Below are 57,671 nucleotides of genomic sequence, written 5' to 3' on the forward strand. Positions count from 1 at the left end.
GGGCGCTCTTCTCTGCCTCTTCCTTGGAGGGGCCAAACCCCACAAAGGTCTGAACGTGCCCGGCCTCGCCGTCGGCCGTCGATACGAGATTGATTTCCGAGATGTAGAAGGACGAACACTGGGCGGCCTGGGGCTCGGCGCGTGTCCCCTGGATCACCCCGAGAGCGACAATGGTCGTCATGAGGACGGCTCGCTTCATTTTCACCTCCGACAAAGCGAATCCATTGCGGCTATCCATCTGATCGCGACAACTTCATTCGGCGTGCGTTGCCCGCTGTGTGCCCCCCGAACATCGGACCTGGCTGTCCGATCGGGCAAGCCAACCAACGCCAATCGCCGCTCAGGGACTTGAGATAGATCAAGCTCGGCCCGACGAGGGGACGCAGGTTTCGATAGGGTCTGGTTGCCAAGGTGACAGATAATGAGTGACCGGATCTCCGCAGTCCTCTTTGCGTTGGCCTTTGCTTTGGAAATGGGTGGAGCGACCGGCGGCTTAAATTGAAATATTTGTTCATGGTCGTTTACCGCTGCGCGAGGCCGGCGGAGGAATCGATCACAAATTCCGGCCCGCGCTCGTCACGCGCCGTTGCGCGTGTACGCGCCATCGGCGGCTAAAATTCTATTCACAGTCCGGAGAGAGGTTTTCAACGGCTTTGCGAAACGCGGCCGGTTGCCGACATCAGCATCACGCCGATCGACGAAGCGTGATTGCGCCACCCCTGCGCGAGGGGAATGCCAACGCCTAACTGTCATTCATGTCAATGGACAGCACGCGCATCGTGCACGCCAGTAAACAAGAGGATACCATGACCAGCTTCAAAGTTTTGGGCGCAGCGCTCGTTTTTTCCGCGCTCCTTGCGACGCCCGCCTCGGCATGGGAACCCGCCGCGGCATTAGCCGCGGACCCGACCTTCTCCATCTATTCGGGCATGCGTGGCGACATCAATTCGGGCATGCATGCAGTACGGCCACATCGCGGAAATCATACCACCGGCGTCAAGCGCTTTCGATCGCGCTGATCGCCCGGATACCAAACCTGCACCAATCTTGTCCGCTATGCCCGACTGAGCAGACTTTAACGGGAGCCGCCGCCACTTGCGCTCCTTTCAGATCATTCCAATTAGGATGAAAAGAGCGACCTCTGTCAGGAAAGTGGCACTCATAATGGCGACCGTAAGGAACGCGTCGCCCGCTGGTAGAGGGGTCATAGCATGCCTCGCGCGCTGCGACGACTGGAACCGGTTCTGGCTCTCTGCCCGCGCCAACACCCTTGCCTATCGCGCTCCGTTAATAAACACCACGCCGCACGGCGCGACGCGTATAGCGGTAATCGCGACGGTCGACACGACGCGCCGTCACGCGGGCGCGCCGGTACGTGACGGCCTGCGCTTGATCAACGCTTAACTCCACGCCGCGCGGTGTCACCTGCGGCGAGACCGGAATGATCGCCAACATCACTGCTGCAAACAGCAGTCCGACAATCGAGGAGACTCTCATTGCACCTACTCCCTATTGTCCACCATGGCCGTGTCACCAACAAAAGCTGTCTGGTCTGTGTGCCTATTTGTCTTGTCGGCCTGAGATCGCCCTATTCCGCCAGGATAGAGCGCGAGAGGCTCCAACTGAGGTCGCCTTAGGGCCTGTTCCGGCAGAGAGAACCAAGCCGCCTAAGAGTGCATCGTCTCTTTCTGCGGCTCCATATCGGAGCTTGCAGCATTGGGGCACGAAAAGGTCGCGCAGGATGTTCCTTTTTATACACCCCGGTTGATTTTCTTGCGGCCAGCCGCCGTTGCTGCGCGGCGAAATAACAGCCATCACGAGCAGGCGCGGCTTCCGGTTTGGGTCATGAGCGGCGGTTTGGAAGTCGGCCAGTCACTTCCGGTCTACCCCAATAAGCTGACGATTTCAGAGCCAAGCCGGACTTCGCGTGAGGACCAAAAGCCGAAGTGGATGTTTTGGGGCTGTTCGCTGCAAACGGACGTCGCTTGTCCGTGAATCCGTGAGGATACGATGGTTCGCGGCGACTCGAGAAATCAACTAACGCGAGTTGGCAACTACCGCACGGCCAACTTAGGTTTCTGCGCCTCTTCGATATGTCGCCGCTGATCGAGAAATGCCTGGCTGGACCGGGTCTTGTACAAGTCCAGATTCTCGGTCTCGTCGGGCAGCAGTGTGATCGCCTCATCGACATAGGTGAGCCGATGCGGATCCGACTTGACCTTGCGCGCCAGCCGGTGGAGGCGCAGCGCTAGCGATGCCCATTGCGCGGCCTTCACGACGGTCTCGGCGGCATAGCGCGGATAGAACGACCAGGCCGGCTCGACCGGCAGATGCGGACGCCGCTCGTCGCGGCTCTTGAGCCGCAGCACCCCCCCTTCGAGCGGATGGACCCGCTCGATGGGATGGTAGCCTTTGAAATAAAGCGCGTAGGTCCCGATCTTGCCGACATTGTTGCCCATGGCCGCGGCACGCCGCATCAGGGTCTCGATGTGCTCCCAGCTGTAATAGGTGTTCCAGGCGAGCTCACAGGCCCGCTCCCAGTCCGCCTTGGACATGGCGGGGTGGTCGACCGTGACGTGGTCCAGGTCGTATTTGTTGAGGTCCGTATCCATCGCGACGCCCTTCATATAGAGCGTCTTGTGATCCTCCGAGCCCGGCAGTGGTGTCAGGAAGAAGAACTCCAGCATGTCGATCGGCAGCTCATGCTTGACGATCTCGATGTCGCGAACGATCGATTCCGGTGTGTCGTTGGGAAAGCCCAGAATGTAGCCGCCGACGGTCATGATCCTGGCCTTCTTCCAGGCCAGCATCATCTCGCGATAGTCGGTGATCTTGTTCTGCCGCTTCTTGGCGCCGAGCAGACTGTCCGGGTTGATGTTTTCGAGGCCGATAAAGCATCGCCGGACGCCGGCCTTGGCGCATTTCTCGATGAAGTTCGGTAGCTTGTGGCAAAGCGTGTCGACCTGGATCGTGAAGCGAAGGTCCCAGCCCTCCTTCTCGCGCAGCGCGATGATGCGGTCGAGCAGGCTTTCCCAATCCTTGTTGCGCGCAAAATTGTCGTCGGTGAGGAAGAAGGCGAAGACGCCCTGGGCGACGTTGGCGCGGATCACGGCCTCGATGTCGTCGGCGCTGCGGCGTCGCGACTTGCGGCCCTGCACGTTGATGATGGTGCAGAACGAGCACTGGAACGGGCAGCCACGCCCGGCGTCGAAGCTCGTGGTGTGGCCGATAACCCGCCGGATCTGCTGGCGGGGAATGATCGGCAATGGCTGGCTCTCCAGGTGCGGCAGATCGTCGATGTAGTTGTAGAGAGGCTGCAATCGCCCGGCGGCCGCGTCCTGCAACAGCTCCTCCAGCCGTCCCTCGGCCTCGCCTGCGAAGACCGACACACCGAGGTCCATCATCTCCTGAACGCCGGGATCGCGCTCCGGCAGCATCGAGAGGGTGCCGGACACATGGAAGCCGCCGATCGCAACGTGGATTCCGAGCTTGCGAAACCGTCTCGCCAGATCAAGCGATCGGGGAAACTGATTGGACTGGACTCCGACCAGCATCACCATACCGGAATCCGCGGCCTTGATTGCGCGCGCCAGATCCGCGACACGCACCTTCCAGTTGGTCTCATCGATGGCGTCGATCTCGATGTCGAAATCGGGCCCGAGAACCTGGCGTTCACGACAATCGAGCGCGATGCCGTAAAGGCAGGCCAATGAGTTCGAAGGCAGGCCGCCGCGCCACCATCGAATGACGTAGCCATCGTCGTCGTAATGTGACGGCTTGATCAGAACAAGCCGGAAACTCCTGCTCTTGCTCATAAGCAAGGGGTAGCTCGATGTCGGTCATAGGCCAACTGCTTTCCGCGAGGTCCTCGCAAAAAACGACGAACTGTGGCACGAACAACATCCTATCCGAGTACCTCGGCTAACCGCACACGGCGCAATCGCATGTTCGGCACAAATTGGGGTGCGCAGTCGCCAGCTAGTCATGCGCCAGACGTCCGTTCCGGGTCAAACTCGACAAAACTCAGAGTGAGCATAATGCGTCCGCTTTCGGGCACATCGCGGCCATCCCGTCGGCTGGCGCCCATTGAGCCTGACTGCCGAGCCATGATTCAAATCCCCTAACGAAGGGGGCCGAATCATGCGCTACGAACTCTCCGACGAGGAATGGACTGCCATCAGGCCGATGCTGCCCAACAAGCCGCGCGGCGTACCGCGGGTGAATGACCGTCGCGTCCTCAATGGCATCTTCTGGGTGCTACGATCCGGGGCGCCATGGCGCGATCTACCAGACGCCTTCGGCCCGTATACCACTTGCTACAATCGCTTCGTTCGTTGGCGACGAGCAGGTGTGTGGGCGGCGATTATGAAGGCCTTGGCAGCCGCTCACGATGCCGCTGTGCAAATGATCGACACGTCGATTGTCCGCGTGCATCAACATGGAGCCTGCATCGACCGGAATAAAAGACAATGCATGGGGCGATCACGGGGCGGGTTGACCAGTAAGATTCATGCGGTCGTGGATACAAACGGCCTACCGGTCCGAGTTGCGCTGACGCCTGGGGAAGCCCACGACAATCGGCTTGCTGGAAAACTCTTGTCTCGCATGAAGCCTGGATCGATGCTGCTGGCGGACCGTGGCTACGACGCCGATTGGATTAGAGAACTTGCGATCAAGAAAGGAGCATGGGCCAACATCCCGCCGAAAAGCAATCGCAGCGAACCGATCTGCTTCAGTCCCTACCTGTATCGCGCTCGCAATCGAGTTGAGCGGTTCTTCAACAGGATCAAGCAATGTCGTCGGGTAGCGACGCGCTACGACAAACTTGCCGCCAATTACCTTGCCTTCGTGCAACTCGCGTCAATCAGGCTATGGCTCGGCGCTAATGAGTCCACGTCCTAGCGAGGACCCGAGCTCCGAAGTATCGCTTCGGCTGCTCACGTCTCAATCGGCTTCGGAGCTGATGTCGCGATTGGACTGCACCCCACGCCTGGGTACGCTCATTGTTACGCGCGAAGCACTCGATCGAACCCGCACGATTCATCCTCCGTTGCAGGCGAACTCGAGAGGCGCGCCCTGCGCAACTCGTCGGTGTCTTTGATCGCATCGCGTATCGGTGGCATGATGATGCGCGCTGAAGCCCGTGGAAGCCGAAATTGTAAGCCAAGGTTGTCGTTGCAATGCGGACCAGGCTCCAACTTCGCGACGTGACCAAGCCCCTGGGCCAAGCGGCGGTGGGCGCGTTGACGATCGGAATACTGCGTGCCGCTCGCCATTTCGATCCAACCAAGACCGCCAACTTATTCGCTCGGATCACTCGCTCAATCGGGCCCATGATGCGGGAGCAAAAGATCGGTCGAGCCAATCTAACCGCCGCATTTCCGGAAAAATCGCCTGCAGAGATCGAGACCATTCTCGCAGGCGTCTGGGACAATCTCGGTCGAGTCGGCGCCGAATTCGCGCATCTTGATCACATCTGGAACTATGATCCCGCACGGCCCAAAGCTAGCTGCATCGAAATCGACAGGCGCTCATATGAATTGTTTACGCAGCTGCGGCTCGACGGCAAACCGGCGCTGATCTTTGCGAGTCATCTCGCTAACTGGGAACTTCCGGCCCTGGCAGCCGTCGCGCACGGGTCGGATACTGCGATCCTGTATCGCCGACCCAACATCGCGTCCGCCGACCGCATCATCCAGGATATGCGCGCCGTGAAAATGGGCACGCTCATTCCCGCGGGTCGTGATGCGCCCCTAAGACTTGCCGAGGCCCTTAAAAGTGGCCAGCACGTTGGAATGCTGGTCGACCAGTATCTGACCAACGGCGTCGAGGTTACTTTCTTCGGCCGCAAGACCAGGGCCAATCCGATGCTTGCGCGACTGCTGCGGCAGATTGAGTGCCCGATTCATGGTGTGCGCGTCATCCGTCTGCCCGGACAGCGCTTTCGTGGCGAACTGTCTGAAGAAGTGAAGCCGGTCCGCGATGCCGCCGGACAAATTGACATTCAGGGAACGATGCAGGCGGTCACATCGGTCATCGAGGGCTGGATCCGCGAATATCCCGATCAGTGGCTGTGGCTACACCGTCGCTGGAGGTAGCACTTGACTGACTGCGGTAGCCCTTAGTGGAGGTACATGGTCCAGCTCGGCAATGCGGCGGTCAATCTCGCCGATCACGCGTTCCGAGAACGGCCCGAGGTGCATGTACAACGCCATCAGCATCACGATGTACCGTAGCGCGCCCGGATTGGTCTCCGCGACTTCGACGAAGGTCTTCCAGAACGGCTCGCGAACCTTCGGCAGGGCCCGCATGATCTTGTGTACGCTGTCGATGCCGCCAAGCCTCTTGCGCACGTCGCCATCCGGCAGGTCGCGGCGTCGGTCGGACCGGTCGAGCATGGCGGCGAGACGCGACAGCCGTCCTGCATATGCTGCCGGACTGTAGACGTGCCCGAGCACAGCCTTGTAATCGGCAAGGATGTCACGAAGCGGACGCTTAGTATCGAAATTGCATCCGAGCGTGCACTGATCGCCCGTCTGCTCGACATTCATGAGGTCATGGCCCTGGTGCAAGCGGCCTTCCGCGGCCAACCGCCGTGTAAGCTGTGTCCCAGGCAGCGCATAAAGCAGTCCAACGATGGAGACTGGAATGCTCGCCTCCTCGATGAGGTCGGCCATCGCCTGTCCTATCGAGGCCTTTTCGCTATCGAACCCGACGATGAAGCCAGCGGTGACGAACATGCCGTAGCCGTAAATCTTGTGAATGCACTCGGCGATGTTGCGCCTGGTGTTCTGCTTCTTCTTCATCTGCACGAGCGTCTCGGGATCCGGGCTCTCGATGCCGACGAAGATCGCGAAGAAGTTCGCATCCTTCATTGCCTGCAACAACTCGCTGTCGTCCGCGATGTTGATCGAGGCTTCGGTTGAGAACTCGAATGGATAGTCGTGCTCCTCCAGCCAGGCTTTGAGCCGCGGCATCAGGGTGCGGAGGTTCTTCTTGTTGCCGATGAAATTGTCGTCGACGAAATCGACATGCCCGCGATAACCGTGATCGTAGAGCGCCTGCAACTCTGCGAGAATCTGATCGTTGGTCTTGGTACGCGGCACGCGACCATATAGCTCGATAATATCGCAGAACTCGCAAGTGAACGGGCAGCCACGCGAATACTGCAAGCCGATGTATAGATAGTGATCGAAGTTGAGCAGATCGTAGCGAGGCATGGGGCTCAGCGTGACATCTATCGTGAATTTCTCGGCGATGAACACGCCCTTGCGTTCGCCGCTTTCCCAGGCGGCGATGAACTGCTCGATGACCTGCTCGGCCTCGCCGATCACCTGGAAGTCCGCGTCCGCGTAAAGATGCGGGCTGGAGGAGACGTCCGGCCCACCAACACATACCGGCTTGCCGCGCAGGTGGGCGAGATCGATCAGATAGATGGCATCAGGCTGCTGGTTGAGCATACCGCCGATCATCACAAGATCGGCCCAGTCGAGGTCCGCATCTGTCAACGCCTCGGTATTGCGGTTGACGAGCCGGATGTCCCAATGCTTCGGCAACATAGCGGCGACGGTGATCAGGCCGAGTGGCGCCGTTGGATACTTCGCGCCGACGAGTTCGCAGGCCTCCGCATAGTTCCAAAACGAATTCGGAACGAACTTCGGATAGATCATCAGGACGCGGCAGGGGATTGTCATGCTGTTCCAGCCCGGGCGTTGATGGCACAATGCCCCGCTGTTGATCGGGGCTCAAGGGGTCGCTTCGCTCGTCGATAAGGCGTTTGAGTGCTGGTTATGGAGGTGAGCACTGCGGTTCAGCTCGCGCACCTCGGCAGTAGTGCATTGCGAATCAATCAGGTCGGACGCGAACATCGCGGACCGTAAGGCTAGTATTAGTATCAGCAGATACGCGTTCTAATTGGATTTTTTTGGGGCACGCTTTTTCGGTCCAGTTCCGGCACCGTCCCCACGGCAGGGCCAAGCATCCCTGAATGCTTCGATCGCGACGGTGATCCCCGGTTCATTCACTCGATCCGGATTGTTATCAAGATACTGCAGAAAAACCTTCGCACTTTGCAAAGGGCTGCCTTGCGCGGGGGGGCATGCACGCACGTCAGCGGGCAGATTTGGTGAAAAGAGCATCGCGGTCTCGATCATTCCCTCACATGCGCCTGCGGACCGAGCTTCGTCCTGATTGCGAAGCGAGTTCTTGACAAGCAGCTCGCAAGACTTTTGCGCGTCGGTTCCCTTATCGACAACCGTGGCACTGGCCTTCCCGATGATCGCTAAGATAAGGCCGGCAACAATCATATGGACCCGCATCCACGTCCCCCGAATACCGGCGCGATAGCTTGCAGGCATTGAGTATGCCGCAATAGAGCGGCCGCCCGCGCCGTTCCAGGCGGCTCAGACGGCTTAGCTCAAAAAAAGCGTCTGATCCACCGCGCTCGAATAGGAGCGAAGTGAACTCACCTCTTCCATTTCCACAAAGCTAAAAGAGCCCTTGTCGACTTGACAACACGCAGCTTTACGCGCCGTGACCGCCGCAAAGGTCGGCTACACCGCGATCATGATCGCGAATCAACATCGGCGGCGACAAGCGTGCTGATGGTACAGATCTCGATCCGGCGCGGAGAGCATCTATTATCCTGCCGTGTACGCGACGTGCACTGGTCGATTGATGTCGATGCTCGGCCTCGACGCAGAACCATTGCCTAAGCGGTGATCTTCGTCTGCGACGACAAGTTCTGCGAACCTTCCTCAACTACGCCAAGGAGGACTTCACCCTCAGAACGGTTTCCAACAAGAGCTTAGCCACGACCAAGCGGAGGTGGAGCTGCCTTGCAGCGCAGCGCCACGGACGTTCCATGATCTCCCGGCCTATTCATCAACTAGGCGAGGCAGCGCACGAAGGTTGGTCGTATCGAACCGCATCCTCAAAGAACAAGCTCGCTTGAATTTCTTGAAGACCTCACACCCATCCAGACGCAAGGAAGAGTGGATGAACTCAATCCGAGGATTTTAGCCTCGACCTGGTTCAAGCTGCACCGTTTTTCGTCCCCCGTTCAGCTCTCTGAGTTTGTTGACGTATTCCTCAGGCTTTAGCAGATGAAACGGAGCGTTGAGGCCCATGAACGTCGCTATGCGGCCGATAAAGGCAGTACAGTTTGTCGTTGCTGCATTCCAGAGCGGCGAAGACTCCTGCTGGCGCTTGATATAAGCAAAGACCTTCTTGGCGTCTGCCTCAGACAAATAGACACGATAGCTGGCCGTCAGATATTGCTCGTCAAGATCACCGTAGGTCGCACCCGTCTCAGAAGGGACAAACATAATGTGTCCCAGGATATAGGGCACCTCGTCGCCGGCCGGAGCCAGACCAGCGACCTCGACCTGCTTTTCGCCCGTCTTTCCGTACCAGACGAATGCATGACCGTACGTTGCCGCCGTGCGGGCACGAAAATCAACGTAGTAGGGACCCGTGGCGGCAGCTCTTCGAGCTGGCTTTACATCGGATATCGCCGGCGTAGCAGCAGCCATGGTCGCTGCATGCTTCATCGCCGAACTGGGGAGAGCGTCCCGTTGCTGCTGGTCGGTACGCGCCACGAGTGGTTGCGCGCTACTGATCCCGGCCCCCAAGCCTACAAAGGCCGCCAGCATGGCGGCCTTTGCAAGAAGCCCCAGACCCGGATATTTCCGAATCACTCCCGCCATCTTCGAATCCTCTTGGATCCAAGATCCGATGCCACAGGTAATCTACTACCCCAAACGAACGCCGCTGGCGTACGAATGAATAGTCAGATCAACCCTTGGTCACCAACGGAGCCGGGGCAGCGACCGGGTATTTGCCCACGGGGCTCTTACCCACGGGATATTTGCCGATCGGAGCTTTGCCAACCGGCGCCGCGACGGCAACCGGCTGAGGCCGTGGCAGGTCCGCAGCAGCTGCGGTTCCCACGAAAGCCAAAGAAGCGATTCCAAGGACAACGAATTTCAACATCGGTTCTCACCATTGTTCGGAACGATTGGATTCACCTGACACGCATAGGAATAACCCGACACTCGCCACGGCACCAACGAATAGACCGGGGAGTCCGCGGTTCCGACCGCTTTTTCTGCCGCATGTTGCGGAAATGGCACGCAAATTGAGGCATCTGGTTCCAAATCAGTCTCGTGGGTACCACAGGTCGAGACGTGCCGGGACCTACCTCAGAGTATCCACGGGAAGACCCGACCGGTCCGCGCCATATAATCGCGATAGCTGTCGCCAAACGTCTGCAACATCATTCGCTCTTCCCTTGCGACGCGGCCAAAGAACAAGATCCCGAAGCCGGCAAGGCCCGCGAAACCGGCGATCCAATTCGGCAGCAGCAATGCCTGGGCGATGGCCCACAGCCAAAATGCCGAATACATCGGGTGTCGAACTCTCCGGTAAATCCCTTCCGTCACAAGCTCATGGTTCTCCCGCACGTCGAGACTTATCGACCAATTCCGGCCGAGTGCACGGTGTGTCAGGTGAAACACGCCCAAAGCCGCAATCGCAAAGAAAGACCCCAGCCAAGCCAACCAGGGATAAAAACTGTGATCTGCGAAACGAGGCATTCCTGTCGCTACGTAGGCGAGCGGCACAAGTCCGAGTCCCGAAAGAGATATGAGCAGGAGCGCAGTTTCCAGGGGGCCGCGAGCGCTCCGCACAACCCTCGCACGGCGGGAACGCCGCGCGTACTTATAGCGTATGAGGTACCAGCCGATCACCAACGCAACGAAGATGACTTTTGAAATGGTGGGCGTCATTTGAATCAGGCTGCCGCGCCCGGATTTCCCAGCAGTTCGCTTTCCGACACCGGCGCGCCCGCAACAAGGCCTCCGTCGTCAGCGATCATCGACACAGCGCCATCCGGGGCGAGCGTCTGGGATTTGGCTGAAATAGGTCCGCATGTGAGCATGAAGTAGTCGTACGATGTTCGCCTGTCATTTCCACTGACGAACTGGCAGTGCACGCGGAAGAAATTGAAGCGGATGCGTTGATACATGTCGTCGTTAAGCATTCGACTAATCTTCACGACCCTGACGGCCGCCTCGTTTTCTGTCGACAAGCCCATTTCGGCCATCGGCCGGCATTTGTAAAAATTCAACGCGTCCGTGAGGGCCTGATAGTCGCCCCAGAAGATCGCGCGGGAATCGGCGACGCGTTCCACCGCCCTGCGAAAGCGCACTGCCTTTGGGTGCAGGCCGATCTTGAGTATGGATGATCCAACGCTCAAGAATGTGACGGGAATCTTTTTCCGACCGAGCGCAGGGTCCCGCTTCAAGGCGCGATCAAGTAGATCAACCGCTAGTACGGCGCCAAGGCTGTGCCCTACGACCACAATTTCGTCTGCGGCAGAGTTGCTCGCCGCAACCACGAGCTCGGCGGCCAACCTGTCCAGCCTCTGCTCTATCTCCGAATTACCGAATCGAATGTACTCGCAAGAGAAAATCCAATCGTCGAACAAGTCGCCCAGGTGCAGCCAGCGCCACGGACCCGCCAACACGGCTGCGAGCCCGAAGAGGCCGCCACCGGTAGCAATGGGAATTGATCCAGTGATCTTGAATGCAGCCACGCCAATCAAAAAGGCGGCAGCGATGAGCAATCCGAACGTAACGAATGGATAGAGAAAGAAAAGTGCGTAGCGCCAATTGGTCTGCAAGTAACGCCAAAGAGTGCCGGTCAGAACGAAATCCAGAAACGCAAGAATGCCGACGGAAATGCGTGAGCCGATGCTTCGCCCCCCGAACACTTCAATTACATCGTGCCATCGGACCAGACGGTAATCGGTTTCGACGAGCCAATCGGGGCCGATTGTCGTCACGTTCCATTGTATCTGGTCGGCGGAATCATGCGAACCGTCGACGGTCGCTTTCACTGACCAAGTACGTTGGAACCTCGCAATTTCGCGCACAAAGCGTCGTTGCGCGCTGGCATGCGACGTGATTGGATCATAGCCGCCGATATGGAATACCAACCGTTTCGCTACAGGCTTGCCGGACATTGCCTTATTCCCGGACTCATACGTGCTGCTCGCTCCCCACGCGTCAATCGACCTGCAATCAAAAACAGACGTTTGAAGCCAAGGGTTGTCAAGAGAGAATCGACCAGTTATTGGGGAACATGGGTCGATTTGTTCTACCATGCGTAAGCCGAACCGCTCGAACAATAGCGTCGATCGGTGCTGCTGTGATTGTCGGTTTGTCCAGCACAGCGCCCTCTCAAGCGCAGGACGGGGCATCATCTGGCGAGAGATGCCTTGCTGCAAATTTGGATGTTTCGCTGGGCGCACAATTGCCCCGCACGGCGGCGCGTTTGAGATCTGGTGAGCCGCTAAAGATTGTCGCGATCGGATCATCGTCGACGGTGGGGCTCTGGGTACTTCGGTCCGCGGCCACATATCCGCAGGTGATGCGCCGAGAACTCTCGAGGCTTAGATCCAATGCAACGATCGAGGTCATCAACAGCGGTCGAGTCGGCGATACGATTCCGAACAACATCGCGCGGTTCGAGCGTGACGTTTTCGCGCACACGCCTGATCTCGTTATCTGGCAATTAGGTACTAATGACGTCGCCTGGGGTGGCCGGCCGGACCAAGGGCTCAAAAGAAGCGTTGTTGAAGGGGTAAGGGCACTTAAGGCGGGGTCTGCCGATGTCGTGCTGATGGATCTGCAATATGCGCCACAGGTGCTCGCTTCCGCTAGCTACTCAACGATGGAGGGCATCATCGCCGATGCCGCGAAGCAGGAACGGGTCGGCCTATTCTCTCGTTTTGCGCTGATGCGTAACTCGATCAATGCCGGAGTTGCGCAAAGCGAGCTTGTAACGTGGGACGGATTGCACAACACCGCCGATGGTTATGATTGCATTGGACGAGCCCTTGCCCGAGCCATCTCAACGAGCGCGCGTTGAGAGGCCCTAGCTCAGGCGAATCGAAGGCTGCGGGCTCGCAAGAGTTTGGGCACCGGCCGTGACAGCGATGCCGAGCGTGCAGATGCCCACCAACGCGAACAAAGACCAATTATCGTCGACAATCACCGCATCTCTCGCAGCGGTGACAGCAATTCGCGCCGACGCTGTCAGGAGGTGCGCTCATGCACCATTATGCCAGCCAACTTGTTGACCTGTTACTGGTGCTTGTCGCCGCGTGGATGGTGCCGGCCACCATCTTTATTATCTACGCCTATTTCGCTCGTCTTAAGAATCCGGTCAGCGAATCGATCTTTGGACGTGTGGTGATCATATCCTTGTTCATCATAACCACGTCGATCTGGCTCCCGATAATTCTGACCGCCATAGTCCTATCACTGATCGGTCATTTGTGGTTCCGCTTCAGGGGACAACTACGCAAATAGCTACATATTGCTAGAGCCGAAAAAGATGGAGTCGAATTAGAGCGGCCCCTCAGAAAACTAAAAAAGGGAAGCGAAGCAATGCCCGCATTTCTCCCTGCTCTGACGATAGCTGCTGTCAATTTTATAACAATCGCCACGGCTGCAGAATGGCGACCGCAGTTTCTCTCAGCGTGCCGAAACGGTTGCGCGCAGCAAGGCGGTTTTTCGACGGACGCTTGCTTGCAGATTTGCATCTGCATGGCGTCAGAGTTGGAAGCGAAGTTTAGTATCGAGACTCTCGGCTCCATTGATCCCCCGAGTGCTGAGCAACTACACCAAACTAACGAAATCAGAATGCTTTGCGTCCGGCGAGTACTAGGACGTTAGAGCTGTTGCCATTGGCACGGTGGTCATCAGCTTGACCCTGACGTAGCTCTCCGTCTTTCCATAGCCGCAAACTTGGCTGCCCCGGCCGTTCGAGGACAATATCGCGCCGACGGCGCATCCGAGTTCTCCCTTGCGAGACCATCTCAGCCCTGAGCTCGAAAATGGCCTTTGCGCCTGGTGGATGCGATCGCAAACGGACATGGCGATCCTTCCATTCTCGACCCCGATCGACTGCCTTGGATGCCGAACGAAAGAGGATATCCCAAGAGCTGCAGAACGAACCGCGGTGGAAATAGCCGGCCGCCCAAATGCCTTACTCGGCGAAGCCGCCTACCTACGTTCCCCCAGACGGCATTTCGAGTTTACGGTTTCCCTGGCCTAGCTCCTGCGGGGGGCACTCTCTCCCTTCGTGAGAAAGGCTGATCGGGAACAGTTCAATAAGATCAATGCATCGCGGCGGTGCATGGCAAAACAGATTTTTTCCGGCCGCCGCGAGATAGGAAACAGGTGGTGATGCGCGGGATGACGAAGGGAGGATCGAGCAGCGGATTATTTAGTCGCCGGGATCCCTAACGCTCGCGACACGCCTTAGTGGGATTATTTCGCACATTGACCGAGGCGACACCGCGAGAGTTGAAATAAAAAGTGAATAGAAGAGCGGGGATATTCCTCAAAGCTGACTTGATCTCTCCCTTCGCTGGCTTTGCGCAACTAATTGATGAGTAAGTAGTGATGACTGATCAGCAATTAGCCTTGGAAGCGATTAGCGACGCGCAACTTATATTGGAAGAATTCCTTCGGCCCCATCCCAAGGATCATGCGCGTATCCTTGAAGAGTTGGTGGAAGTTCTCGAGCGGCCTGCTTTGATCGTTGCTGTAAGTCGATTGCAGCAACACGGCAATTGAGCGCGCCCATGAGCAAACCGCTTCAAGCGTTTTCTTTAACCGTCGGCATTGTTGCGCTCTCATCGCTCGAAATGACCAGCCTGCATGCCAAGCAACAATGCAGCGCCGCAATGCCGCCAAATCCGCAAGGGCAATGGTGGTCCTACCGTATCATCGACGGACGAAAATGCTGGTACGCGGGCAAACCCATGCTGTCGAAAGCATTGCTGGAATGGCCTACAGAGCAGCGTCCCCAACCCGGTTCTCGCGGAGAAGCTACAGGTATCCTCATTGCTAACAAGCCCGGCAATCCTTTGGATGCACAAGCGTTGGCACTGAAAGAGGGCGCTGACACGTTTGAAGAACGATGGCGTGCTAGGATCTCCATCTCCAACACTGGACACGACTGAACAATACTAATGACTTAGCGATCCTGCATCTCGCCTATCGTTGGCGAGGACTTTCGCGCCTGTTCCAGGCCGTGTGCTTCGTTACTCCAGCAATTCCGCGCACTGCGTTCCTCTAGAACAACGCGCCTCCGCAACTCGTGCGCAGCAGCCGTCAAACGAGTCCCTGCAATCAACCGATTGCCGAAGGGCTATTCAACACGCTGGCCCACACGCCAGCCCATTTCCCAGAAGTCCGCCTCAAGCCGAGTGGCTTCCTTGAAGATGGCAATCAGTTCTGCCTCGCGAGCCGGCGTGGCGTAGAGATCGGCGAGATGCTCCAAATGCGCACGCGCATTCGCCGCGACCTCCTGGTATGGCACGCCAGCGTACTCGTCGATCCAAATCCGATAGGAGTTCGTCCTAGCGTCCGCATCGGGTCGCGAGGCGAGCCGCGTTGCGATCTCCGCGTACCCGATCACGCAGGGGGCAAGTGCCACCTTGAGTGCCAGCAGATCGCCGCGCATTCCGGCATCGAGCACGTAGCGTGTGTAGGCCAGCATCTCGACCGCCGGAGGAGTTTGTTCAAGGTCACTCGGGGATAGCCCCCAACCGGCACACAGCTTCACATGAAGGCTCATTTCGACATCAAGGATGGCCGACAGGCCGGCCGCAGCTTCACGCATGTCGGCAAGCTTGGGCGACTTGTAGACCGAGAGTGCATAGGCGCGCGCAAACTCGATGAGGAACAGATAGTCCTGAGCAAGGTAGTGACGAAATGCGGCTTCAGGGAGCGAGCCATCTGCCAATCCGTTTGTGAAGGGATGCTCGGTGTAGGCCCGCCACTCAGCAGATGCTTCTGTCTTTAGACGCTCGAAGAAACTCACGATCCATTCCCGCCTGGCTTGCTTTCCTATGAACTTTTTACTCACGACCTATCAACGCGAACCAAGACGCTGACTTGGCAGACCGCAGCGACTAGCGGGTAGGATGCGAATGGAATTCGCTTGCCGTCGGTCGCCGGGAATGACTGGCGTTATCACACTATCACCAACAGAACGAAATGCGCGGGAAAATCAACGGAGGCGGCCATTGTCCCGCCGCTCATGGCGATCTAGTTGCAGATTCGAGTCTTGCCGGGCCCACCAATCACGTCAGTATCTTACTTGATCTTCGTTTCCCTCAGCGCGACTACCGTACCAGATACGTGCACTTTTCGTTCAAGTTCGCACATCGCAAATCAGCTTGATGGCGCTAGACCGACTTGGATGATGGCGAATGTAGTCGTCGCCCACTCATCGGTTAGAGATGCTCCGACAGAGCCGCCGATTAAGAGACGGATGATTTGCTAGGAAAATCTACGCCTATTCCGATGCTGCCATGGCGTCACTCCTTCAAGCCGCTGGAGGCCACGCCACGTACGAAATTTCGACGCATCAGCGAGAAGAACAGTGCGCTCGGAACCAGCGCCAGCGCCGCGGCCGCGCTGAGGCGACCGATGTCCACGGTGAAGCCGGTCTGAAACAAGGCGAGCCCAACCTCGAGCGTATAGGTTTCCTTGTTGGTCATGACGACGAGCGGCCACGCGAAGGCAGTCCAGGCCTGAAAGAACGCCAGCACGGCAAGAGCGCCCAACGGGCCGCGCATCAGCGGCAGCACGATCCGCAGGAAGATCCAGAGCTCCCCCGCGCCATCCACCCGGGCAGCCTCCAGCAGCTCGTCAGGGATCGACGTCATCACATATTGCCGCACCAGGAAGATGCCGAAACTCATGATGAGATAGCCGACCAGGAGCCCGGGCCAGGTGTTCAACAGGCCGGCGGACTGGACGTTGAGATAGAGCGGGATCATGTAGACTTCGAAGGGAACGACCGCCGTCGCGATGATCACGCCGAAGATGACCGGGATCCCCGGTAGATCGAACTTGCCGAGCACATAACCTGCGATCGCCGATGTGGAGACGATGCTCGCGGTCGAGAGTGTCGCGAAGATCAGCGAGTTGCCGATCCAGCGAAACAGCGGCGTTTCGCGCAGGACGCTGACGATGTTCTCCAGCGTCGGCTGGTGCGGGATGACGGTCGGCGGCCACGCCAGCAGCTCCGGCGGCGTCTTGAACGCGTTGCTGATCAGGAAGACCAGCGGCAGGAGCATCATCAGGCTGACGACGCCAAGAACGGCGTCGATCACGAGGCCGACGGCACCGTTCTGACCAACGACGGACGGATGCTCGCGTTCGTGCTCGCTCATGCGCGACTCCTGTCGCGGAACAGCCTGAACTGCGCGCTGGTCAAAATGAGGACGATGACGAGCAGTACGACGGCTTCGGCAGCAGCGTAGCCGACCCGGTAGTTACGAAAGCTGTTTTCAAGCATGTCGAGGACGAGGACTCGGACGAGACGCCCCGGCGCACCCTGGACATCCGATGCCAGCACGAAGGCCTGCGCATAGATGTTGTAGGACGAGATCAGCGTGATGACCGACACGTACAGCATGACAGGCTTTAGCAGCGGCACGGCGATGTGACGGAAGGCCTGAAACGACGAGGCGCCGTCGAGGCGCGCGGCCTCGTAGAGCGCCTCCGGGACGTTCTTCAGTCCGACCAGGAAGATCAAGACGGCATAGCCGATCGCCTGCCAGGAGCAGAGAACGATCAGGCACACCAGCGACAGGACAGGGTCGAACAGCCACGACTGGGCCGGAATCCCGACAAGGCCGATCAGGGCGTTGAGCGGTCCGAGCCGGGCGTCGAAAATCCATTTCCAGGCCATCGCGGCCGGAACCAGCGAGACGACGTGCGGCAGGAAGACCGAGGCCTCATAGACGCCGCTGCGCCGCAGCCCCTGCCGGGTGTTGATCAAGGCGGCGAGCGCAAGCGCGACGGGGATGGTGATCGCTACGACGCTAAAGGCGATGATGGTGGTGTTGAAGATCGCTTCGAGAAACAGCGGGTCGCTCGCCAGCTCGACGAAGTTGGCGAAACCGACGAACGGCTTGCGCCGCGAGATGATATTCCACTGGAAGAGGCTGAGCCGCAGCGTCTCGATGATCGGATAGACGCGGATACAGCCATAGAGGCCTAGGACCGGAAGCAACGCCAGAACTGGAAACAGCCATTTCGGCGTGGTGCGCATATATCCTCCGGCAAGCGCCGGTCAGCCGCCGGCGCCTGGATTGAGTGGGTCCTTGTCGATGGAGTCTAGGGTTTGGCCAGCAGGTCTTCCCGGGCCAGGATCTTGTCGCTCTCCTCAGCCGCGGCCTTCAGGAAAGCATCGATCGCGGCGTCGTTGCCGGCCAGCGATTTGTCGGTGAACGCCTTCTCCAGCCGCGCCGCGAGCCGGGTGAGGATTTCGCTGGCAGGGCTGATCGCCGGGACCGTGAAGAAGACGTGGCCGGGCGGCGTGTTGACGAAGGCGTCGAGCTGCGGGATTTTCTTGAGCACGGCGGAGTAGTCGAGGCCTTTGCGGTTCGGGACCCAGGCCGTGTTCTCGAGCAGCCAGAGCAGATTTTCCGGCTCGTTGGCCTTTTGCACGAAATCCCAGGCGATCTGGCTCTTGGGTCCCTTGTTCGGCACGTAGAGATCGACCGGGACCATCAGCGTGCCCTTGGGCAGTGGAGCCGTGGCGTATTTGAGATTGGGCGCCTTCTTGGCGACGTCGCCGATCACCCAGGATTCCCGGATGAACATCGCGGTCTGGCCGAGCTCGAAGGCCTCCGCATCCGCCTTCATCTCGGGCGTCACGGTACGGTAGACCACGACGTTGTCGAGATACTGCTTGAGTGCGGCGCGGCCGGCTGCGTTCGCATAGGCGGCGCGCCATTTTCCGCCCTTCTCCTCGAGCAGCGTCCCGCCGTGATTATAGAGAATGGTCCAGTACTTCTCCGCGATGCCCGAGCCGCCGCCGCTGAGACGCAAGCTCCATCCGCTCACCGTCGGCACGCCGGAGGCATCGCGCTGCGCGAGCTTCTGCGCATAAGCGGTGTAGTCGGCCATGGTCTTGGGCGGACCGTCGAGGCCGGCCCTGGCGAACATCTCGGTGTTGTAGAACAGCGCGCCCTGCCCCTGGAATAACGGCACACCGAAGATCTTGCCCTCGTACATGGCGGTCTTCACGCGCGTCATGTCGTAATTGGCTTTGACGAAATCGACGATCGACGCCGGCGGCTCCGGGATGAGGCCGGCCTCGAGATACCGTGCCGCCTCGACCTCCATCTCGATGACGTCCCCGGCCGCGCCCGATGGAAGCGACAGTGCCAGCCGCTTCTCGTGCTCGCGTAGCGCAATGGACTCAACGCTGATTTCGAGATCCGGGTATTTGCTCTTCAGCTGGTCGCCGACGCGCTTGTAGAACGGAGCCAGATCAGGCCACCCGCTCCAGATGGTCAGCTTCTCCGCCGAAGCAGGAGACGCAAACGCCGGCACGGCGACAGCGAGCGCCAGCGACAGCGCGGCCGACATCCATGACCGACGCCCCGAATTCGCCGGGCGAATGTTGTCCTCGGGACGCGTGATGTAGCCGAACCTGCCGACGGGTCTCATCATGAGGGTCATTCTCGCAATACGGAATGGGACAAATCCTGCGAAAAAGCTCGCATGCAACCGGTTGCGTGTCAATTGCGATCCGTTGCCGCTTTCGAAGGCCCTTGATGAAATCGTCAGCGGCCTCGCCGCTTCAAAGGGGCCGGACCGGTCGAGGCGCGAATGACGAGATGGGAATTCAGCTTGTGGCGAATCTCGCCCGACACGCCGCCATTCATCTGGCTGAGCAACAGGCCGACCGCGACATCGCCGGCGGGGGGGGGGGGCGCCCGCCCCCCGGGCGGGGGGGGGGGGGGGGTGGGGGGGGGGGCCCTCCCCCCCCCCCCCCCCCCCCCCCCCCGGGCCCCCCCCCCCCCCCCCCCCCCCCCGCGCGGGGGGGGGCGCCGCCCCCCCCCACGGTGGTGAGCGGCGGATAGGTTGTTTCGCCGAGGACGTCGTCACAGCCGACGACACTGAACGATTTGGGCACCTCGACACCGAGCGCAGCTAACCCTGCCATCAGGCCTTGAGCGACAAGGTCGTCGAACGCGATCGCCGCGGTGACGCCGCTGGCGACGATCTGGGTGGCCGCCAGCCGGCCGGTGTCGTAGGAGGGTGGACGCGCGGGCACGGCGATCACCTTGAGCCCGCGCTTCTCCGCCTCGCGCCGGACGGCATTGCGCCGTTGCTGGTTCGACCACGACGTCGTGGGGCCGCTGACATAGGCGATGTGCCGGTGCCCCAGCTCGGCCAGATGTGCGATCGCAGCCGCCACACCCGGCGCGGTGTCGATCAGGACCCGCGTAATGCCTTCGATATCGCGATTGATGAGCACCAGCGGCCGGCGCGTCGCATGACGGCGGATATGCTCCTCGTCCAGGCGCGACGAGGCGAGGACCAGCCCCTCCACCTGGCCGATGAAGCGGCCGACCAGCAACTCCTCACGCACGGGATCCTCGTCCGAATTGCCGAGGAAGACGCACAGCCCGGCCTGGTCGGCGCGCAGTTGCGCCGCCCTGATCAGCGGTGGAAAGAACGGGTTCGCGACATCCGAGACGATGAGCGCGACGTTGCCGTGGCGTCCGGTCGAAAGCGCACGCGCGACCTGGTTCGGCACATAACCGAGCTTGCCCGCGACTTCCTTGACGCGCCGGACGGTCTCCTCGGTCAGCATCTCCGGCCGCGAGAAGGCGCGCGATACGGTGGCACGCGAAACCCCGGAGGCCTTCGCGACCTGACTGATCGTCGGCACGACCGATGGACGTCCCTCCCCGCCGCTATCGGAATCGCGTTTCACCGCAGGCCGCCTCCTCTGCATCGCCTTCACCTAGACATGCCCCGGCCGGGCCCGGGGCGCAAGCTTGACATGCAACCGGTTGCATCACATTCTCTCCGCTCGAGGGTAAAGTGCAGGCCCGGCAGACCATGGATGAGCATGACGGCTTCGGTGACTCCCTCAATCGCGACGTTTAAGACGCGGGATGCGATGGGCCGGGCGGCCGCCGCGGACGTCGCTGCGGCGCTCCGCGACCACCTCGGACGGCAGAGCAACGTGCGGATGATCTTCGCGGCGGCACCGAGCCAGGCGGAGATGCTGGATGCCCTTGCTCGCGAGCGCGATATCGACTGGCGGCGCGTCACAGCCTTCCACATGGACGAATATCTCGGACTTCCCGCGGATGCGCCGGAGCGCTTCGGGGCTTGGCTGACGCGTCACTTGTTCTCGCGCATCGCTTTCGGCGCGGTTCACCTGATCGGGCAGGAGCCGGATCCGGAGCGGGAAGCAGCACGCTATGCGGCCCTTCTCGGCGAAGCCCCGATCGACATCATCTGCCTGGGAATCGGCGTGAACGGTCACCTCGCCTTCAATGACCCGCCGGTCGCCGATCTGCACGACACCAAGTCGGTCAAGATCGTCGAGCTCGACGCAGTGTGCCGGCAGCAGCAGGTTGACGATGAGTGCTTCCCGACGCTCGGAGATGTTCCGGCACATGCAATCACGCTGACGATTCCCCGGCTCCTGGATGCCGACCGGCTGTTTTGCGTCGTGCCCGGCGCGTCCAAACGCGCCGCCGTCGAACGATCGCTATATGGTCCGATCGGGACCGAGTGCCCGGCGAGCGCGCTCCGCACGCACCCACGTTGCGCGCTGTATCTCGACCAGGATTCCACGCCGCCGCAGCTCTCACTGACACCGGTACGCGCATGACAGATCCGGCAACGCGCGTTTCGGGCCGCGATCCGGAGACCGGACAGAATCGCACCATCGTCATTCAGGACGGCCGGATCACGGACATCGTTCCCGGCGGTGACGATGACGGGCTGTGGCTGTCGCTCGGCCTGTTCGATCTGCAATTGAACGGCTTTGCAGGCTACGATCTCAATGGCCGCCCTGATCTCCGGACGGTCCGCGATCTCGTCACGGCCGTCCACAACAGCGGGGTGTCGCGTTTTGCCCCTACGCTCATCACGGCATCGCATAATGCGATCATCGATGCATTGCGCGCCATAGCGCAGGCGCGTGATAGCGATCCGTTTCTCAAGCACGCAATGCCCTTCGTGCATGTTGAAGGCCCGCACATCGCGCCAGAAGATGGTCCGCGCGGTGCGCATCCGGCCGAACATGTCAGGCCGCCGAGCCTCGGCGAGTTCGATGCGTGGCAGGCGGCCTGCGGAAACCTCGTCGGCCTCGTGACGTTGTCGCCGCATTGGCCGGAAACGGACGCCTATGTGCGCGGCCTTCATGCGCGCGGCGTCCGTGTTGCCCTCGGCCATACAAACGCCGCACCGGATCAGATCTCCGCCGCCGTCGCGGCGGGCGCAATGTTGTCGACGCATCTTGGCAATGGCATCGCCGCCACGCTGCCACGACATCCCAACCCGATCTGGTCGCAACTGGCGGAGGACAGGCTATGGGCGAGCTTCATCGCCGATGGCCATCACCTTCCCCCCGAGACCTTCAAGTCCATGCTGCGCGCAAAGGGGCTGGAGCGAGCGATCCTGGTGTCCGATGCCGCCGCGCTCGCGGGTTGCACACCCGGAGTCTACGACGCGCCGATCGGCGGCAAGGTCGAGTTGAAGGCGAACGGCCGGCTGGAAGTCGTCGGCACATCATTTCTGGCGGGCGCAGCCGTCAGCCTCGTGTTCGGAATAGCCACGGCAAGACGCATGGCCGGATTGACCCTGGCAGAGGCGCTGAGGCTCGCAACTGTCAATCCGCGTATCCCGTTCAACCTTCCTGCGCTGACGGTGGGAGCGCCGGCCGATCTGCTGCGCTTCCGTCTCGGCGAGGATGAATCTCTCGTGCCCGAGACGGTCTATGTCGCGGGCCGACCCTATCGTTGCAACTCTTGAGGACTGAGACATGAACCGGCTTCGCATCGGGTTGATCGGTCCGGGAGCGATCGGCGAAACACACGCGCGGGCAATACGGGCGCTCGACGAGACCGTCTTGTCCGCGATCGCCGGCGGCACGCCTGAGCAGATTGCTGCGTGCATGAATGGCGAGGACGTTCCGGCATTCGCGACCACCGAGGCGATGCTGGCGAATGCCGGGATCGACGCGGTCGTGGTCTGCACCCCGAGCGGCGCGCATCATGACGTCGCGCTTGCTGCGATCGAGGCGGGGCGGCACGTGCTGGTCGAGAAGCCGCTCTGCGTCGATCCGGCCGAGGCTGCGTCCCTGGTCCGCGCCGCCGAGCGCTCGCAACTGACGTGCGGTGTGGTTTCGCAGCGCCGTCTCGAACCGCAGCACCAGGCGATCAAGGCTCTGCTCGACGCGGGTCATCTTGGACAGCCGCGCCTGATCGAGGCGGCGATCCATTGGTACCGCTCCGACGCCTACTATGCGGAGAAGCCGTGGCGCAGCGAAGCGGAGCATGGCGGCGGCTCGGTGTTCAATCAGGGTGTTCACAATCTCGACCTGATGCTCTGGCTGTTCGGAGCCGTCGATAGCGTTCAAGGCAAGACGACGACGCTCGGACACGCACACGCCGTCGAGGACACGACGGCGGCGCTGCTGTCTTTCGCATCCGGCGCGCTCGGCGTGATCGTGACGAGTACGGCGCTGCCTCCGGGACGGCCGGCCATGCTTCGATTGTTCACGGACCGCGGCAGTTGCGAGCTCGCAAACGACAGCATCGTGCGCTGGGATTTTCCCGGCATTGCGGAGCCGCCAAGTGCGGCCGGGGTTGGCAGTGCCGCCAGCGATCCCAAGGCCATCGGGATCGGCGGACATATCGCCCAATGGCGCGACTTCGTTCGCGCCGTCCGGGAGCAACGGCCGCCTGCGAGCACGTTCAGGGATGGATTCGAAGCTGCGAGACTGGTTGACGCCATCTATCGCTCAGCTGCCGAAGGTCGCGCCGTCAGCCCCAATGAGATCGCAGCGGAGGCCATTCATGCCAGCTAGCTCCGAGATGCTCGACATCGCCATCATCGGCGCAGCCCACCCGCATGTCGAATACGTGCTGTCAGAGATCGCTGTCAGAACCGACGTCAGGGTCGTGGCCGTCGCCGATCATGACCCAGCGCGGCGCACCGAGCTCGAACGACGTACGAAGACGCCCGGCTACGCCGACCCGAATGCGCTTCTGGATGCGCATCGGGTTCGGGCCGCAGCAGTCTTCACCGAATTCGGTCTTCGCGCTCCAATCGTCGTCGAACTTTTACGCCGCGGCATCTTCGCGATCGCCGACAAGCCCATGGCTGTGACCCTGGCCCAGCTTGCGCTTATCGAGGAGACGCTCGCCGGGCGCAATTTGCTCACTCTTCTGCTCGAGAAGCGGTTTTATCCGGTCACGCTCGCACTCCGATCCGTGATCGACAGCGGCCAACTTGGGGACATTGTATCCATCACTGCAACCGGGCCGCACAAGCTGGTCCCAAGCCGACGTCCAGCGTGGATGTTCGAACCATCAACTTATGGCGGCATCCTCGCTGACCTCACGGTCCACGATATTGATCTGGCCCTTTGGTTGACGGGATACACCAGCGGCACGATCAGCGGCTGGATTTCGTCGACCCCGGCTGCCGGCACGACGAACTTTCCCGCGCTGGGGCGTGCTATTCTCGCCTGCGATGGCGGACCGGAATTCGCGATCGAAGTTGACTGGATCCAGCCCGAAGCATCGCCACGGCACGGCGACTACGCCATGCGGATCTCCGGGACAAAGGGTCGTGCTGACGTTCTGTTCGCGGAAAATCGACTGCTCGTCGAGACGGCGACGAGACCCCGGCGCGAAATCGACCTGCCCGTGGGCGCCTCGCCCGCCAGCTTCGTCTTTGATCATCTCGCCCGCGGCGAGACCTTGCAGATTGCGGCAAACGAGGCCCTGCGCGCCACGCGTATCGCAATACTTGCTCAGGAGAGCGCGGCCAACGGCGGAAAACCCATGCGATGGGGTTAACCAATGGCGAGCTGCTGCTCGCAGTGTTCGATGAGACTGGCGAGACCTTATTCCCGGAGCTGATGGCCGAGCTCGACGAAATCAAGCAGACGACCGTGTGCGGCTTGGTCTTTCGACGCGACCATTCGCACCGGAGGTCACCTACCCTGCTGCCCTGGATCACAGCCAAGCAGGATCTTCGCTACCTGCGCGGGGTCGTGAAAAAGATCGTCCGTGCAGTCGATCTCCGTGAAGAGCTGTCCTTTACATCATTCCGCCACGGCGGCTTTTACCGAGGGAGCCGACAGCGATCTGACGGACGCTGAACTCAAGCCGCCGGCCGCCATCGCCCGTCGCGGCAGTTGCCGACCTAGGCAAAGCGCACACGGAAACAGCTAATTTCCGGCACGAAGAAACGGCGAGAAGAAAGAACAAAGACAGCCGGTTTGTCGGAATAGCCACGGCGCGTCTGTCGGAATGACGATCGTAACAAACCCCTAAGCTATTGAAAAGCTTGGTGGGCGCACCAGGGCTCGAACCTGGGACCCGCTGATTAAGAGTCGGCCGCGGTTTCAATGACTTGCCGGTCGCATCCCAAGCTTATGCGGCTGAAAATGGGCGTCCGTCGGACGATCATAATCCGTCATTGCGCTGCCGGTCAGCCAGGTGTGCCGAGCTCGACGTTGTATCGTCGAATTCGGGAGATCAACGTCGTGCTTTCGAGTCTCGGGCCGCTGGAAGGAAATGCCCGGATGCTCCTGGAGCGGGTCTGCCCAAGTCCGGACCTTGACAGCACCGCTGTCGCTCCAGCGAAAATCGCGGCGTTTCCAACGGGAGAACGCGTTGTCGCTGATCGCTAGCGAGGCGGCGACTCGCATTGAAAGCTCCATCAAGGATTGACGAGCTTCCTGCGAACGGCGTAGCGGACGAGCTCGGCCGTCGATGACATTCTGAGCTTGCGCATCGCTGACGCGCGGTGGGTCTCGACGGTCTTTACGCTCAGCTTCAGGATGACGCCGATCGACTTGTTGGTGTGTCCCTCTGCAATAAGCTGGACAACGCCCTGCTCGCGCGCGGTGAGCAGCATGTCGGACGTATTTTGCTTGCCGGCCTGGTATTCGTGGAGCAACTTCTCCAACAGAACGCCCGTGAAGTAAGGTCTGCCATCGAGCAAGGCCTCGATCGCGAAGATCAGGTGCCTACTGGCGTCCGATTTGAACAGGAAGCCGCGAACGCCAGCCAGGATGGCTTCAGTCAGCAATTCCTCATTCTCGTGCATCGTCAGGATCAATACTTCGGTGCGCAGGTGCATCGACTTGAGGCGGCGGCTGACCTCAAGTCCGTTCATCAGCGGCATCGAATAGTCGGCTATCACGACGTCCGGACGCGTCTCCACCGCCACGGCCACAGCCTGCTCGCCGTTGGTCGCCTCTCCGCTGACGATCCAGTCTGAGCGGGTCTCAACGATCGCTCGGAGCCCGGAACGTACGACTTCATGATCATCCGCAATCACGATGCGTTTCACGGCGTCGTTCCCGTATGCGGGCCCAGAACCTGTCGGGCAATGGATGGAGATTTCCAGCAGTCAAGTGTGCCAATCTACCGATTATCCTTCAATGGGTTATCCTGCAAAACCCTGATATCTCCGGGCGGATGTACCAAACATCGGCGTTTCCAATCAGACATCGACGGGTCTTGCCCGCGCGCAGCCCAAATCGGACCGCTACACGATCATCGTCGATCAGCCTTCATTTCGTGGAGGGAACTCCGGGAACCGACGGACAGAGACTGCCTGCCCTCGGGGTCCCTGATCTCCGTCATTCCGTGCACACGCTGGCTTATGATTTCAGTGACGCGCGCCGGCTGCGCCTTTTGGTCATGAGACCATGCGGGAACACCGCGCACAGCGTCGTGCCGGTGTGTCGCGGTGCAGGATTGGACCGGATCTCGAACGTGCCCCCAAGCTGCTTAAGTCTCGCTCTCATGGCGGGAATGCCGACACCGGACGATATCGCACCGTTGCCACGTTTTGTGTGATCGACCGGAAAACCGCGCCCGTTGTCGCTGATCGTCAGATGGAAGTGACCCTCGATTGCCTCGACGCCGATTCTGACCTCCGTCGCCTTCGCGTGGCGGAATATGTTCGTGAGCGCCTCCTGAACGACCCGCAGCACCGAGAGCTGGCTCGCGTAAGGTAGCTGATCGACGGCGGTGGGAATCCTCGTGCTCACCCGCAACGACGTACGTGCACCAAACCCCAAGGCATGCTGCTCGATCGTCGCCTTGAGTCCCCGGTCCGTCAGATCCTGGGGATGGAGCAGATAGGTCAGAGAGCGGATTTCCTTGAGTGCCGCGTCGATCGACGCGTCGATATCATCGCAAAGCCGCTCGACGCCGCGCGGGTTATCGAGGCAAGTGCGGACACGCATCACACCAAGACTGGCGGCAACCAGCTCCTGGCATGTCGAATCATGAAGCTCCGATGCGATCCGCTGGTGGATGTCCTCGCGGATGGACATCAGGCTGACGTCCCCGTGAAGGAAAGCAGCCTCTTCAGTCACACAGTCGAGCCCCTCCTTGTGGAGTAACCGATGACCGCCAATCAACCGGGCCGCATTGCCGGCCATGGGATGGAGGATCGGAACAACGGTTGTCTCGACATCCCGCAGCAAGCCGCCGAGCATCAGACTGTGCTGGATTTTGGCCTCGGTTCCTTCCGCAAGACATGCCTGGAGGATTTCACAGAGACGCTCGGCGTCTTCCTTGGCAAGACATTCGAAGACGTCCAGCTCTCGGACCTCCTGCTGCGACATTCCAAGGAGAGCCTCGAAGGCCTGATTGATTGCCTCGTACACGAAGCGCCCGCCACGTGAGGGGCGGACCGCGAAAAGGAGCTCTTCGGAGTGTGTCCAATATGAGCGATCGCCAATTGCGTCCTGGCCAATCAGGTGATCGTCGATAAAGGGACGCGCCGGCTCGCAAGCAGGAGAACTGTGTGGCTTCACGGTACGCACCCAACTTTCCGGGTCGTTTTCGAGGTCGAACTCAACGCTCAATCTCGAAAGCTCCCCTCTCCAGTCGTCCCAGCATCGATCACCGGACTACAGGAAACGCCCTAGGGGATAGATCGGATTATACGCTCGATCTTACCCTCAGCCAGCAGGTTGTATTCTCCGAAGACCAAAACCTCGCATGACTGGCATGAATTCCGGCATATGACTATGCAGTTCGTGCCACGCAAATATGGCGGACGCAACGATACGGGATGCAGCGCACAGTGGTGGGATTGTGAGCCATTTCGATTTCACGCCCCCGTCCCTATCCTGAGATCGCTTTCTGCACTGCAGGATGATGTTGAGCCGACCGAGCGCGATGCAACCGCGCTGCGGTACAACCGAAATGGCACAATCTCGCCGAAAATTTCGACCTTCGATGGAGCCGGCTTGCGATCGCTGAAATCAAGCGCAAAACTCGATGTGCCCCGAACGTGCCAACAGGAGGCTTGCGTGCGAACATTCCGAGCGCTTTGCGGCGTTGCATCAATCGCAATATTTACCGGTCCGTCTTTGGCGCAGACACCCGCCAGTCAGGAGCAGAAACCTTCAATGGAAGAGTTGATGCGCCGTCTCGATGCGCTGCAAGCCCGCGCAACAGAAGGTGACAAGCTGATCAGCGCGCTGCGCCATCGCGTCGACGAACTCGAAACGCGCGATAAGCATTCGAAGTCCCAAGCCGCCACCGCACGTCGTGACGTCGTCGCACCGACCACCGGGCAAAAGCCGCCTGCGATTCCGGTTGCGTCGACTGAGCCGCGCATGACTGCGAGTGCTGCGGTCCCTCCACAAGCCGCGGCGGCGCCCATTCCGGGCCTGCGTCCGCCCGAACCGATGGGCAGTCAGTTCGACGGCGAAGGCGAGGACGCGCTGCGTTCCGATCTCCCGGGTTTGTCCTTGCGCATCCCGGGTTCGCAGTCCGAGGTGCGATTCTACGGTTTCGCGAACGTCAATGGCTACCACGACTTCAATGGCCGCAATCAGTCCGATGCGCCGACAGTGCAAACCATTCCGCTTTCCGGAAGCCCCGCCGACATCCAGGGAGGCGATACCGGATTGTCCGCCCGGTTCAGCCGCATCGGTATGGATACGCGCACGGCGACCGCCTGGGGCACTCTGGAAACCCGCTTTGAAGGCGACTTCGGCGGGGGCACGGCAGCCTCACCCAATGCGGTCTTTCGGCTCCGTCAGGCCTGGGGCGAGGTCGGCAGCGAACAGTTTCGTGTCCTGGTCGGCTGGGCGAACAGCCTGTGGAACGAGGGCGTCTATGAAACCGTGAACTTCTCGACCAATCTCAACCAGTCATTCGTGCGCCAGGCGCAGGTTCGGGCGACCGCGACATTGGCTCCGGGATTGACCGGGCACGTTTCGATCGAGATGCCGGATACGCAGTACACGTCCGCGGCAGGCGTATTCACGCAGATCAGCACCCCGGCTGGCTTTGGTGGATTGAGTCCGTCATTTGCCTCCGTGCCCGATCTACTCGGCCGGCTCGAATACCGGAACGATGGCCTGGGCCTCGACCTGCGCGGCCTGCTGCGCGATCTCACCATCCGCACGGCTGGTACGGCGGCGGCGCCGCCAGCGGTCGAGCGCAATACCGCCGGTTGGGGTGTCGCAGGTAGCGGTCGCTTCCCAATGCGATGGCTGTCACCAGCTTTCGGTCCGGACGAGCTGGTTGGCATGGCCTATTACGGCCAAGGCATCGGGCGCTATTTCGGCGCCAATACCTTCGGCCAGGATGCGCTGTCCAACATCGGTCTGCCCGGCGTTGTCGATCCCAGCCTCGACGCCCTGCCGACCTATGGCGCGAGCGCAGGCTACCGCCGCTTCTGGACACCGCAATTGCGCAGCAATTTCGTCTACTCCTACGCATGGCAGCAATATCCGTCCTATGCGCAATTGTTCGTGCCGGGATCTGCCTCGGCGACGTCGTTGAACAGCACCATGCAGCAGGGGATCGTCAATTTGATCTGGAGCCCGTTCGCCGAGCTTCGCGGCAACAGCGTCGGGACCGGATGGCTCGACGTCGGTCTTGAATATGTCTACTCCCATCGGGACGTGTACGGCGGCACCGCAGCAACAGCCCCGGTCAGCACCGGCTCTGGTACCGCCAATCGCATCCTTGGCTCGGCCACTGTGCGGTTCTGAAGACAGCCTTGTTGCTTCGCAGGCAGACATGGAAGCCTTGCTGACACAGACGTTCGTTCGGGTCGGTAATTGCCCCGGAACAATCTAGGCGCATTCGGTATTCAGCCGGATTTTGATGCGTCTTATTGATTGTTCGTAAGGCAGCGTATGAACGGACAGATCGCGAAAGGATGAGCAATCCTCTCCCGAGAGGCCTCCGTGTCTCCCATGGTCCTTTCAGATCGTCGCCGCACTCGCGGCGATGACGCTGGCATCTTCGTCAGAGGAGTAGCGGGGTCGTCGCGTTGATTACGAGATCAGCGGTTTCGAGCGCGCATTGGCGTCCGATCCTTCCTCGCTGTTCTCATAGCATCGATCATCATGGTACCAGCGCTGCTCCAGCCGTCGCTAATGGAGCGGGGGAGGATTTCCGACATGAGCGCGCGCAGTGACGCCACGAACACGCCGCCATCGAAGACGATGACGCAAAGAGCCCTCGACACTGTCGAACGTGTCGGAAACAGCGTCCCGCACCCGGTCGTGATATTTCTGATCCTCATCGCCATCGTGTTGGTGCTGTCTCACTTACTCTACATGTTGGGGGCAAGCGTCACCTATCAGGTCATCAACCCGGATACTCACAAGATCGAGACCGCGACCTCTGCCGCCAATAGCCTGCTGACGGCGGATGGAATTCGTCATATTTACACCCGGCTCGTGCCAAACCTCATGGGTTTCACCGCGGTTGGGCTGTTGATCGTCGCCATGATGGGCGTCGGCGTCGCCGAGGAAGCCGGCCTGATCAACGCGTTGATCAGAAAACTCGTGGCCGTCTCTCCGAGTTGGGCACTCGTTTACATCGTCGCGTTCGTCGGCATCTTGTCCAGCATTGCCGCAGACGCCGGCTATGTGGTGTTGATCCCGTTGGCCGGCGCCGCCTTCTTGAGCGTTGGCCGGCATCCTCTCGCCGGGCTCGCTGTGGGATTTGCCGCAGTCGCCGGTGCATTCACCGTGAACATGATCATCAAGCCGCTTGATGCCGTTCTGACGGAAATCACCAACGACGCAATCCACATGGTCAACCCCACCACGTCGCTGGATCTGACCGCCAACGTCTCGTTCTCGATCGCCTCCGTTGTTGTCCTGACCATCGTCATCGCGCTCATCAACAACCGGATCATCGAGCCACGGCTGGGCGCTTACCAGGCCGAGAAGACCGCCAACACTCAGCCGGAGGCGAACGGAGGGCAGCTTTCCGCCGACGAGTCGCGTGGGCTGAGGTACAGCGGCTTTGCGCTGCTCGGGGTCGTGATCCTGTTCCTTCTGTTAACGGTTCCGTCGGGCGCGCCCCTGCGCAATCCGACCACGGGCGTCCTGATCGGCAATTCACCATTCATGAACGGCCTGATCGGGGTTATCATGGTGCTGTTCCTTGCAACCGGGATCGCATACGGCATCGGCGCGAGAACGGTGAATAGCTCCACGGCCGTCATCGCGGCCATGACCAAGGCGGTGGCTTCGCTGAGCGGCACCATCCTCCTCTTCGTCGTCATCAGCCAGTTCGTCGACTACTTCAACTATAGCAACATTCCGACGTTGATGGCCCTGACGATGGCCGATGTCTTGAAGAGCGCGAATATCGGCACGCTGTGGCTGCTGGTTGGCTTCATCATTGTCGTCATGATCCTGGACTTCGTGTTCACGCCGGCGATTGCCAAATGGGCCATCTTCGCGCCGGTCTTCGTGCCGGTGTTCGTGCAGCTTAACGTTGATCCCGCGGCCGTCCTGGCTGCCTACCGCGTCGGTGACTCGCCGATCAACGCGATTACCCCGCTCAATGCCTACTTTGCCATGGTGGTCGGATTTGCCCAGATTTACGACAAGAAAGCGGGCGTCGGGACGGTTGTCGCGCTGATGTTGCCGTACACTCTCTGGATGGCCATCATTTGGACCGTGCTGTTCGTTGTCTGGTACCTGCTGGGCTTGCCTTGGGGATTGTGAGGCGCAAGGCAGCCCTAACCCGGAAAAACCCCGAGATGTCCGGGTAAATGGCCTGATTGTTCACCAAGGAAAATCAACGTTAGATGACGGTCCGTTGGGCCTCGCTAAAGGCAGTGAACGAAAACGGCGAGTGAGGAGCGTTTGACCCGACACATGTCGGGGCTCCCTCGGTGCTTCTCATTATGGAGGCTTGGAACGCGCTATGAATGCGAACGCCGATGCCGACAACAACTATTCCTACGTATCAACCGGACACTTGCCAGCCGAAGCTGAAGTCATCTCGCTGATCGACGAGGTGTACGCGCGCTACAAATCAAATACAGACGGCAAGAACTCTCAAGTATATCCCGCGCTCGCCGAGGTGCCGAGCGACCTGTTCGGCGTTTGCGTGGTCGGCACCAACGGCGCGGTCTATGCCGTAGGGGCGGCCGAATACGAATTCTCGATCATGAGCGTTTCCAAGCCGTTCATCTTTGCATTGGTCTGTCAGGTCCTCGGCGCGGCGCAGGCACGCCAGAAGCTTGGAGCGAACGCGACCGGACTTCCGTTCAACTCGCTCGCTGCCGTCGAACGCAACCCCGATGGCCGCACAAATCCGATGGTGAATGCGGGCGCGATTGCGACGACAAGCCTCGTCCCGGGGGCGACGGCTGATGCGAAATGGAAGTTTATCTACGACGGATTGTCACAGTTCGCCGGACGTCCGCTTGCGCTTAACGACGAGGTTTATGCCTCGGCGACGGAGACCAACTTCCGAAACCAGAGCATCGCCCGCCTGCTCCAGAGTTTCGAACGGATTTACTGTGATCCGGCAGAGGCGACAGATCTCTACACCAGACAATGCGCGCTGAATGTGAGTGCCAAGGATCTGGCGGTGATGGGTGCGACTTTGGCGGACGGTGGCGTGAACCCCATCACGAAAGTTCGCGTGGTCGATCCGTCGGTCTGCCACTACGCACTGGCCGTCATGACCACTGCCGGAATGTACGAGACATCAGGCGATTGGCTTTACGATGTCGGGCTCCCCGGCAAGAGCGGCATCGGCGGCGGGATCGTCACGGTCTCCCCGGGAAAGGGCGGTCTGGGGACTTTTGCGCCGCCGCTCGACAGCGCCGGAAACAGCGTCAAGGGACAGCTTGTAGCGAAGTATCTGTCGCAGCGGTTGGGCATGGATTTATTCATGTCCAACCCGGAAGCGTAGGTTTGCAATTGTCGGAGATTCAGCCCGCACTGACTGTGGCTGGACTTCAGAAAAAATGACAGGGGACACGCCATGACGATGGCATCTGCGACGACGGTTCACTCCGTTGAGGAAGAGAATGCATCCTGGGTGCCGATGATCACCATCGCCCTCGGCCAGATGATCATGTCTTTCAACGTCGCCTCCTTGCCAGTAGCGCTGGGAGGGATGGTCAACAGTTTTGGCGTTCCGCCCACGACTGTCGCCAGCGGTATCGTGGCTTATTCGATGCTTGTTGCCGGCTTCGTCATGCTCGGTGCGAAGCTGACACAGCGCTACGGAGCGACGCACGTATTCCGCGTTGCCGTTGCCGTGTTCGGCGCCGCGCAGGTGTTGATGACGTTCAGTCCAAACGCGGATCTCATGATTACTGCGCAATCCTTGTCCGGCGCGGCTGGTGCGGTGATCGTACCGTCGTTGGTCGCGCTTATCGCGGAAAACTACAAGGGGCGGCAGCAGGCAACAGCCGTTGGCGCATTGGGTTCCGCGCGCGCCGCTGCGGGCGTTCTGGCGTTTGTCATCGGCGGTACTCTAGGCACATTCATCGGATGGCGCCCTGCGTTCGGGATTCTGATCGCCGTGTCGGCTGTGGTTTTCCTTTTGAGCTTTCGTCTCAAGCCCGATGAGGCGCGTCCGGAGGTCCGGATCGATTTCGTAGGCGTCATTCTCGCTGCCGCAGCCATCATTCTGATCAGCTTCGGTTTCAACAACCTCAATCGGTGGGGGCTGGGATTGGCGGGGCCCAATGCGCCATTCGACTTCTTTGGCGTATCTCCCGCCCCGATCATGATCGTGATGGGTATCGTGCTCGGTCAGGGCTTTCTGAGTTGGACCCACAGACAGCAGGCTGCGGGGAAGACGCCGCTTCTTGCGCTCGAGGTGATCGACTCCCCGCAGGAGCGGGCGGCGGTGTATGCGATGTTTGCTGTCGTAGCGCTGGAAGCAATGCTCAATTTCTCGGTTCCATTATACATCCAGATCGTGCAGGGGCGCACGCCGCTGGCGACAACAATCGCCATGATGCCCTTCAACCTCACCGTCTTCTTCGCTGCGATGCTGATCGTGCGATTCTATGGTCGGTTCACGCCGAGGCAGATCGGACGCTATGGCTTCATACTCTGCACTGTGGCGCTCCTTTGGCTCGCCTTTGTCGTGAGGAATGATTGGAGCGCCGTCCCGGTTCTCCTTGGGCTGGTGATTTTCGGCATTGGACAGGGATCGCTGGTCACACTGCTGTTCAACGTGCTGGTCACGGCTTCGCCGAAAGAGCTCGCGGGCGACGTCGGCTCGCTGCGCGGCACGACCAACAATCTCGCCGCGGCCGTCGGCACAGCGGTGGCCGGGGCACTCCTCGTCGGCCTGTTAAGCGCGGCTGTTTTACGGACCATCGCCGAAAATCCAAAATTGCCGCCTGAGATACAGGGGCAGCTGGACCTGGATAACATCACCTTCATCAGCAATGACCGGCTGCAGAGCGTGATGGAGCAAACCACGGCCTCTCCGGCTCAAGTGGCGGAAGCGGTGCGCGTCAACACTGTCGTGCGATTGCGCGCTTTGAAAATTGGCCTCATCATCATGGCTGGCGTTGCCTTGCTTGCGATTTTCCCGGCAGGGAAGCTGCCCAATTTCCTGCCAGGCGAAATTCCCGACCCGGCGCCGCGTAAGCGCGGAAGGAACGAACAGCAATCGTAACCTCGTGGCAAAGAACAGCGTTCGCGACGACGGACAATGTGGCGATCGCGCCCACGCGTACTGACCAACGGCTCAGAAGACCCTCCGGAGGGCTCCATGACCAAGCTCGATGATGTCCTGTCCAACGTCGACGCAAATCTCGATGCGGCTCTCGAGCGTCTGTTCGCGATCCTGCGCATCAAGTCGATTTCGACCGATCCGGTTTACAAGGCCGAATGTATGGCCAATGCCGAATGGCACGTGGCCGACCTCAAGAGCATTGGCTTCGACGCCTCGGTGCGCCCGACACCGGGGCACCCGATGGTCGTGGCGCATGACCGCAACGTGCCCGGCCCCTCGGCGCTGTTCTACGGTCATTACGATGTGCAGCCGGTCGATCCTCTCGAGCTCTGGGATCGCGATCCCTTTGACCCGTCTATCCAGACGATGCCCGATGGCGCGAAGATCATCACTGGCCGCGGCTCCGCCGACGACAAAGGCCAACTCATGGCCTTTGTCGAGGCCTGCCGCGCCTGGAAGGCGGTCACCGGCAAACTGCCGATTCCGGTTTCGATCCTGCTGGAGGGCGAAGAGGAATCCGGTGGCGTGAACCTGCCCGGCTTTCTCGATGCCCATGCCGCGGAGCTGCGCGCAGATATCGGCCTGATCTGCGACACCAACATGTGGGACCACGAGACGCCGGCGATCCAGACTATGCTGCGCGGACTCTGCGGTGAAGAGGTCATCATACACGCCGCCGACCGCGACCTGCACTCGGGCTTCTATGGTTCGGCCGCGGCCAATCCGAACCGCATCCTCGCCCGCATCCTCTCTGACCTGCACGACGACAACGGACGCGTCACGCTGCGCGGCTTCTATGACGGCGTACCGGAACTTCCCAAGGCGCTGCGCGAGCAATGGGACAGCCTGAACTTCAGCGCAAAGTCCTTCCTCGGCGGCATCGGGCTTTCGATTCCCGCCGGCGAGAAGGGCCGCGACGCGCTGGAGATGGTCTGGTCGCGCCCGACCTGCGAAATCAACGGCATGGGCGGCGGCTACCAGGGGGCCGGATTCAAGACCGTGATTCCCGCCATGGCATCGGCAAAGGTGTCTTTCCGCCTGGTTTTCGATCAGGACCCCCATGCCATCCGCAAAGCCTTCCGGGAGCATGTGCATGCACGCGTCCCGGCCGATTGCCGTGTGGAATTCCTGGAGCATGGCGCGGGTCAGGCGATCCGCTTCCCGATCGAGGCCCCGGCCTTCGGCAAGGCGCGCGACGCACTGACGGCCGAATGGGGCAAGCCCGCAGTCTTCATCGGCGGTGGCGGCTCCATTCCCGTGACCCATCAGCTCAAACAATCGCTGGGCATGGACGTGGTGCTTGCGGGCTTCGGCCTCGAGGATGACCGCATCCACAGCCCGAACGAGAAGTACAATCTCAAGAGCTTCCATAAGGGCATCCGCTCCTGGGCACGTATTCTGGAAGCGCTGTCGCGGTAGAGCGGCACGGGCACGCAGCGCTGGCTCCGGGCCAGACCGCCCTCGCGAGGTGCGATGACGCCGCATATAATCATTACCTTCGCCATCATCGCCACGATGGTGCTGCTGTTCGTCTCGAACTGGGTGCCAGTCGCGGTCGTGGCGCTAAGTGCGACACTCGTGCTTTACGCGACCGGCATTCTGGAGCTCTCCGAGGCGCTGGCAGGCTTCGGCGACGCCACGATACTCTTCATTGCTTCGCTCTTCGTGGTGAGTGCCGGCCTGGATTCGTCCGGCGTCACCACGTGGGCAGGCCAGGTGCTGATCCGTTACGCCGGCGAAAGCCGGACACGCCTGTTGGTGCTGTCGATGTTGCTCGTGGCCTTTCTCACGGCGCTGATCGGCTCGGGTGGCGCAGTGGCTGCCCTGCTGCCCATGCTGGTGATCGTCTCCGTCCGGCTCAAGCGGCCGCCTGCGCAACTCATGATGCCTCTCGCCTTCGCCTCCTATTCGGGTTCGATGCTGGTACTGACCGGAAGCCTTGTGAACGTGCTGCTTTCCGACGCGGCGAGCGATGTCGGTCTCGCGCCCTTCGGCTTTTTCGAGATGACGGTGATCGGCGTACCGCTCCTGGCAGGTACCGTGGCCATCGTGATTCTTTTCGGCGATACGCTGCTGCCGGTGCGCACTAGCCGGGAAATGCCGGAGGATCTGAGCCACCATTCGCGCATGCTGACCGAGCAATACAAGCTGTTTGACCAGGTGTACCAGCTCGAGATCACCGCCGCCTCGCCCTATCGCGGCACGTTGCAGGCAGTGCTGGAATCGCGGCTGGAGCGCGAGAACCACCCGGAACTCAGCTTCATCGCTATTCGCCCTCGCCGCCAGAACAGCATCTCGTGGCAACATTCTCTCGTGGAAGGCGATCGGCTCATCATGCGCGGTGAGCAGGCGGCGATGGACGCGTTCGCGGAGCAGCATGGACTGACGCCCTGCCAGGAGACGATCGGCAAAATGCGGGAGGCACTGTTCAACGATAGCCATGGCTTTTCCGAGGTGGTGCTGCCGCCCCGCTCTCGTCTGATCGGTGAGACCGTCTTCCCCGGCATGGTCACCGAAAGTGGCGATCTGATTATCCTGGGCGTTCAACGCGGCGGCGAGAATCTCGGACCGGGCGAAACCGTTCTTGCGGCGGGTGACACGCTGTTGCTGCAAGGCCGTTGGGAAGCGCTTGAGGAGTACGGGCGAGATCCCAACGTGCTCGTCGTTGCTGCCCCTGACATGATCCGCAGCCAGGCCAGGCCCCTGGGCACCGGCTCCATACGCGCCATTGTCATTCTCGCGGTCATGGTTACGCTGCTAGCGACGGGCGTCGTGCCAAGAGTCGTCGCTGGATTGGCGGCGGCCTGCGCGGTGATCCTGTTGCGCGTACTCAAGATCGAACGAGCCTATCGGGCGATCAACTGGAACGTGCTAATCATGGTCGCTTCGCTGATCCCGCTCTCGACCGCCATGTACAAGACGGGTGCAGCCTATCTCATCGCCGATACACTCGTTGCCATTGTCGGCAATGCGAGCCCGTACGCGCTGCTGGCGGGGCTGTTTTTGCTCACGGCGCTAATCGGCCAGTTGATCAGCAGCACAGCGACGACACTCATCGTCATTCCGATAGCGATTGCCTCCGCGGAAGCCGTCGGTGTCTCGCCGCGCACCGCGCTGGTGACTGTGGCGGTGGCTGCCGCCGCTTCCTTTCTTACGCCAATCGCCGCCTCAGCGAGCCTCATGGTGCAGGGCCCCGGCGGCTATCGATTTGGTGATTTCTGGAGGATGGGTCTACCGTTGCTGCTCTGGTTCTTCCTGGTAGGCACGTTTCTCGTGCCCATGCTCTGGCCATTCGCAGGATGAGCAGTTTGCGCAGGATGATTGGTTTGCGTCTTAACCGACCGGGTATTTCCGCATGAACACCAATCTTGCTTTGGTTCTTCTGCTGCTTGCGGCCGCGATCGTGATGTTTATGGCCAATCGCCCGCGCATGGATGCGGTCGCGCTGCTGATGATCGTGATCATGCCATTTACTGGGGTGATTACCATCAACGAGGCGCTGGCGGGGTTCAGTGATCCCAGCATCGTGCTGATCGCGGGCCTCTTCGTGATCGGAGAAGGGCTGGTGCGCACCGGCGTGGCGCGTCGCCTCGGCGACTGGCTGAATGCGACCGCCGGCAGCAGCGAGACGCGCATGCTGGTGCTGCTGATGCTCGCGGTCAGCGGGCTCGGTGCATTCATGAGTTCGACCGCCGTGGTGGCCATCTTCATCCCGGTCGTGCTGCGCATCTGTCAGAACACGGGCGCCGCGCCGAGCCAGCTGATGATGCCCTTGAGCTTTGCGGCCCTGATCAGTGGCATGCTCACCCTCGTTGCGACGGCGCCGAATCTCGTGGTCAACGCTGAGCTGATCCGCCAGGGTGCGGCAGGCTTCGGCTTTTTCAGCTTCACGCCCTTTGGGCTCACATTCCTGGCGCTCGGCATTGCTTATATGCTGTTCGCGCGGCGGTTTCTGCCCGTCTCGGCCAAGCGTGTGGACGGCGAGCTCCGTCAGCCGAACTTGCTTGATTGGGTGACGCAGTATGGCCTCGTCGATCGCGCCTTGCGCGTACGCGTGCTGACTGACTCGCCACTGGTCGGCAAGCGCCTGGAAGAACTCCCGCTCCGGAACAGTGGCGTGAATTTGCTCGCCATCGAGCTTCCCGGCCGCTTCGGGTCCGAGGCGATCCGCCCGAACGCAAGGACCGAGCTCGCCGCGGGGCAGATCTTGCTGCTCGACGTCATCGCGTCCCCTGCCGAAACCAACCGGATGCTGAATGACTATATGGTCGAAAAGCTCCCTTTGGGCGATTGCGGCTACTTCACCGATCGTTCGCAGGAGATCGGCATGGTCGAAGTCATCGTCCCGGCGGAGTCCAAGCTGATTGGCCAGAGCATTTTGCAAGCGCGGGTGCGCAGCGAAATGGGATTGACGGTGTTGGGGTTGCGGCACGGTCGCGAGGTTGTGAGCCAGGGGCTGCTCGATGAGACCTTGAAGGTCGGTGACACCCTTCTGCTGACCGGCTTCTGGTCTGACATCCGCAAGCTGCGATCCGAATTCTCGGATCTTGTCGTCCTGAACCTACCGACCGAGCACAAAGACGTTCTGCCGGCCGCGAACCTCGCACCTCAGGCTCTGGCGGTGCTGGCTTTGACGGTCGGTATGATGGTCAGCGGTGTGGTGCCGAACGTGCACGCGGTTCTGATCGGCTGCTTGCTGATGGGGTTGCTGGGCTGCGTGGATTTCAACAGCGCCTATGCCTCGATCAACTGGAAGAGCCTGGTTCTTATTGTCGGCATGCTGCCCTTTTCGCTGGCGCTGCAACGTACCGGTGGCGTCGATCTCGCCGCCGACGCGGTGACGCATCTTGCGGGCGAGGCATCACCGCGAGTCCTGTTGGCGCTGCTCTTCGTGATCACGGCTGCGCTTGGCCTGTTCATCTCGAATACGGCGACCGCGGTGCTCATGGCGCCAGTAGCGCTCGCTGTCGCGAAGGACATCGGCGCCTCGCCGTATCCCTTCGCGATGACTATCGCCATCGCGGCCTCGGCCGCCTTCATGACGCCTGTGTCTTCGCCGGTGAACACCTTGGTGGTCGGACCGGGCAATTACGGTTTCGGCGATTTCTTGAAGATTGGTGTCCCTTTTACCGTCGTCGTGATGGTAACGACCCTGGCGCTGGTGCCTTGGCTGCTCCGATTTTAGCGGCCGTCAGGCCGGGCGCGATCCCGCGGACGGTTGCTCTTTCTCGTCCCGCGCAAACCAGGCTACATACAGCGTCGGCAGGAAGACCAGCGTCAGAACGGTGGCGACCAGGAGTCCGCCCATGATCGCGAATGCCATCGGTCCCCAGAATACTGTTGGCGCGATTGGAATCATCCCGAGAACAGTCGATATGGCCGTCAACATGATCGGCCGAAAACGGGAGCTGCTGGCATCCACCGCAGCGTCCCAGGCCGTCTTGCCCAAAGCGCGTTCGGCGTCGATCTGACCGATCAGAATGACCGCGTTCTTGCTGATCATGCCGAGCAGCGCGAGTACGCCGAGAATGGCGACAAAACCCAGGGGCCTGCCGGACAGCATCAACGCTGCAACCACGCCGATAAGGCCGAGCGGCGCCACGCTGAGCACCATGAACAGTCTCGGAAAGCTCTGGAGCTGCACCATGAGGACGGTAAACATGACGAACAGCATCACCGGCACCACCGCCAGCACAGACGCCTGCGACTTCTGACTTTCCTCCACGGTGCCACCCACGACGACGCTGTACCCCGAAGGAAGGCTTTTTCTGAAGTTCTCGATCGCCATCGAGAGCGACGTAACCACGCTCTCCGGCAGCTTGTCACCGGCAATGGCAGCCTGAACCGTCAGGGTCGGAATGCGGTCGCGCCGCCAGACGAGCGGAAACTCCTGGTCATATTCGAAGGAGGCGAACTGGCTGAGAGGAACAGTCTGCCCACCCGGCAGCGCCACCTGCAAGTTGCGCAGACCGTCCAGCGAGCCCCTCTGCTCGTTGGTCGCGCGCGCCACCACATTGACCAGATAGATATCGTCGCGAACCTGGGTAATGGGTGTGCCGGATATGACCGTATTCAGGACTGTCGCGATCGCTTGCGAACTGAGGCCGAGAAGGCGAGCCTCGTTCTGGTCCACGCGAATACGCACTTGGCGATTGGGTTCCATCCAATCGAAATTCACCTGTTTGGTGTCCGGACTGGAGGCTACGATCTGTCCGACTTTGAGCGCGATTTCGCGCACCCGCTCCACGTCGGGCCCACTGACCCGATACTGCACCGGCCATCCAACCGGCGGTCCGAGCTCAAGCGGAGAAACGAACGCAATCGCGTTAGGAAACTCCTGCGCGAGCAGCTTTTCGAGCTTGGAATGCAGGCGCTCGCGTGCAGCGACATCCTTGGCGATCACCACGGCCTGCGTGAAGAAATCGTTCGGGAGCTGAACATTAAGGGGCAAATAGAAGCGGATGGCGCCGCGCCCGACATAGGTGCTCCACCGCGCCACATCGGCATCGGTCGAAAGGGCAGCATCCAGGCGCTTTGCCGCAGCCTCGCTCGCGTGGATTGACGAGTTCTGCGGCAAGCTCAGGTCCACGAGCAATTCGGGACGGTCCGACGATGGAAAGAATTGTCGCGGGATGAGCGGCAGCGCAAGCACCGAACAGACGAAGAGCGCCAAGGAGATCGCGATCGTCAGCCATTTCGCGCGCATCGCGAAAGTCAGGAAACTCCGATACATGCGGAAGATCCTGCCCGGATCCGCCGTACTTGTCTGCTTCGGTGGAACAAGGATCGCTGCTCCGAGCAGTGGCGTGAAAATGACCGCAACGAACCAGGAAACCAGCAGTGCGATCGTGACCACGGCGAAGAGCGAGAACGTGTATTCACCGGCGGAACTCGCGGCAAAGCCGACCGGTATAAAGCCCGCTATCGTCACCAGCGTGCCCGCGAGCATCGCCATTGCATGGGTCCGATATGCGAAAGTTGCCGCCTCGATCTTACTGGCGCCCTCTGCGAGCCGACTGAGCGTCGCATCGGTCGTGGTCATCGCATCGTCGACCAGCAATGCGAGCGCAATGATCAGCGCGCCAAGCGATATTCGCTGCATATCGATGCTGAGAAGTCCCATGATCGGAAACACGATCGCCAGCGTGAACGGTATGGCCAGCGCGATGATCAGGCCGGGTCGTACGCCCAGGCTGATGAAACTCACCACCATGATGATGCCGATCGCCTGCATCAGCGAGACCGTAAACTCGCGGATCGCCTGGTCGACGACAACGGGCTGGTCCGCGACCAGGCTGGGCTCAATTCCAATGGGGAGATCCGCGGTGATTTGCGCCATTGCCTTTCTAATATTGGCGCCGAGCGCGAGAATGTCGCCGCCATCCCGCATGGCGATTGCAAGGCCTATTGCCGGTTTGCCATTGATCCGAAACATCGGCTGGGGCGGATCCGTGTAGCCGCGTCGCACCTGCGCAATATCGCTTAGGCGAAGCATGCGGCCGCCGGCGGAAAAATTGATGTTGGCGATGTCCTGCTCCGACTGGAAGCTGCCTGATACCCGAATCGAGATGCTTTCCAAGCCGGTCTGAATCGTTCCTGCCGGACGCACGATGTTTTGCGACTGGAGCGCCGCAATAAGAGCGGACCGATCAATTCCGAGGGCCGCGAGCTCCTTCGTGGAGAACTCGACGAAGATCACTTCATCCTGTTCGCCCAGAAGCTCAATCTTTGACACGTCAGGTACGAGAAGCAGCCTTGAGCGGATGTCTTCGACCCGATCGCGCAACTCACGCTGAGTGAAGCCGTCACTGGTAAAGCCATAGATGATGCCGAATGTATCACCGAATTCGTCATTAAACCCCGGCCCGATCACGCCTGCGGGTAGTGTATGGCGCATGTCTCCGATCGTCTTTCGTACGTGGTACCAGGTGTCGGCCACCTGTTTCGCATTCGCGCTCCCCTTCAGATTTACAAAGACGGTCGCGACACCGGCCCTTGTGAAGCTCCGCAGGAAGTCCAGATGCGGCGTTTCCTGCAAGTGACGTTCGAGGCGCTCAGTCACCTGCTTCATCGTCTCTTCCACAGTTGCGCCGGGCCACGCGGCCTGGACGACCATGGTCTTGATGATGAAGGCGGGATCTTCGTTGCGCCCCAACCGGAAATAGGACAGCGCTCCCCCGACCACCGCAATCATCATCATATAGACGACCAGCGAACGGTGTTTCAGAGCCCAGTCGGAAAGATTAATTCCGCTCATGGCTCGGATCCAAGAATCCGGACCTTCTGACCCGGATGCAACGCCTGAACGCCGGCGGTGACAACTATTTCGCCGATGTCGAGCCCCTGGGAAATGATGGCCTGCGCTTCATCGAATCGCAGCACGTCCACATTGCGCACCGCGACCGTGGCGGTGGCCGGGTCGACGACCCATACGGCGGGCTGCTCGTTCATCCTGGTCAGCGCGGAAGATGGAATATCGATCATCGGCCCTGCAGTGGTACTCACTCGCCCTATTACTGACGCACCCAACCGCATCGCGGCTGGCGGATCCGTCAGGCCGACCTTGACCTCGAAGGTTCGGGTCACAGCACTGGCCTGTGCAGCGACTTCGCGAATGCGCCCTTGCGCCGTTATCGACGGATCGTCAGCCAAGCTGACAGTAATCTCTGGATCGGTGGAGGCCGACCTGATCAATTGAGCGGGGACATCGAAGATCGCATCGCGACCGTCCTGCCGTGCGATCCTGGCGATCATCTGCCCGACCTGGACGACCTCGCCGGCGACCGGACCTGTGGCTGTTATCACGCCGGGTGCATCAGCCTTGAGTTCGGTGAAACCAACGAGGTCATGCGCAGAACTCAGTTGCGCTTCGGCCGCATCGACTTGCGATTGCGCGGTTTGCCGTGCCTGGGTTGCGGCATCATAGTTGACGCGCGTGGTCCACCCCTGCGCCAACAGCGTCTCCTGACGATCGAAGTGATTGCGCGCCTGGGTCAACTGCCCCTGAGCGGCGGCAAGGGAGGCCTGCGCCTGCCGCAGCGTGCTCAGTTCATTCTGCGACTCCAATCGTGCCAGCACCTGGCCGGCCTTGACCCGGTCGCCTATCTTGGTGTCATTACTCAACAATCGTCCCGAGATCCGGAATGCGACATTCACCTCGTCTTCTGCCTCGACCCGTCCGGAGAATGTCAGCGGCGTTGTGACCTTGCGTTTTTCTACGGTCGCTGTACGTACGATCCGCGGCGGAGATGCGTCCTTGGTTTCGGTTTCCCGTCCACATCCTGCCAGCATCAGCGAGAACGCCGTCACCAGCGTCGATGTGAGGATGTTTCGGGGCGCGGATCGGCTGCCGTGCATGAACATGACCTGTTCCGTTCCGGGAGTGAGATCTTGCCGGGAGGATTGCTCAGTCCGCAGTCGCGTTTTCCCCGGTACCGCCATCCGCATTTTTGCCGAAGGAGTCCGCCGTCAACATCGGTAAATCTACTCGGTGGCGCCGGATGGAATCCGTGCTCGGCCATCAGCAGATTCCTGAGACATGATCAGGCAATCACCCGATGTCGCCGGTTCCGTCCACGACGCATGATGCAATCGTCAGGTGAAGCAGTCGCGACCCCTGCCGCGGCTCCGCCGTTTGAATTCTCGTCTGGGGCGCGCAAACGCGCTTCCTCAAAACACGGCAGACCCGGACGACACAATCCGGGAGCAACCGAGGAAACCGGGATGACAGGGTCCTCAGGTGATCGATATGGGCGTGCCGTCGTCGCGGTTAGAGGATCGTGGCGAACTGCGACTTTCAGAGCCACATTTTTCCTTTGCCTCTGGCTCGTGCTTGCCGGCGCCAATCCGACAGATATTCCTGCCGCGGCGGCAGCAATCGCGGCAGCAACCTGGACAAGCCTGCACCTGCTGGAGCCGAGCAGATCCCGGCGGTCAATTCCTGCCATGGTCCGCCTGGCGCTGCTTTTCCTATACCAATCGGTGGTCGCCGGCGTAGACGTCGCACGCCGCGCGCTCGATCCCCGGCTGCCGCTGCGGCCGGGATTTGTGCTCTATCCGACCGGCCTCTCACGCGGGATGCAACGGAACGTGTTCACGACACTCACCAGCCTTTTGCCTGGCACAGTGCCAACCGGGGAGGAGAACGGGCAGCTCGTCTATCACTGTCTCGACGTCGAGCAACCGGTCGTTGCCGAACTTGCCGCGGAGGAAGCGGCGTTGGTTCGGGCCCTCTACAATGACTGAATTCCTCACTGCCGCAGTCGGCTTGATCCTGGCGATGCTGGGGCTCGGGCTGGTCTCCATCTTGCGTGGCCCGACAGATGCCGACCGGATGATGGCGGCGCAACTGATCGGGACTGCCGGCATTGCCGTCTTGCTGCTGCTCGGCACCGTGACAGGCGTGCCGGCGGCCGTCGACGTGGCATTGATACTGGCACTGCTCGCCACTTTCGCATCCATCGCATTCGTCAAGAAGGGGCTCTCCCGCCTCGAAACCGATGGGGCCGATCCGGGGGAGGAAAGATGAGCGTCGCACGCGACATCATCACGGTTGCGGGAGTGTCGGCAGGCGTATTCTTCTTTTTCGCCGGCACCGTCGGCCTTCTTCGCTTTCCCGACACCCTGACTCGTCTGCACGCGCTCAGCAAGGCCGATAACCTCGGCCTGGGTTTCGTCGTGCTCGGGCTGCTCCCCCAAACAGGAGGCCTGCGCGACGGACTGAAGCTGATCAGCATCTGGATGTTCGTGCTGCTCGCGGGCGCCACCGTCTCCCAATTGATCGCGCGCACGGCACGTCAGAGCGGGTCAGGCAAATGAACATCGCAACAGTGTTCGAGATCGCGCTCGCCGCCGTGGTGCTGGGCCTCGCCATCTGGACGATCTCCGTCCCCGATACTTATTCGGCCACAGTCGGCTTCATCGCCTACGGACTGCTGGTTGCGCTGATCTGGGTCCGTCTTGACGCCGTCGATGTCGCGCTGACCGAGGCTGCAATTGGCGGAGGCCTGGGCGGCGTCGTGCTGTTGGGTGCGGCGGCCCGGCTGCGCGATACCGAGGCGATGACAACGGAAGGGCCCAGCCTGATCGTGCGCTTGAGCGCGGCCATACTGTCCGCGTCGATCGCGGCAGCGCTGGCCGTCACGATCCTGCTGCTGCCCGATCCGGCGCCAACGCTCGCGCCCGCCGTCGTCGCGAATGCCGGGGCGACCGGAATGACCAACCCCGTCACCAACGTGCTCATGGCATTCCGCGGAATGGACACCATGCTCGAGAAGGTCGTGCTCCTGCTCGCCATTGTCGGCGTCTGGTCGCTTGCGTCGGATCAGGCCTGGGGCGGTCGTCCCGGACCACGCCACCAGGCTGATCCAAATGGTGTTCTCGCCTTTCTTGCGCGCCTGTTGCCACCCGCCGGCATCGTCGTCGGCATTTACATCCTGTGGACGGGCGCTGATCACCCCGGCGGAGCATTTCAGGGCGGCGCGGTTCTCGCATCGATGTGGCTGCTGGTGATCATGGCCGGGTTGGTGGATACCCCGCCCGTGCGCAGTCGATGGCTACGTCTCATCCTGGTGGGCGGCCCCGGCCTATTCCTTGCCGTCGGCCTTGGCGGGCTCTGTTTTGGGTCGGCGTTCCTTGCCTATCCCGTTGCGTTCGCCAAGCCGCTAATTCTGAGCATTGAGGTCGCGATGCTCCTGACGATCGCGACGACGCTCGGCCTGCTGCTCGCCGGTGCACCTGAAAGGAGCGCTGAGCGATGAGCGCCGTGACGGTGTTCGGACTATGCGCCGCCGCGGCGGTCGGGCTCGGGCTCCACGGCCTGATCGCCAATCCGCAACCGCTTCGCAAGATCATCGCATTCAACCTGCTCGGCAGCGGCGTGTTTCTTCTGTTCGGCATCGTCGGGCGACGAGGCGCCGCAGCGGGCTTTGGCAACGACCCGGTGCCGCAGGCCCTGGTGATCACAGGAGTCGTGGTCGCGTTTTCCGCAACGGCTCTGGCGATAGCCTTGTTGCTGCGGCTTTTTCAGATCGCCGGCTCCACGACGCTCAACAGTCGGGCGGCGGCGAGCCCGCGCTCCGATCCGTCCGGTCACTGATGCTACCCCCCGCCCCCGCGCTGGTGACCACCGCCGGCGGCTTCCTGCTGGTGCTGTCGATCGTCGTGCCGGTCGCGGGCGTCTTGCTGGCGTTCGCTCTCGGTGAGCGCTACGTCCGGCAGGTTGCCTCCACGGTCGTACCGGTCGGGTTGGCGATTGCTCTCGCCGTTCTCGTGCTCTTGCCGCGGAGCGACGGCCACCTCGTCTACCTACTCGGCGCCTGGCCACCGCCGCTCGGCGTAGCCCTCCGCGCGGACGGATTGTCAGCGGTCATGCTCGCGACGACGGCGGTCGTGATCTGCGCGGTCGCCATTTTTGCCGCAACCGATTTTCGTCCCCAATCTGTCGAAGCGCGCGCACCTTTCGCATTCTGGATCCTGCTTCTGGCAATCTGGGGCGCGCTGAACACGATCTTCATCGCGGGAGATCTCTTCACGCTGTATGTTGCGCTGGAATTGCTGACGTTCGCCGCGGTGCCTCTGGTCTCTCTCGACGGTCGCGCGGAGACGCTTCGGGCTGCGTTGCGGTACCTGCTCTTCGCACTGCTCGGCTCGGTCCTCTACCTGATGGGCACCGCGCTGCTCTATGGTCTCTACGGCACGATTGATATCGAGTTGTTGTCGCATCGCGTGAGCGCGGACTCCGGCGTGCTCATCGCGGCAGCCTTGATGACGACCGGTCTCCTCGCAAAAACTGCACTCTTTCCGTTGCACCTCTGGCTGCCACCCGCTCACGCGGGCGCACCGGCCGCAGCTAGCGCGATCCTGTCCGCCTTGGTCGTGAAGGGATCGTTCTTCATCCTTGTGCGGCTCTGGTTCGACGTCATGCCGGGTTTGCCCGGCTTGGCTGCCGCACAATTGCTCGCGGCGCTTGGAACCGGAGCGATCGTGTTCGGAAGCGTTGTCGCTCTCCGGCAAGAGCGCCTCAAGCTCCTGATTGCATATTCGACGCTGGCTCAGATTGGATATCTCTTCCTGATGTTTCCTCTTGCGTTCGGCGCGTCCGGGAAGCTCGAAAGTGACCAGGCCCTGGCGGGCGGCCTATTGCAGGCGGTTTCCCATGCGACTGCCAAGGCGGCGATGTTCATGGCCGTCGGATCAATCTACACCGGGCTCGGCCACGATCGCATCACCGGACTGCGAGGTGTCGCACGGGCCCTGCCCTTGAGCGTCCTGGCGTTCGCGATTGGCGGCATCGCCTTGATGGGTGTTCAACCGAGCGGAGCGTCACTCGCGAAGGAGTTATTGCTCCAGGACACGGCGAGGACGGGGCAGTGGTGGTGGGCCGTCGTGCTCCAGGCCGGCGGAATGTTCACGACCGCCTATGTCGTACTAGTCCTGTCCCATGCGTTCGCGCCATCAGACCAGCCGATTGCCCTCATCGGCCCAGCACCGCTCAGCCGGGACCTTGCTGCACTTGCCTTGGCCCTCTGTTCTCTGTTCCTTGGCTTGCTGCCCTGGGATTCGTATTTGCCGGTCCCGTATGATGCCACATCGAAGCTGTTCGGCATCGACGCGCTATCCAAATTGCTCCTGCCTGTGCTGGGAGGGGCGGCGCTCGCGATCCTGCTCAGCCCGTGGCCACACCCGCTGGGCTCATCCGCGGCCTGGAAAGCGCTCATGAGAGTGGTCGGTCCGCTCCGGCGCGGCTGTCTTAGATTCGGCAGCCTTATCGAAAGAGGCGACGAAGTTCTCCGTCAATGGTCCGCCGCGGGCATCTCCCTGCTCCTGGTGTCGCTGCTGCTCGCCGCGTCGATGTTCGCAGCAAATTGAAGGCTCAGAACAGCCGGATCGCGCAGATCGGGCCGAGGGATTCCCCTGCTCTAATGATCCGGAACATTCTCTCCCGCGCCCAAGGGTTTTCTCGGATGCCGAGCTTGCAATTCGCCGTTTAGTCTCCGCGCCATGCAGTTGGCATCAGTCTTCCCGCGGTCCCTGCGGGAATGCCCAGGAGGTCTCCATGTCTGATCTGGTTGCAATCGTTTACCCGACCGAAGCAAAGGCCGAAGAAGTCCGAACTCGGCTGCTCAAACTGCAAAAGGAATATTTGATCACCATTAGTGACGCCGTGATCGCCGTCAAGGCCGAGAACGGCAACATCAAGCTCAACCAGCTCGTCAACACCACGGCGACGGGCGCGATTACCGGCAGCTTCTGGGGACTCCTGGTCGGCGTGCTCTTCCTCAATCCGATCATCGGTGTCGCGGTCGGCGCTGCGTCCGGCGCGCTTGGAGGCGCCTTGTCCGATTTCGGCATCAACGATTCCTTCATGAAGGAGCTGTCCGCTTCGCTCCACACCGGCAACGCCGCGCTCTTCGTCCTGATCAAGAACATGACCGCAGACAAGGTGTTGAAGGAAATCAAGGATGCCGGCGGAGTCGTGTTGAAAACGTCCCTGGACGAGACCAAGGAAAAGATCCTGCGCGATGCGCTCGCCAGCGCGGCGGAGCGGCCGGCGGCCTGAAGCCGCCTACCGCCTGCCGCCGAGCAGGCGCAGCAGCATCATGAACAGATTGAGGAAGTTGAGGTAGAGCGACAGTGCCGCGATCACCGACTTGCGGCCTGCCGTCGTCGCGTCGTCCCTGCTCTCGTACATCGCCTTGATCCGCTGCGTATCATAGGCCGTAAGTCCCGCAAAGACGCCAACGCCGACGATCGAGATCAACCAATCGAGCCCCGTCGACCTCAGGAAAATATTGACCAGGCTCGCGACGATGATGCCGATCAGGCCCATGAACAGGAAGCTGCCGACCGCGGACAGGTCGCGCCTCGTGGTGTAGCCGAAGACGCTGAGTGCCCCGAACATCGCGGCCGCGATGAAGAACACGCGCGTGATCGAGGCGCTGGTGTAGATGTGCAGCAACGTCGAGAGCGAGACGCCGACCAGCGCGGCATAGACGAAGAACAGAATGCGCGCCGTTTCCACCGACAGCGTATTGATGCGCGCCCCGATGAAGAACACCAGTCCGAGTGGCGCCAGGATGAAAACCCACATCAACGGGCTCTCGAGCAATGCGGGACCCATGAGCTGATACGTCAGCCACGCCACAATTGCAGTCAGGCCCACGCCCGCGGCCATATAATTGTAGATGCGCAGCATGTAGGCGCGCAATCCGGGATCGATCGCAAGCGCGCCGCCACCAGTGCCTGAGGCAGTCAGATTCGGATCATAATTCGACATCGCTTGCCTCCTTGGATTGGTTCACATGAACAAACCAAGCTAGCGGTCAGGCCCCTGCGGGGACATCGGATGATCACCCGAGCGCCGGAAGATATATCACCCTATCTCGGGATACCCGTATCCGCCAGAGCGACTTACCGAAACGTAACCTTGGGTTGCCCCCTGGCTTCTCATCCTTTTTGCCTGGACTCTTACACCTTTGTCACTGGAAGCTGGTCACGCACCGGCCTAATCCGTTCGCATGCGCTACTTCTTTCACATCGTCGACAAAAACGGCCTTTGTCCGGACGGAATTGGATGCGAGTGCGCCGACCATGACGCCGCCGTTCTGCACGCCAGGCATATCGCGACTGAACTCGCTAAGGCAGGCGAGTTGTTCCGCGCGAGCTTCGTGCTGGTCGCCCCGGCCGCTGCGCCCGGATCGGCAAGTCCTCATTAGAGGCGGTCGACCGATTTCCTGCCTCGCCCTCTACATAGAATCCCTGATGCGCCGACCGAGAAGCTGCCTCTAGTCTCGTAACCGAGGGTGGCCGGCCTACCCCGTTCAAATTCGACCCTTCCGCCCACCTCATCTCCGGGGTTGAGGGCTCGCCGCACGCGTCCGCGTCTATGCGTTGGCCGTCGGCGCTATCTCGATCTGAAGTGTTGTTGTGGGTCAGTTGGAGACAAACATGAATGTCCGGACCATTTGCGGTGCCTTGATCCTTGCCGGATCGATTGCGACCGCGCAGTCGACCAGTTCCCAGGCGCAGACGACCGATCCGGCCGCATCCGTGCCAAAGCAGGTCACGACACCTGCCCCAAGCACCGCCGCGCCAAATACGAATACGAACCCCACCAAGCATCGCTACTGGCGTCATCGCGGCGGCTCGCATCCCCATTATGGCAGCCGCCGTGTTCGCACCTGAGCCCCGGCGCGACAGTTCGTCATCGCAATCCGCCGCCGAGACACCCGATCGATGAGCGACGTGAGGACAGGACAAGAGCAACCGCGCGAGGTCGTGGTCCGTGAGCCTCCAGACCAGGGCATGACCGACAGGCGGCGCGGCTTTCTCGCAACGGGTCTCGCCCTGCTCGCCACTTGCGTTGCTCTCTTCCTCGTATGGCAAACCGCCTCGAGTCTTCTCATCATCTTCGCAGGCGTACTGTTTGCTGCCTTTCTGGATGCCGCCGCACGCGCACTGGCGCTACTAATTCCCCTCAATCGTGTCTGGCGGCTGACATTCGTGCTGCTGCTGCTCACCACCTTGGTCGGACTAGGCCTCGTCTGGGGAGGCGGCAAGCTGCCGGAGCAAACACGCATCCTGCTGAAGGTCATGGACACCCAGTTCGACGTCTTGCAGCAACGCCTTCTGACCTACGGCGTCGATCTGCTTGGTCCGGAATCGGGGCGCGATTTCGCGCAATGGCTGCTGTCCGATCAAGGCCGGTTCTTCAGCCACGCCCAGCTGGTCGTTGGCAGAGCGTCGAGCTTTCTGACCGGTGTGCTGGTGATCGCGTTCCTCGGTATCCTCTTCGCCTTTGATCCCACCAGCCATCGCGAGAGTCTGGTCATGCTGGCGAAGCCTTCCTATCGCGCCCGAACACGCGCCGTAATGAACGAGATGGGAAACGTCCTGCGGCTGTGGTTCGTCGGACAGCTGATCCGCATCATCCTAATGACACTGTGCGTGTGGGTCGCGCTCTATCTGATCGGGCTTCCCGGCCCCTTCGTGCTTGGGCTCCAGGCGGGCCTTTCCAACTTCGTTCCGTATCTGGGACCCATCCTTGCCGCGATCCCGATCGCGCTTGTCGCGATGCCGCTCGGCGCATCGCTGCTGATCTGGGCCGTCGTCATCTACACAATCATTCAATCGATCGAGGGCTATGTGATAGGCCCGTTGATCCAGCGCCAGGCGGTCGAAATTCCTCCCGCATGGACATTGGTCGCGATCGTACTGTTGGGCGCAATGCTAGGCGTGATGGGTATCGCACTCGCCATGCCGCTGGTCGCCGTCGGCCGGGTCGCGATCATTAGATTCTACGTCGAGGATTACCTCGGCGATAGCAGCGGTCGCATGTCCAACAAGGGACCATCGCAAATGGGCGCGCCATGAGCGAGATTCGAGCCGAACGGAACAATGGAATGGAGCCATCCCCGGCGCACGCGCGGATGACACATTTTCTGTGGCAGCAACTTCCCTACATCATCGCACTGGTGCTCGCCGTCGCGGGCGTCGCCTATACCAACGCCTCTCACCAGCCTCTCGTTGGCTATTGGGAATTTCTCGCGCTTGCCATCGGCGTTGTGTGCGTCATCAACAAATGGCCGGAGGTCGATGGCAAGGAGGCCCGGTGGCGACTGATCTGGACCCAGGCGCTGCACTGGGTTGCCGTCCTGGTCACGATGAACATCATGCTGGTGTCAGGCGTTCAGCAATTGTTGCCGACGCCGGCAACCAGCCTCGTCCTTCTCACGTTACTTGCGCTCGGCACCTTCCTCGCCGGCGTCAGTCTTCTGTCGCCGCAAATTGCCTTCCTCGGCCTTGCGATGGGCGTCACGGTTCCGGCGATATCCTGGTTACAGCAATCCATCATCTTCTTCCTGTTGGGCGCCGTCCTGCTGATCGGCCTCGGCATCACGTTCTGGCTTCGCCAGGATCGCAGCCCAGGGAGTTCGCCCACCGACACCGGAAGTCAAATGGAGGCCTGAATGCGCATTAACCTGCTTCTTGCGATCATCTCTGGATCCGCCTTGATGTGCGCCGACGCCCTGCCCGCACGCGCCGAGGCGTTCAGGGTCGGCCGTCTCATATGCACCAGCACTCCGCGCGTTGGGCTGGTGCTTGGCTCCGCGCAGGAGCTTCGTTGTATATTCATCACGAGACGCCCGGCCCGGCAGTACGTCTACGACGGACGGATCAGGCGCGTTGGTCTCGACATCGGCGTGACCAGCGCAGGAACCCTCTCATGGGCCGTCTTCGCCAGGAACTCGCGCGTCGGCCCCGGCACGCTGCGCGGGAACTACGTGGGGGCGAGCGGCAATGTCGCGTTCGGCCCCGGTCTCGGAGCGAACGTTCTGATCGGAGGCTCTCGCCGGACGATTACGCTCCAGCCTCTGTCGATCGAGCGATCGATCGGATTGAACCTTGCGGCGGGCGTTACGAACCTGACACTCGGCCCGCGCGGACCGGGATAGCGGCTTGTCCCGCCCCCCGGAGCAAGGAGCGGAAAATGGACCTTGCGGACGTCTCGGTCAGGATGCTGGCGGCGGGTTTCCTGACATTCATCGCTGGCGGCACGGGCTGGACACAGCCAGCGGCAGGCCCTCCGCCCGCTGTCGGCATCGTGGAAGCGATCAGACGACCGATCACCGAGACCAACGAATTTCTCGGGCGGATCGAGGCGGTCAATCGCGTCAATGTCGTGGCTCGCGTCACCGCATTCCTGGAGCAGCGGTTGTTCGTCGAGGGTGCCGAGCTCAAGAAGGGCGACCCGCTTTACCGGCTTGAGCGCGGTCCGTTCGAGGCCGATCTCGCGTCAAAGCAGGCGCAGGTGGCCCAGCTCCGAGCGATGCTCGAGAACGCCAAGCTGACGACCGACCGGGCGCGTACGCTGCTCAGCGGGCCGGCCGGTCAGCAATCGACCTACGACGCGGCGATCGCCAACCAACGCAGCCTGGAAGCCCAGGTCCAGGCCGCGCAGGCACAAGTCGATGCGTCACAGATCAACCTCGACTACACCATGATCAGCGCGCCGATCGACGGTAAGATCGGACGTACGGCCGTGACCGAAGGCAATGTCGTCGGTCCCAGCTCGGGCGTCCTGACCACGATCGTCAGCCAGGATCCGATGTACGTCACCTTCCCGGTGCCGTTGCGCCAGGGGCTCGAACTACGCGAACGCTATGGTCCGCAGGGAGGCTTGGAAGCCGTGGTGATCCGGCTGCGGCTGCCCAATGGCCGCATGTATGGCAAGTCCGGCAAGCTGGATTTTGTCGACAACACCATCGCCCAGAACACGGACACGATCACCGTGCGCGGCGAGATCGCCAACCCGATCCTGCGCGCGCCGTCCGCCGCGGGCGTAACCGTTCACGAACTGACTGACGGCGAGTTCGTCACGGTCTTGCTGGAAGGTGTCCAGCCCATCGAAGTGCTGGCGGTCCCGCGTTCGGCGGTGCTGTCCGACCAGCAGGGTGACTATGTCCTCGCCGTTGGCGCCGGCGATAAGGCCGAACAACGCCGCATCAAGCTGGGGCAATCGACGCCCACTATCGCCTCCGTCATCAGCGGCCTCGCGGCGGGCGACAAGGTCATCGTCGAAGGCCTGCAAAGAGTTCGTCCAGGTCAGGCGGTTTCTCCGGGCCCGGCGAGCGCGCTGATCCAGTCGAGCATGAAGGCCGGCACAGGCGACGCGCCTTCGCAGCCAGACCATGGCGGTTCAACTGATCCGCGCCCGGGGGACAAAAAGCCATGATGTCCGCCGTGTTCATCGATCGCCCGCGACTTGCGATGGTCGTGGCCTTCATCATCACCATTGCAGGTGCGCTCGCGCTGACACGGATCCCGGTGGCGCAATTTCCGGACATTGTGCCACCGCAGGTCACGGTTGCCGGGACCTTTCCCGGCGCATCTGCCGAGGTCGTGGAGGCCAGCGTCGCTCAACCGCTCGAAGCGCAAGTGATCGGCGTCGACCGAGCTCTCTATATGAAATCGACGAGCGGCAACGACGGCAGCTACACCCTGACGGTGTCATTTGCACTTGGCACCGATCCCGATATCAACACCGTCAATGTAAACAACCGGGTGCAGAGCGCGCTGTCGCAATTGCCCACCGAGGTGCAGCAGCAGGGCGTGACCGTGCAAAAGAAATCGTCGGCGATCCTGCAATTTCTGGTGCTTTACAGTGCCGACGGCCAGCAAGATCCGCTGTTCATCACCAACTACGCGATCATCAACATACTCGATGCGATCTCCAGCACGCCCGGTGTCGGCCAAGCTCACCTGTTCGCCAAGATGAACTACTCGATGCGGATTTGGTTCGATACGCAGCGGCTGACCAGCCTCAATCTCACGCCCTCGGACGTGATCGCGGCAATTCGAACGCAAAGCGTCCAGGCGCCGGTCGGCCGCATCGGCGCGCGTCCAATCAGCGACGACCAGCAATTCCAGTTCAACGTCCAGACCCTGGGACGGCTCGCGACGGTCGACCAGTTCGCCAATATCGTGCTGCGCGCCAACCCGGATGGTTCGACGCTGCTCGTCAAGGACGTCGCCCGGGTCGAGATTGGCGCGCAGAACCTCGACAGCGAAGCGCGGATCGACGGGCGCGCCGCGGTGCCTCTCGCGATCTATCTGGCGCCGGGCGCCAATGCGGTGACGACGGCGCAGGCGGTCGCGGCGACGATGCAGCGGCTATCGAAGCGATTCCCGACGGGGTTGAGCTATCTCGTGCAGTACGATTCCACGAGCTTCGTACGGGACACCATCTCGGAGGTTCTGCGGACACTGGGAGAGGCCTTCGTCCTGGTCGTGATCGTGGTTTATTTGTTCCTCGGTAATCTTCGGGCCACGGTGATACCAGCCATTGCCGTACCGGTCAGCCTGGTCGGCACCTTCGCGGTGCTGCTGATGCTTGGCTATTCCGCGAATACCGTGTCACTGCTCGCGATGGTGCTCGCCATCGGCATCGTCGTGGATGACGCCATCGTCGTCGTGGAGAACGTCGAGCGAGTGATGGAGGAGGAACCGGATCTTTCGCCAGTCGAGGCAAGCAAGAAGGCGATGACGCAGATCACGGCACCGATCATCGCGATCACGTTGGTGCTGCTCTCCGTCTTTGTTCCGATCGCCTTCATTCCCGGCATTTCCGGCACGCTGTTTCGGCAATTTGCGGTGACGATCAGCGCCGCCATGATGATTTCGTCACTGAATGCGCTGACCTTGTCGCCCGCCTTGTGCGCGCTGTTCCTGCGGCATACTGGACCCCGGCGCGGCATGATCGGCCACGTTCTTGGCGGCATTGACTGGATCCGCGATCGCTATAGCAGCGGCGTACGACGGCTGCTGCGCGTGGCCAGTCTCTCCCTCATCCTGGTGGCCGTGTTCGCAGCCGGCATTTTCGGGATGTCGCACCTGACGCCGACAGGGTTCCTCCCCGAGGAAGACCAGGGCGCTTTCTTCACTTCGGTGCAGTTGCCGGACGGTGCATCCGTTGCGCGGACCAGTGAAGTCACCAAACAGATCGAGGACGTCCTGAAGGAGATGCCGGCCGTCGACCATGTTCTGGCCATCATCGGTTTCTCCCTGCTTGACGGGGCGTCCGAGCCCAACAGCGCGCTGGTGGTGACGCGCCTCAAGCCGTTTGCCGATCGCAAGGCGGCCGCGGATTCGGTGCAGGCGCTGATCCGGCAGACTTACGCAGCCGGCGCGCAAATCCGGCAGGCCAATGTACTGCCGTTCAATATGCCGCCGATCATCGGACTCTCCACCTCAGGCGGGTTCGAGTACCAGCTCCAGGCGCTGGAAGGACAGAACCCCGCCGCGATCTCCAGTGTCACGGGTGCGTTGATCGGAGCGGCCAATGCCGATCCGCGGCTGACGCGAGTGTTCTCGACCTTCACCGCGACCAATCCATCGATCTATCTCGACATCGATCGACGTAAGGCGCAGGCGCTTGGCGTGACCATCAGCGATATCTTCACGGCCCTTCAGGCGACGCTTGGCGGCATCTACGTCAACAATTTCAACCTCTATGGACGTACCTGGCAGGTCAATGTGCAGGGGGAGGCGCTCGATCGCGCCGACCTTTCCGATATCTGGCGCATCTATGTCCGCAATAGCACGGGTCAGATGGTTCCGATGCGGTCGCTCGCCGGCATCAAGATCGTAACCGGGCCTCAGGTCATTACCCGCTACAACAATTATCGTTCAGTGACGGTGAACGGCAGCCCGGCGCCAGGCGTCTCGTCCGGCACCGCGATGGCAGCGATGGCAGAGATCTCCAACAACGTGCTGCCTGCAGGTTACAGTTTCGAGTGGACCGGCACCGCCTATCAGGAGCAACAGGCAGCAGGACAAACCGGGGTGGTGCTCGCGCTCGCCGTGCTGTTCGCCTATCTGTTCCTGGTGGCGCTGTATGAGAGCACGGTGATCCCGATCCCGGTGCTGCTCTCCGTCGTTGTCGGCGTTCTAGGCTCATATATCGGCATTAAAATCGCCGGCCTCAATCTCGATCTGTACGGCCAGATTGGCCTCGTGGTGCTGATCGCGCTTGCCGCCAAGAACGGCATCCTGATCGTGGAATTCGCGAAGGAACGAC

Annotated in this window: 52 protein-coding genes (1 of these 52 running past the window's edge); 33 read left to right on the forward strand and 19 right to left on the reverse strand. The window is 61.0% G+C overall.

Annotated features, from left to right (window positions below):
* Positions 1–199: hypothetical protein (locus AC0L3X_RS27495; protein WP_473317009.1), on the reverse strand; the 199-nt coding region annotated here is incomplete at its 3' end.
* Between the two features lie 607 nt (positions 200–806).
* Here AC0L3X_RS27495 and AC0L3X_RS27500 point away from each other — a divergent pair.
* On the forward strand, positions 807–1,019 hold the full coding sequence (locus AC0L3X_RS27500; protein ID WP_144030618.1) for a hypothetical protein: 213 nt from the start codon (positions 807–809) through the stop codon (positions 1,017–1,019).
* A gap of 268 nt (positions 1,020–1,287) precedes the next feature.
* Here AC0L3X_RS27500 and AC0L3X_RS27505 read toward each other — a convergent pair whose 3' ends face one another.
* Positions 1,288–1,497 carry a hypothetical protein gene (locus AC0L3X_RS27505; RefSeq protein WP_135216245.1) on the reverse strand — a complete coding sequence of 70 codons (210 nt, stop codon included), beginning with the start codon at positions 1,495–1,497 and terminating at the stop codon, positions 1,288–1,290.
* Positions 1,498–2,054: 557 nt separating this feature from the next.
* On the reverse strand, positions 2,055–3,815 hold the full coding sequence (locus tag AC0L3X_RS27510; protein ID WP_063981802.1) for a B12-binding domain-containing radical SAM protein: 1,761 nt from the start codon (positions 3,813–3,815) through the stop codon (positions 2,055–2,057).
* A 325-nt stretch (positions 3,816–4,140) separates the two neighbouring features.
* Here AC0L3X_RS27510 and AC0L3X_RS27515 point away from each other — a divergent pair, with 325 nt between their 5' ends.
* Positions 4,141–4,902, forward strand: coding sequence for an IS5 family transposase (locus AC0L3X_RS27515; RefSeq protein WP_063981801.1), 762 nt, complete (start codon positions 4,141–4,143; stop codon positions 4,900–4,902).
* Positions 4,903–5,180: 278 nt separating this feature from the next.
* Positions 5,181–6,098: a lipid A biosynthesis lauroyl acyltransferase gene (locus AC0L3X_RS27520; RefSeq protein WP_063981800.1), complete on the forward strand. Its 918-nt coding sequence runs from the start codon at positions 5,181–5,183 to the stop codon at positions 6,096–6,098.
* On the opposite strand, the gene AC0L3X_RS27525 is transcribed toward AC0L3X_RS27520, so the two are convergent.
* The 6 genes from AC0L3X_RS27525 to AC0L3X_RS27550 all read right to left on the reverse strand — a co-directional run bounded on the left by AC0L3X_RS27525 (position 6,078) and on the right by AC0L3X_RS27550 (position 12,025).
* Entirely contained in the window at positions 6,078–7,694 is a 1,617-nt protein-coding gene (locus tag AC0L3X_RS27525) for a B12-binding domain-containing radical SAM protein (RefSeq protein WP_063981799.1), read from the reverse strand. The two genes, AC0L3X_RS27520 and AC0L3X_RS27525, sit on opposite strands and share 21 nt — an antisense overlap.
* 216 nt (positions 7,695–7,910) lie before the next feature.
* Positions 7,911–8,306 carry a Rap1a/Tai family immunity protein gene (locus AC0L3X_RS27530; protein WP_144030620.1) on the reverse strand — a complete coding sequence of 132 codons (396 nt, stop codon included), beginning with the start codon at positions 8,304–8,306 and terminating at the stop codon, positions 7,911–7,913.
* A 711-nt stretch (positions 8,307–9,017) separates the two neighbouring features.
* Entirely contained in the window at positions 9,018–9,707 is a 690-nt protein-coding gene (locus AC0L3X_RS27535; RefSeq protein ID WP_063981798.1) for a hypothetical protein, read from the reverse strand.
* 88 nt (positions 9,708–9,795) lie between these two features.
* Positions 9,796–9,993, reverse strand: a complete 198-nt coding sequence (locus AC0L3X_RS27540) for a hypothetical protein (protein WP_071911340.1) — start codon at positions 9,991–9,993, stop codon at positions 9,796–9,798.
* Between the two features lie 209 nt (positions 9,994–10,202).
* Complete coding sequence (locus tag AC0L3X_RS27545) at positions 10,203–10,787, reverse strand: protein-S-isoprenylcysteine O-methyltransferase (protein WP_063981797.1); 585 nt, start codon at positions 10,785–10,787, stop codon at positions 10,203–10,205.
* A gap of 5 nt (positions 10,788–10,792) precedes the next feature.
* Positions 10,793–12,025, reverse strand: a complete 1,233-nt coding sequence (locus AC0L3X_RS27550) for a hypothetical protein (RefSeq protein WP_187387973.1) — start codon at positions 12,023–12,025, stop codon at positions 10,793–10,795.
* 266 nt (positions 12,026–12,291) lie between these two features.
* Between AC0L3X_RS27550 and AC0L3X_RS27555 the strand changes: the two genes are divergently transcribed.
* The 4 genes from AC0L3X_RS27555 (at position 12,292) to AC0L3X_RS27570 (ending at position 15,037) form a co-directional block, all read left to right on the forward strand.
* Complete coding sequence (locus tag AC0L3X_RS27555; protein WP_231142840.1) at positions 12,292–12,933, forward strand: SGNH/GDSL hydrolase family protein; 642 nt, start codon at positions 12,292–12,294, stop codon at positions 12,931–12,933.
* 182 nt (positions 12,934–13,115) lie between these two features.
* Positions 13,116–13,376, forward strand: a complete 261-nt coding sequence (locus AC0L3X_RS27560) for a hypothetical protein (RefSeq protein ID WP_063981794.1) — start codon at positions 13,116–13,118, stop codon at positions 13,374–13,376.
* 1,098 nt (positions 13,377–14,474) lie between these two features.
* On the forward strand, positions 14,475–14,648 hold the full coding sequence (locus AC0L3X_RS27565) for a hypothetical protein (RefSeq protein WP_166343440.1): 174 nt from the start codon (positions 14,475–14,477) through the stop codon (positions 14,646–14,648).
* An 8-nt stretch (positions 14,649–14,656) separates the two neighbouring features.
* Positions 14,657–15,037: a hypothetical protein gene (locus AC0L3X_RS27570; protein WP_231142841.1), complete on the forward strand. Its 381-nt coding sequence runs from the start codon at positions 14,657–14,659 to the stop codon at positions 15,035–15,037.
* Positions 15,038–15,225: 188 nt separating this feature from the next.
* Here AC0L3X_RS27570 and tenA read toward each other — a convergent pair whose 3' ends face one another.
* The 5 genes from tenA to AC0L3X_RS27595 form a co-directional block, all read right to left on the reverse strand.
* The gene (tenA, locus tag AC0L3X_RS27575; RefSeq protein WP_063986180.1) at positions 15,226–15,900 is read right to left on the reverse strand and encodes a thiaminase II; all 675 of its coding nucleotides are present in this window, start codon (positions 15,898–15,900) and stop codon (positions 15,226–15,228) included.
* 499 nt (positions 15,901–16,399) lie between these two features.
* The gene (locus tag AC0L3X_RS27580; protein ID WP_063981793.1) at positions 16,400–17,260 is read right to left on the reverse strand and encodes a carbohydrate ABC transporter permease; all 861 of its coding nucleotides are present in this window, start codon (positions 17,258–17,260) and stop codon (positions 16,400–16,402) included.
* Positions 17,257–18,144, reverse strand: coding sequence for a carbohydrate ABC transporter permease (locus AC0L3X_RS27585; RefSeq protein ID WP_063981792.1), 888 nt, complete (start codon positions 18,142–18,144; stop codon positions 17,257–17,259). The genes AC0L3X_RS27580 and AC0L3X_RS27585 overlap by 4 nt, the downstream gene beginning before the upstream one ends.
* Before the next feature lie 65 nt (positions 18,145–18,209).
* Entirely contained in the window at positions 18,210–19,553 is a 1,344-nt protein-coding gene (locus tag AC0L3X_RS27590; protein ID WP_063986179.1) for an ABC transporter substrate-binding protein, read from the reverse strand.
* Positions 19,554–19,764: 211 nt separating this feature from the next.
* Entirely contained in the window at positions 19,765–20,826 is a 1,062-nt protein-coding gene (locus AC0L3X_RS27595; RefSeq protein WP_473317013.1) for a LacI family DNA-binding transcriptional regulator, read from the reverse strand.
* Positions 20,827–20,958: 132 nt separating this feature from the next.
* Here AC0L3X_RS27595 and AC0L3X_RS27600 point away from each other — a divergent pair, with 132 nt between their 5' ends.
* Genes AC0L3X_RS27600 through AC0L3X_RS27620 form a run of 5 tightly spaced genes read left to right on the forward strand, consistent with a single transcriptional unit; the run spans position 20,959 to position 25,242 of the window.
* Positions 20,959–21,738: a glucosamine-6-phosphate deaminase gene (locus tag AC0L3X_RS27600; protein ID WP_231142847.1), complete on the forward strand. Its 780-nt coding sequence runs from the start codon at positions 20,959–20,961 to the stop codon at positions 21,736–21,738.
* Entirely contained in the window at positions 21,735–22,883 is a 1,149-nt protein-coding gene (locus tag AC0L3X_RS27605; RefSeq protein ID WP_063981789.1) for an N-acetylglucosamine-6-phosphate deacetylase, read from the forward strand. Before AC0L3X_RS27600 ends, AC0L3X_RS27605 begins: the two co-directional genes overlap by 4 nt.
* 10 nt (positions 22,884–22,893) lie before the next feature.
* The gene (locus AC0L3X_RS27610; RefSeq protein WP_063981788.1) at positions 22,894–23,940 is read left to right on the forward strand and encodes a Gfo/Idh/MocA family protein; all 1,047 of its coding nucleotides are present in this window, start codon (positions 22,894–22,896) and stop codon (positions 23,938–23,940) included.
* Positions 23,930–24,937 (forward strand): Gfo/Idh/MocA family protein, encoded by a 1,008-nt coding sequence (locus tag AC0L3X_RS27615; protein WP_354113660.1) that lies wholly within the window; start codon positions 23,930–23,932, stop codon positions 24,935–24,937. Before AC0L3X_RS27610 ends, AC0L3X_RS27615 begins: the two co-directional genes overlap by 11 nt.
* Positions 24,928–25,242 carry a hypothetical protein gene (locus tag AC0L3X_RS27620; protein WP_063981786.1) on the forward strand — a complete coding sequence of 105 codons (315 nt, stop codon included), beginning with the start codon at positions 24,928–24,930 and terminating at the stop codon, positions 25,240–25,242. The genes AC0L3X_RS27615 and AC0L3X_RS27620 overlap by 10 nt, the downstream gene beginning before the upstream one ends.
* A gap of 563 nt (positions 25,243–25,805) precedes the next feature.
* Here the strand turns inward: AC0L3X_RS27620 and AC0L3X_RS27625 are convergent.
* Complete coding sequence (locus tag AC0L3X_RS27625) at positions 25,806–26,441, reverse strand: response regulator transcription factor (protein WP_028152046.1); 636 nt, start codon at positions 26,439–26,441, stop codon at positions 25,806–25,808.
* Positions 26,442–26,754: 313 nt separating this feature from the next.
* Positions 26,755–27,972 (reverse strand): sensor histidine kinase, encoded by a 1,218-nt coding sequence (locus AC0L3X_RS27630; RefSeq protein ID WP_231142851.1) that lies wholly within the window; start codon positions 27,970–27,972, stop codon positions 26,755–26,757.
* Positions 27,973–28,521: 549 nt separating this feature from the next.
* On the opposite strand from AC0L3X_RS27630, the gene AC0L3X_RS27635 reads away from it, so the two are divergent.
* The 7 genes from AC0L3X_RS27635 (at position 28,522) to AC0L3X_RS27665 (ending at position 40,277) form a co-directional block, all read left to right on the forward strand.
* Complete coding sequence (locus AC0L3X_RS27635; RefSeq protein WP_063981785.1) at positions 28,522–30,120, forward strand: DcaP family trimeric outer membrane transporter; 1,599 nt, start codon at positions 28,522–28,524, stop codon at positions 30,118–30,120.
* A gap of 414 nt (positions 30,121–30,534) precedes the next feature.
* Positions 30,535–32,100: an AbgT family transporter gene (locus AC0L3X_RS27640; RefSeq protein ID WP_063981784.1), complete on the forward strand. Its 1,566-nt coding sequence runs from the start codon at positions 30,535–30,537 to the stop codon at positions 32,098–32,100.
* Positions 32,101–32,302: 202 nt separating this feature from the next.
* Positions 32,303–33,301, forward strand: a complete 999-nt coding sequence (gene glsA / locus AC0L3X_RS27645) for a glutaminase A (RefSeq protein WP_028152042.1) — start codon at positions 32,303–32,305, stop codon at positions 33,299–33,301.
* Positions 33,302–33,373: 72 nt separating this feature from the next.
* Positions 33,374–35,032, forward strand: coding sequence for an MFS transporter (locus AC0L3X_RS27650; RefSeq protein ID WP_245328576.1), 1,659 nt, complete (start codon positions 33,374–33,376; stop codon positions 35,030–35,032).
* A gap of 96 nt (positions 35,033–35,128) precedes the next feature.
* Positions 35,129–36,511 (forward strand): M20/M25/M40 family metallo-hydrolase, encoded by a 1,383-nt coding sequence (locus AC0L3X_RS27655; RefSeq protein WP_063981783.1) that lies wholly within the window; start codon positions 35,129–35,131, stop codon positions 36,509–36,511.
* Positions 36,512–36,565: 54 nt separating this feature from the next.
* Positions 36,566–38,395, forward strand: a complete 1,830-nt coding sequence (locus tag AC0L3X_RS27660; RefSeq protein WP_063981782.1) for an SLC13 family permease — start codon at positions 36,566–36,568, stop codon at positions 38,393–38,395.
* 52 nt (positions 38,396–38,447) lie between these two features.
* Complete coding sequence (locus tag AC0L3X_RS27665) at positions 38,448–40,277, forward strand: SLC13 family permease (protein WP_063981781.1); 1,830 nt, start codon at positions 38,448–38,450, stop codon at positions 40,275–40,277.
* A gap of 6 nt (positions 40,278–40,283) precedes the next feature.
* Here the strand turns inward: AC0L3X_RS27665 and AC0L3X_RS27670 are convergent, their stop codons facing one another.
* Together AC0L3X_RS27670 and AC0L3X_RS27675 are read right to left on the reverse strand one after the other, a co-directional pair.
* Entirely contained in the window at positions 40,284–43,349 is a 3,066-nt protein-coding gene (locus AC0L3X_RS27670) for an efflux RND transporter permease subunit (protein ID WP_063981780.1), read from the reverse strand.
* A complete protein-coding gene (locus AC0L3X_RS27675) occupies positions 43,346–44,449 on the reverse strand; it encodes an efflux RND transporter periplasmic adaptor subunit (protein ID WP_063986176.1) in 1,104 nt (367 codons plus the stop codon). Before AC0L3X_RS27675 ends, AC0L3X_RS27670 begins: the two co-directional genes overlap by 4 nt.
* Positions 44,450–44,815: 366 nt before the next feature.
* On the opposite strand from AC0L3X_RS27675, the gene AC0L3X_RS27680 reads away from it, so the two are divergent.
* The 7 genes from AC0L3X_RS27680 (at position 44,816) to AC0L3X_RS27710 (ending at position 49,652) form a co-directional block, all read left to right on the forward strand.
* Entirely contained in the window at positions 44,816–45,337 is a 522-nt protein-coding gene (locus AC0L3X_RS27680) for a Na+/H+ antiporter subunit E (protein ID WP_063981779.1), read from the forward strand.
* Positions 45,330–45,620 (forward strand): MrpF/PhaF family protein, encoded by a 291-nt coding sequence (locus AC0L3X_RS27685; protein WP_063981778.1) that lies wholly within the window; start codon positions 45,330–45,332, stop codon positions 45,618–45,620. Before AC0L3X_RS27680 ends, AC0L3X_RS27685 begins: the two co-directional genes overlap by 8 nt.
* Positions 45,617–45,910, forward strand: a complete 294-nt coding sequence (locus AC0L3X_RS27690) for a cation:proton antiporter (RefSeq protein ID WP_028152034.1) — start codon at positions 45,617–45,619, stop codon at positions 45,908–45,910. Before AC0L3X_RS27685 ends, AC0L3X_RS27690 begins: the two co-directional genes overlap by 4 nt.
* A gap of 11 nt (positions 45,911–45,921) precedes the next feature.
* Positions 45,922–46,851 (forward strand): MnhB domain-containing protein, encoded by a 930-nt coding sequence (locus tag AC0L3X_RS27695; RefSeq protein ID WP_245328575.1) that lies wholly within the window; start codon positions 45,922–45,924, stop codon positions 46,849–46,851.
* A complete protein-coding gene (locus AC0L3X_RS27700) occupies positions 46,848–47,189 on the forward strand; it encodes an NADH-quinone oxidoreductase subunit K (RefSeq protein ID WP_063981776.1) in 342 nt (113 codons plus the stop codon). Before AC0L3X_RS27695 ends, AC0L3X_RS27700 begins: the two co-directional genes overlap by 4 nt.
* A gap of 23 nt (positions 47,190–47,212) precedes the next feature.
* Positions 47,213–48,961 (forward strand): complex I subunit 5 family protein, encoded by a 1,749-nt coding sequence (locus AC0L3X_RS27705; RefSeq protein ID WP_084795342.1) that lies wholly within the window; start codon positions 47,213–47,215, stop codon positions 48,959–48,961.
* A 187-nt stretch (positions 48,962–49,148) separates the two neighbouring features.
* Positions 49,149–49,652, forward strand: coding sequence for a DUF1269 domain-containing protein (locus tag AC0L3X_RS27710; RefSeq protein ID WP_028152030.1), 504 nt, complete (start codon positions 49,149–49,151; stop codon positions 49,650–49,652).
* Positions 49,653–49,658: 6 nt separating this feature from the next.
* Here the strand turns inward: AC0L3X_RS27710 and AC0L3X_RS27715 are convergent, their stop codons facing one another.
* Positions 49,659–50,369, reverse strand: coding sequence for a Bax inhibitor-1/YccA family protein (locus tag AC0L3X_RS27715; protein ID WP_063981774.1), 711 nt, complete (start codon positions 50,367–50,369; stop codon positions 49,659–49,661).
* Between the two features lie 241 nt (positions 50,370–50,610).
* Here AC0L3X_RS27715 and AC0L3X_RS27720 point away from each other — a divergent pair, with 241 nt between their 5' ends.
* From AC0L3X_RS27720 to AC0L3X_RS27750, 7 genes are all read left to right on the forward strand, one after another.
* Complete coding sequence (locus AC0L3X_RS27720) at positions 50,611–50,808, forward strand: DUF6894 family protein (protein ID WP_063981773.1); 198 nt, start codon at positions 50,611–50,613, stop codon at positions 50,806–50,808.
* A gap of 232 nt (positions 50,809–51,040) precedes the next feature.
* Complete coding sequence (locus tag AC0L3X_RS27725; protein WP_071911297.1) at positions 51,041–51,277, forward strand: hypothetical protein; 237 nt, start codon at positions 51,041–51,043, stop codon at positions 51,275–51,277.
* A 51-nt stretch (positions 51,278–51,328) separates the two neighbouring features.
* Positions 51,329–52,465 carry an AI-2E family transporter gene (locus AC0L3X_RS27730; RefSeq protein ID WP_063981772.1) on the forward strand — a complete coding sequence of 379 codons (1,137 nt, stop codon included), beginning with the start codon at positions 51,329–51,331 and terminating at the stop codon, positions 52,463–52,465.
* Positions 52,462–53,061: a hypothetical protein gene (locus tag AC0L3X_RS27735; RefSeq protein WP_063981771.1), complete on the forward strand. Its 600-nt coding sequence runs from the start codon at positions 52,462–52,464 to the stop codon at positions 53,059–53,061. Before AC0L3X_RS27730 ends, AC0L3X_RS27735 begins: the two co-directional genes overlap by 4 nt.
* Positions 53,062–53,547 carry a DUF992 domain-containing protein gene (locus AC0L3X_RS27740; RefSeq protein WP_063981770.1) on the forward strand — a complete coding sequence of 162 codons (486 nt, stop codon included), beginning with the start codon at positions 53,062–53,064 and terminating at the stop codon, positions 53,545–53,547.
* A 35-nt stretch (positions 53,548–53,582) separates the two neighbouring features.
* A complete protein-coding gene (locus AC0L3X_RS27745; protein ID WP_063981769.1) occupies positions 53,583–54,827 on the forward strand; it encodes an efflux RND transporter periplasmic adaptor subunit in 1,245 nt (414 codons plus the stop codon).
* Positions 54,824–57,671, forward strand: partial view of an efflux RND transporter permease subunit gene (locus AC0L3X_RS27750; protein WP_063981768.1) — the 5' portion only. Its footprint extends 281 nt past the window's final position; the window shows 2,848 of its 3,129 coding nt (coding positions 1–2,848); it begins with the start codon at positions 54,824–54,826; the stop codon falls past the right edge of the window. The genes AC0L3X_RS27745 and AC0L3X_RS27750 overlap by 4 nt, the downstream gene beginning before the upstream one ends.

It is taken from the genome of Bradyrhizobium sp. MI1.7, assembly GCF_055811795.1.

Coding starts and splice junctions, on each gene's coding strand:
- AC0L3X_RS27500 (WP_144030618.1), top strand. CDS start 807: ATGACCAGCTTCAAAGTTTTGGGCGCAGCGCTCGTTTTTTCCGCGCTC.
- AC0L3X_RS27505 (WP_135216245.1), bottom strand. CDS start 1,497: ATGAGAGTCTCCTCGATTGTCGGACTGCTGTTTGCAGCAGTGATGTTG.
- AC0L3X_RS27510 (WP_063981802.1), bottom strand. CDS start 3,815: ATGAGCAAGAGCAGGAGTTTCCGGCTTGTTCTGATCAAGCCGTCACAT.
- AC0L3X_RS27515 (WP_063981801.1), top strand. CDS start 4,141: ATGCGCTACGAACTCTCCGACGAGGAATGGACTGCCATCAGGCCGATG.
- AC0L3X_RS27520 (WP_063981800.1), top strand. CDS start 5,181: ATGCGGACCAGGCTCCAACTTCGCGACGTGACCAAGCCCCTGGGCCAA.
- AC0L3X_RS27525 (WP_063981799.1), bottom strand. CDS start 7,694: ATGACAATCCCCTGCCGCGTCCTGATGATCTATCCGAAGTTCGTTCCG.
- AC0L3X_RS27530 (WP_144030620.1), bottom strand. CDS start 8,306: ATGATTGTTGCCGGCCTTATCTTAGCGATCATCGGGAAGGCCAGTGCC.
- AC0L3X_RS27535 (WP_063981798.1), bottom strand. CDS start 9,707: ATGGCGGGAGTGATTCGGAAATATCCGGGTCTGGGGCTTCTTGCAAAG.
- AC0L3X_RS27540 (WP_071911340.1), bottom strand. CDS start 9,993: ATGTTGAAATTCGTTGTCCTTGGAATCGCTTCTTTGGCTTTCGTGGGA.
- AC0L3X_RS27545 (WP_063981797.1), bottom strand. CDS start 10,787: ATGACGCCCACCATTTCAAAAGTCATCTTCGTTGCGTTGGTGATCGGC.
- AC0L3X_RS27550 (WP_187387973.1), bottom strand. CDS start 12,025: ATGTCCGGCAAGCCTGTAGCGAAACGGTTGGTATTCCATATCGGCGGC.
- AC0L3X_RS27560 (WP_063981794.1), top strand. CDS start 13,116: ATGCACCATTATGCCAGCCAACTTGTTGACCTGTTACTGGTGCTTGTC.
- AC0L3X_RS27565 (WP_166343440.1), top strand. CDS start 14,475: ATGACTGATCAGCAATTAGCCTTGGAAGCGATTAGCGACGCGCAACTT.
- AC0L3X_RS27570 (WP_231142841.1), top strand. CDS start 14,657: ATGAGCAAACCGCTTCAAGCGTTTTCTTTAACCGTCGGCATTGTTGCG.
- AC0L3X_RS27580 (WP_063981793.1), bottom strand. CDS start 17,260: ATGAGCGAGCACGAACGCGAGCATCCGTCCGTCGTTGGTCAGAACGGT.
- AC0L3X_RS27585 (WP_063981792.1), bottom strand. CDS start 18,144: ATGCGCACCACGCCGAAATGGCTGTTTCCAGTTCTGGCGTTGCTTCCG.
- AC0L3X_RS27590 (WP_063986179.1), bottom strand. CDS start 19,553: ATGATGAGACCCGTCGGCAGGTTCGGCTACATCACGCGTCCCGAGGAC.
- AC0L3X_RS27600 (WP_231142847.1), top strand. CDS start 20,959: ATGAGCATGACGGCTTCGGTGACTCCCTCAATCGCGACGTTTAAGACG.
- AC0L3X_RS27605 (WP_063981789.1), top strand. CDS start 21,735: ATGACAGATCCGGCAACGCGCGTTTCGGGCCGCGATCCGGAGACCGGA.
- AC0L3X_RS27610 (WP_063981788.1), top strand. CDS start 22,894: ATGAACCGGCTTCGCATCGGGTTGATCGGTCCGGGAGCGATCGGCGAA.
- AC0L3X_RS27615 (WP_354113660.1), top strand. CDS start 23,930: ATGCCAGCTAGCTCCGAGATGCTCGACATCGCCATCATCGGCGCAGCC.
- AC0L3X_RS27620 (WP_063981786.1), top strand. CDS start 24,928: ATGGGGTTAACCAATGGCGAGCTGCTGCTCGCAGTGTTCGATGAGACT.
- AC0L3X_RS27635 (WP_063981785.1), top strand. CDS start 28,522: ATGGAAGAGTTGATGCGCCGTCTCGATGCGCTGCAAGCCCGCGCAACA.
- AC0L3X_RS27640 (WP_063981784.1), top strand. CDS start 30,535: ATGAGCGCGCGCAGTGACGCCACGAACACGCCGCCATCGAAGACGATG.
- glsA (WP_028152042.1), top strand. CDS start 32,303: ATGAATGCGAACGCCGATGCCGACAACAACTATTCCTACGTATCAACC.
- AC0L3X_RS27650 (WP_245328576.1), top strand. CDS start 33,374: ATGACGATGGCATCTGCGACGACGGTTCACTCCGTTGAGGAAGAGAAT.
- AC0L3X_RS27655 (WP_063981783.1), top strand. CDS start 35,129: ATGACCAAGCTCGATGATGTCCTGTCCAACGTCGACGCAAATCTCGAT.
- AC0L3X_RS27660 (WP_063981782.1), top strand. CDS start 36,566: ATGACGCCGCATATAATCATTACCTTCGCCATCATCGCCACGATGGTG.
- AC0L3X_RS27665 (WP_063981781.1), top strand. CDS start 38,448: ATGAACACCAATCTTGCTTTGGTTCTTCTGCTGCTTGCGGCCGCGATC.
- AC0L3X_RS27670 (WP_063981780.1), bottom strand. CDS start 43,349: ATGAGCGGAATTAATCTTTCCGACTGGGCTCTGAAACACCGTTCGCTG.
- AC0L3X_RS27675 (WP_063986176.1), bottom strand. CDS start 44,449: ATGCACGGCAGCCGATCCGCGCCCCGAAACATCCTCACATCGACGCTG.
- AC0L3X_RS27680 (WP_063981779.1), top strand. CDS start 44,816: ATGACAGGGTCCTCAGGTGATCGATATGGGCGTGCCGTCGTCGCGGTT.
- AC0L3X_RS27685 (WP_063981778.1), top strand. CDS start 45,330: ATGACTGAATTCCTCACTGCCGCAGTCGGCTTGATCCTGGCGATGCTG.
- AC0L3X_RS27690 (WP_028152034.1), top strand. CDS start 45,617: ATGAGCGTCGCACGCGACATCATCACGGTTGCGGGAGTGTCGGCAGGC.
- AC0L3X_RS27700 (WP_063981776.1), top strand. CDS start 46,848: ATGAGCGCCGTGACGGTGTTCGGACTATGCGCCGCCGCGGCGGTCGGG.
- AC0L3X_RS27710 (WP_028152030.1), top strand. CDS start 49,149: ATGTCTGATCTGGTTGCAATCGTTTACCCGACCGAAGCAAAGGCCGAA.
- AC0L3X_RS27715 (WP_063981774.1), bottom strand. CDS start 50,369: ATGTCGAATTATGATCCGAATCTGACTGCCTCAGGCACTGGTGGCGGC.
- AC0L3X_RS27720 (WP_063981773.1), top strand. CDS start 50,611: ATGCGCTACTTCTTTCACATCGTCGACAAAAACGGCCTTTGTCCGGAC.
- AC0L3X_RS27725 (WP_071911297.1), top strand. CDS start 51,041: ATGAATGTCCGGACCATTTGCGGTGCCTTGATCCTTGCCGGATCGATT.
- AC0L3X_RS27730 (WP_063981772.1), top strand. CDS start 51,329: ATGAGCGACGTGAGGACAGGACAAGAGCAACCGCGCGAGGTCGTGGTC.
- AC0L3X_RS27735 (WP_063981771.1), top strand. CDS start 52,462: ATGAGCGAGATTCGAGCCGAACGGAACAATGGAATGGAGCCATCCCCG.
- AC0L3X_RS27740 (WP_063981770.1), top strand. CDS start 53,062: ATGCGCATTAACCTGCTTCTTGCGATCATCTCTGGATCCGCCTTGATG.
- AC0L3X_RS27745 (WP_063981769.1), top strand. CDS start 53,583: ATGGACCTTGCGGACGTCTCGGTCAGGATGCTGGCGGCGGGTTTCCTG.